This is a genomic window from Blastococcus deserti, from assembly GCF_042682525.1.
GTDB lineage: Bacteria > Actinomycetota > Actinomycetes > Mycobacteriales > Geodermatophilaceae > Blastococcus_B > Blastococcus_B deserti.
In genome coordinates this window covers 28,833-74,536 of record NZ_JBHUHP010000006.1, presented here as the reverse complement: position 1 = coordinate 74,536, position 45,704 = coordinate 28,833, and the positions used below count along the sequence as shown (strand labels likewise).

42 protein-coding genes and 1 pseudogene are annotated in these 45,704 nt (G+C 73.7%); 20 read left to right on the top strand and 23 right to left on the bottom strand.

What is annotated here, in order from left to right:
• A partial coding sequence (locus tag ACFSHS_RS06605) for a PP2C family protein-serine/threonine phosphatase (RefSeq protein ID WP_376873338.1) occupies positions 1 to 1,348 on the top strand: 1,348 nt, incomplete at its 5' end.
• A gap of 54 nt (positions 1,349 to 1,402) precedes the next feature.
• On the opposite strand, the gene ACFSHS_RS06600 is transcribed toward ACFSHS_RS06605, so the two are convergent.
• Positions 1,403 to 2,596, bottom strand: coding sequence for an AAA family ATPase (locus ACFSHS_RS06600; RefSeq protein ID WP_376873336.1), 1,194 nt, complete (start codon positions 2,594 to 2,596; stop codon positions 1,403 to 1,405).
• Between the two features lie 256 nt (positions 2,597 to 2,852).
• On the opposite strand from ACFSHS_RS06600, the gene ACFSHS_RS06595 reads away from it, so the two are divergent.
• The gene (locus ACFSHS_RS06595) at positions 2,853 to 3,224 is read left to right on the top strand and encodes a phage holin family protein (RefSeq protein ID WP_376873334.1); all 372 of its coding nucleotides are present in this window, start codon (positions 2,853 to 2,855) and stop codon (positions 3,222 to 3,224) included.
• Between the two features lie 103 nt (positions 3,225 to 3,327).
• A complete protein-coding gene (locus tag ACFSHS_RS06590) occupies positions 3,328 to 8,310 on the top strand; it encodes an NAD-glutamate dehydrogenase (protein ID WP_376873332.1) in 4,983 nt (1,660 codons plus the stop codon).
• 58 nt (positions 8,311 to 8,368) lie between these two features.
• Here ACFSHS_RS06590 and ACFSHS_RS06585 read toward each other — a convergent pair whose 3' ends face one another.
• Positions 8,369 to 9,802, bottom strand: coding sequence for an amidase (locus tag ACFSHS_RS06585; protein ID WP_376873330.1), 1,434 nt, complete (start codon positions 9,800 to 9,802; stop codon positions 8,369 to 8,371).
• 62 nt (positions 9,803 to 9,864) lie between these two features.
• On the opposite strand from ACFSHS_RS06585, the gene ACFSHS_RS06580 reads away from it, so the two are divergent.
• Positions 9,865 to 11,559: a DEAD/DEAH box helicase gene (locus ACFSHS_RS06580; protein ID WP_376873328.1), complete on the top strand. Its 1,695-nt coding sequence runs from the start codon at positions 9,865 to 9,867 to the stop codon at positions 11,557 to 11,559.
• A 53-nt stretch (positions 11,560 to 11,612) separates the two neighbouring features.
• On the opposite strand, the gene ACFSHS_RS06575 is transcribed toward ACFSHS_RS06580, so the two are convergent.
• Both ACFSHS_RS06575 and yaaA read right to left on the bottom strand, forming a co-directional pair.
• A complete protein-coding gene (locus ACFSHS_RS06575) occupies positions 11,613 to 14,201 on the bottom strand; it encodes a SpoIIE family protein phosphatase (protein WP_376873326.1) in 2,589 nt (862 codons plus the stop codon).
• A gap of 146 nt (positions 14,202 to 14,347) precedes the next feature.
• Entirely contained in the window at positions 14,348 to 15,094 is a 747-nt protein-coding gene (gene yaaA / locus ACFSHS_RS06570) for a peroxide stress protein YaaA (protein WP_376873324.1), read from the bottom strand.
• Positions 15,095 to 15,277: 183 nt separating this feature from the next.
• Here yaaA and ACFSHS_RS06565 point away from each other — a divergent pair, with 183 nt between their 5' ends.
• From ACFSHS_RS06565 to ACFSHS_RS06555, 3 genes are all read left to right on the top strand, one after another.
• A complete protein-coding gene (locus ACFSHS_RS06565) occupies positions 15,278 to 16,174 on the top strand; it encodes an MIP/aquaporin family protein (protein ID WP_376873322.1) in 897 nt (298 codons plus the stop codon).
• A 55-nt stretch (positions 16,175 to 16,229) separates the two neighbouring features.
• Entirely contained in the window at positions 16,230 to 17,456 is a 1,227-nt protein-coding gene (gene fdhA / locus ACFSHS_RS06560) for a formaldehyde dehydrogenase, glutathione-independent (RefSeq protein ID WP_376873320.1), read from the top strand.
• Positions 17,457 to 17,831: 375 nt separating this feature from the next.
• Positions 17,832 to 18,239 carry a nuclear transport factor 2 family protein gene (locus ACFSHS_RS06555; RefSeq protein ID WP_376873318.1) on the top strand — a complete coding sequence of 136 codons (408 nt, stop codon included), beginning with the start codon at positions 17,832 to 17,834 and terminating at the stop codon, positions 18,237 to 18,239.
• A gap of 165 nt (positions 18,240 to 18,404) precedes the next feature.
• On the opposite strand, the gene ACFSHS_RS06550 is transcribed toward ACFSHS_RS06555, so the two are convergent.
• From ACFSHS_RS06550 to ACFSHS_RS06540, 3 genes are all read right to left on the bottom strand, one after another.
• Positions 18,405 to 18,827: an ester cyclase gene (locus ACFSHS_RS06550; protein ID WP_376873316.1), complete on the bottom strand. Its 423-nt coding sequence runs from the start codon at positions 18,825 to 18,827 to the stop codon at positions 18,405 to 18,407.
• Positions 18,828 to 19,170: 343 nt separating this feature from the next.
• Positions 19,171 to 19,974, bottom strand: coding sequence for an exodeoxyribonuclease III (locus ACFSHS_RS06545; RefSeq protein ID WP_376873314.1), 804 nt, complete (start codon positions 19,972 to 19,974; stop codon positions 19,171 to 19,173).
• Between the two features lie 138 nt (positions 19,975 to 20,112).
• Positions 20,113 to 21,063 (bottom strand): acyl-ACP desaturase, encoded by a 951-nt coding sequence (locus ACFSHS_RS06540; RefSeq protein ID WP_376873312.1) that lies wholly within the window; start codon positions 21,061 to 21,063, stop codon positions 20,113 to 20,115.
• A gap of 212 nt (positions 21,064 to 21,275) precedes the next feature.
• On the opposite strand from ACFSHS_RS06540, the gene ACFSHS_RS06535 reads away from it, so the two are divergent.
• Positions 21,276 to 22,862, top strand: coding sequence for an LCP family protein (locus ACFSHS_RS06535; protein ID WP_376873310.1), 1,587 nt, complete (start codon positions 21,276 to 21,278; stop codon positions 22,860 to 22,862).
• 10 nt (positions 22,863 to 22,872) lie between these two features.
• On the opposite strand, the gene ACFSHS_RS06530 is transcribed toward ACFSHS_RS06535, so the two are convergent.
• From ACFSHS_RS06530 to ACFSHS_RS06520, 3 genes are read right to left on the bottom strand one after another with little or no spacing between them, the layout of a single operon-like run.
• A complete protein-coding gene (locus ACFSHS_RS06530) occupies positions 22,873 to 23,256 on the bottom strand; it encodes a VOC family protein (RefSeq protein ID WP_376873308.1) in 384 nt (127 codons plus the stop codon).
• Positions 23,257 to 23,266: 10 nt separating this feature from the next.
• A complete protein-coding gene (locus ACFSHS_RS06525; protein WP_376873306.1) occupies positions 23,267 to 23,539 on the bottom strand; it encodes an ArsR/SmtB family transcription factor in 273 nt (90 codons plus the stop codon).
• 41 nt (positions 23,540 to 23,580) lie between these two features.
• Positions 23,581 to 24,453, bottom strand: a complete 873-nt coding sequence (locus ACFSHS_RS06520; protein ID WP_376873304.1) for a DNA/RNA non-specific endonuclease — start codon at positions 24,451 to 24,453, stop codon at positions 23,581 to 23,583.
• 82 nt (positions 24,454 to 24,535) lie between these two features.
• On the opposite strand from ACFSHS_RS06520, the gene ACFSHS_RS06515 reads away from it, so the two are divergent.
• The 3 genes from ACFSHS_RS06515 (at position 24,536) to ACFSHS_RS06505 (ending at position 25,716) form a co-directional block, all read left to right on the top strand.
• The gene (locus tag ACFSHS_RS06515; RefSeq protein ID WP_376873302.1) at positions 24,536 to 25,069 is read left to right on the top strand and encodes a GNAT family N-acetyltransferase; all 534 of its coding nucleotides are present in this window, start codon (positions 24,536 to 24,538) and stop codon (positions 25,067 to 25,069) included.
• 21 nt (positions 25,070 to 25,090) lie between these two features.
• A complete protein-coding gene (locus ACFSHS_RS06510; RefSeq protein WP_376873300.1) occupies positions 25,091 to 25,300 on the top strand; it encodes a hypothetical protein in 210 nt (69 codons plus the stop codon).
• Between the two features lie 215 nt (positions 25,301 to 25,515).
• Entirely contained in the window at positions 25,516 to 25,716 is a 201-nt protein-coding gene (locus ACFSHS_RS06505; protein ID WP_376873298.1) for a hypothetical protein, read from the top strand.
• Between the two features lie 13 nt (positions 25,717 to 25,729).
• On the opposite strand, the gene ACFSHS_RS06500 is transcribed toward ACFSHS_RS06505, so the two are convergent.
• From ACFSHS_RS06500 to ACFSHS_RS06465, 8 genes are all read right to left on the bottom strand, one after another.
• Positions 25,730 to 26,104 carry a DUF1801 domain-containing protein gene (locus ACFSHS_RS06500; protein WP_376873296.1) on the bottom strand — a complete coding sequence of 125 codons (375 nt, stop codon included), beginning with the start codon at positions 26,102 to 26,104 and terminating at the stop codon, positions 25,730 to 25,732.
• Positions 26,105 to 26,179: 75 nt separating this feature from the next.
• Positions 26,180 to 27,391: an acyl-CoA dehydrogenase family protein gene (locus ACFSHS_RS06495; RefSeq protein ID WP_376873294.1), complete on the bottom strand. Its 1,212-nt coding sequence runs from the start codon at positions 27,389 to 27,391 to the stop codon at positions 26,180 to 26,182.
• A 72-nt stretch (positions 27,392 to 27,463) separates the two neighbouring features.
• On the bottom strand, positions 27,464 to 27,745 hold the full coding sequence (locus ACFSHS_RS06490) for a DUF3040 domain-containing protein (RefSeq protein ID WP_376873292.1): 282 nt from the start codon (positions 27,743 to 27,745) through the stop codon (positions 27,464 to 27,466).
• 176 nt (positions 27,746 to 27,921) lie between these two features.
• Positions 27,922 to 28,365 (bottom strand): DUF4383 domain-containing protein, encoded by a 444-nt coding sequence (locus tag ACFSHS_RS06485; protein ID WP_376873290.1) that lies wholly within the window; start codon positions 28,363 to 28,365, stop codon positions 27,922 to 27,924.
• A 180-nt stretch (positions 28,366 to 28,545) separates the two neighbouring features.
• Positions 28,546 to 30,204 (bottom strand): carbamoyltransferase family protein, encoded by a 1,659-nt coding sequence (locus ACFSHS_RS06480; RefSeq protein ID WP_376873288.1) that lies wholly within the window; start codon positions 30,202 to 30,204, stop codon positions 28,546 to 28,548.
• 178 nt (positions 30,205 to 30,382) lie between these two features.
• Entirely contained in the window at positions 30,383 to 31,849 is a 1,467-nt protein-coding gene (locus ACFSHS_RS06475; RefSeq protein WP_376873286.1) for an Nramp family divalent metal transporter, read from the bottom strand.
• 135 nt (positions 31,850 to 31,984) lie between these two features.
• The gene (locus ACFSHS_RS06470) at positions 31,985 to 33,706 is read right to left on the bottom strand and encodes a RecQ family ATP-dependent DNA helicase (protein ID WP_376873284.1); all 1,722 of its coding nucleotides are present in this window, start codon (positions 33,704 to 33,706) and stop codon (positions 31,985 to 31,987) included.
• A 645-nt stretch (positions 33,707 to 34,351) separates the two neighbouring features.
• Positions 34,352 to 35,629: a DUF222 domain-containing protein gene (locus tag ACFSHS_RS06465; RefSeq protein ID WP_376873282.1), complete on the bottom strand. Its 1,278-nt coding sequence runs from the start codon at positions 35,627 to 35,629 to the stop codon at positions 34,352 to 34,354.
• A gap of 521 nt (positions 35,630 to 36,150) precedes the next feature.
• On the opposite strand from ACFSHS_RS06465, the gene ACFSHS_RS06460 reads away from it, so the two are divergent.
• The 7 genes and pseudogenes from ACFSHS_RS06460 (at position 36,151) to ACFSHS_RS06435 (ending at position 40,294) form a co-directional block, all read left to right on the top strand.
• Complete coding sequence (locus ACFSHS_RS06460; protein WP_376873280.1) at positions 36,151 to 36,543, top strand: TOBE domain-containing protein; 393 nt, start codon at positions 36,151 to 36,153, stop codon at positions 36,541 to 36,543.
• Between the two features lie 49 nt (positions 36,544 to 36,592).
• A complete protein-coding gene (gene modA, locus ACFSHS_RS06455; RefSeq protein ID WP_376873278.1) occupies positions 36,593 to 37,396 on the top strand; it encodes a molybdate ABC transporter substrate-binding protein in 804 nt (267 codons plus the stop codon).
• Entirely contained in the window at positions 37,393 to 38,196 is an 804-nt protein-coding gene (locus ACFSHS_RS06450; RefSeq protein WP_376873276.1) for an ABC transporter permease, read from the top strand. The genes modA and ACFSHS_RS06450 overlap by 4 nt, the downstream gene beginning before the upstream one ends.
• Positions 38,197 to 38,201: 5 nt before the next feature.
• Positions 38,202 to 38,663: pseudogene (locus tag ACFSHS_RS22550) on the top strand (ATP-binding cassette domain-containing protein); the annotation flags it as partial.
• A gap of 120 nt (positions 38,664 to 38,783) precedes the next feature.
• Positions 38,784 to 39,239 (top strand): TOBE domain-containing protein, encoded by a 456-nt coding sequence (locus ACFSHS_RS22545; RefSeq protein ID WP_417281945.1) that lies wholly within the window; start codon positions 38,784 to 38,786, stop codon positions 39,237 to 39,239.
• 45 nt (positions 39,240 to 39,284) lie between these two features.
• The gene (locus tag ACFSHS_RS06440; RefSeq protein WP_376873272.1) at positions 39,285 to 39,872 is read left to right on the top strand and encodes a nucleotidyltransferase family protein; all 588 of its coding nucleotides are present in this window, start codon (positions 39,285 to 39,287) and stop codon (positions 39,870 to 39,872) included.
• On the top strand, positions 39,869 to 40,294 hold the full coding sequence (locus ACFSHS_RS06435; protein ID WP_376873270.1) for a molybdenum cofactor biosynthesis protein MoaE: 426 nt from the start codon (positions 39,869 to 39,871) through the stop codon (positions 40,292 to 40,294). The genes ACFSHS_RS06440 and ACFSHS_RS06435 overlap by 4 nt, the downstream gene beginning before the upstream one ends.
• 45 nt (positions 40,295 to 40,339) lie before the next feature.
• Here ACFSHS_RS06435 and ACFSHS_RS06430 read toward each other — a convergent pair whose 3' ends face one another.
• The 5 genes from ACFSHS_RS06430 to moaA all read right to left on the bottom strand — a co-directional run bounded on the left by ACFSHS_RS06430 (position 40,340) and on the right by moaA (position 43,378).
• Complete coding sequence (locus ACFSHS_RS06430) at positions 40,340 to 41,179, bottom strand: SMP-30/gluconolactonase/LRE family protein (RefSeq protein ID WP_376873268.1); 840 nt, start codon at positions 41,177 to 41,179, stop codon at positions 40,340 to 40,342.
• Between the two features lie 60 nt (positions 41,180 to 41,239).
• The gene (locus tag ACFSHS_RS06425; protein WP_376873266.1) at positions 41,240 to 41,728 is read right to left on the bottom strand and encodes a GAF domain-containing protein; all 489 of its coding nucleotides are present in this window, start codon (positions 41,726 to 41,728) and stop codon (positions 41,240 to 41,242) included.
• A gap of 85 nt (positions 41,729 to 41,813) precedes the next feature.
• Positions 41,814 to 42,023 (bottom strand): hypothetical protein, encoded by a 210-nt coding sequence (locus tag ACFSHS_RS06420; RefSeq protein ID WP_376873264.1) that lies wholly within the window; start codon positions 42,021 to 42,023, stop codon positions 41,814 to 41,816.
• Positions 42,024 to 42,054: 31 nt separating this feature from the next.
• Positions 42,055 to 42,324 (bottom strand): MoaD/ThiS family protein, encoded by a 270-nt coding sequence (locus tag ACFSHS_RS06415; protein ID WP_376873262.1) that lies wholly within the window; start codon positions 42,322 to 42,324, stop codon positions 42,055 to 42,057.
• 1 nt (position 42,325) lies between these two features.
• A complete protein-coding gene (moaA, locus tag ACFSHS_RS06410) occupies positions 42,326 to 43,378 on the bottom strand; it encodes a GTP 3',8-cyclase MoaA (RefSeq protein WP_376873260.1) in 1,053 nt (350 codons plus the stop codon).
• Positions 43,379 to 43,504: 126 nt separating this feature from the next.
• Here moaA and ACFSHS_RS06405 point away from each other — a divergent pair, with 126 nt between their 5' ends.
• Positions 43,505 to 44,785, top strand: a complete 1,281-nt coding sequence (locus ACFSHS_RS06405) for an MFS transporter (protein WP_376873258.1) — start codon at positions 43,505 to 43,507, stop codon at positions 44,783 to 44,785.
• Between the two features lie 77 nt (positions 44,786 to 44,862).
• The coding region (locus ACFSHS_RS06400; RefSeq protein ID WP_376873256.1) for an aldo/keto reductase at positions 44,863 to 45,704 on the top strand (842 nt) is incomplete at its 3' end.

The window sequence follows — 45,704 nt, the reverse complement described above, 5'->3', positions numbered from 1 at the left end:
CGCCGAGGCGGAGCTGGCCGGGCGGCACCTCATGCTGCTGGGCGACATCAACCTGGCGATGACCTCCACCCTGGACACCGACGAGGCGGTGCAGCGCTTCGCGGACCTGGTCGTGCCGCTGCTCGCCGACTGGTGCCTGGTCAGCGTCATCGACCCCGACGGCACCCGTCGGGACGTCGGGCGCGCGCACAAGGACCCCGCGCTCGTGCCGGCGATGCACCGCTACGCGGACCTTCGCGTGACCACCAACGACGTGGCGGCCCCGGTCCCCCGCATGCTGCGTGACCCCAGGCCCATCGTCTTCCCGGAGCTCACCGACGAGATCGTCCGGTCCATGGTCGCCGACGACGAGGCGCGGGAGGCGTTGGTGCCCCTCCGGCCGGCCGCCGCCGCCGGGTTCCCCCTGATCGCCCGGGGGGAGGTCATCGGCGGGTTCACCCTGATCAACGAGCCGGAGCGCGGCGCGCACACCGAGGTGGAGCTCCGGACGGCCGAGATCGCCTCCCGGCGCGCGGCTCTGGCCCTGGACAACGCGCGACTGGCCAAGGCCAACCAGCAGGTGGCCGAGCGGTTGCAGCTCAGCCTGCTGTCCCCGCCGGTGCAGCCCGACTCGCTGGAGCTGGCCGTCCGCTACCGGCCCGCCACCCACGGCGTCTCCATCGGTGGCGACTGGTACGACGCCTTCCTGCAGCCCGACGGCGACACGGTGCTGGTCATCGGCGACGTGATGGGTCACGACATCGAGGCCGCTGCGGCCATGGGGCAGGTCAAGACGCTGGTGCGGGGGATCGCGTTCGACCGCCTGGAGGAGCCGGCCGGCCTGCTGCGCCGGGTCGACCACGCCCTCGTCGGTCTGGCCGTGCCGGCCATGGCGACCGCACTGGTGTGCCGGGTCGAGCAGGACCCGGAGGATCGGTCGGAGGGGGTGCGCCGGCTGCGCTGGGCCACCGCCGGCCACCCGGAACCGATGCTCCTGCTCGCCGACGGCGAGGTCGTCGACCTGGCCGCCCCCATCGGCCCGCCGCTGGGCATCGGGTGGCTGGGCCCCCGCGCGGACGGCCGGACGGCGATGCCCGAGGGGAGCACGCTGCTGTTGTTCACCGACGGGTTGTTCGAGCGCCGCGGCGCCTCCCTGGACGAGGGACGGGAGCGGGTGCGCGACGTCCTGGCCGGCTCGGCTGACCTGACGCTCGACCAGCTGTGCGACCGGTTGCTGACCGATCTGCTGGGGGACGACGCCGAGGACGACGTGGCGGTGCTGGCCGTCCGTGCCCACCCCGTGCACGCCGAGCGTCCCGCGGAGGCCGGCCCGGAGATCCTCCCGCCGGCTGTTCCTCACCTGGCCTGAGGAAGACCCGTCCGGAGGCAGAGAGGACGGTGGCGCTCCTGCAGGGTCCTTCCGCTAGTCCGGGTGGCGGAGGAGGTACCGGCCGAAGTGGGGGACCGTGAAGGCGATCTGCCCCCGCTCGGCGGAGTAGACCAGGCCCTTCTTGATGAGCGAGTCGCGTGCGGGGGAGAGGGACGCGGGCTTGCGACCCAGTGACACGGCGACCTCCGAGGTGGCCACGGCAGCGCCTCCGGGTCCGCCCAGCTCGGCCATGGCGTGCATGTACTCGCGCTCGGCGGGGGTCGCCCGGTCGTACCGGGAGCCGAAGAACCCGACCGCCAGTTCCGCCTCGGCGACCGGCGCGGCCATGGCCACGTCGGCGGCGGTGATCGGGGAGGAGGCGGCGAGGTCCCAGGTGACCTTGCCGTAGGCCTGCACGAAGTACGGATAGCCGTCGGCGGCCTCGTAGAGCGCATCGAGGGCGGCGGGCTCGAACTCGACGTCCTCCCGGGCCGCCGGGGCCAGGAGTGCCCGGTCGGCGGCCTCCCGGTCGAGCCGGTCGATGCGCAGGTACCGGAACAGTCGCTCCGAGTAGCTCTTGGAGGCGCTGAGGACGGCGGGGAGGTGCGGGAGGCCGGCCCCCACGACGATCAGCGGAGCGCCCTGCTGCGACAGCTCGTGGCAGGCGGCGCAGATCGCCGAGACGTCGTCGGGCTGCACGTCCTGCATCTCGTCGATGAACAGCGCGATGCCACTGCCGATGTCGGCCGCCACCCCCGCGGCGTCGCTGAGCAGCTCCACCAGGTCGATCTCCATGTCGCCGGAGTCGGCCCGGCCGGTGGCCGGGGGGACGTCGATGCCCGGTTGCCAGCGGTCGCGCACCTTCGCGTTGTCAGGAGCCTGCCGGAGGGCGAACGCCTTGAGGACGCCGAGGACCTCGTCCATCGACTCCTGGTCGCGGTGCCGGGGGCCCAGCTCGCGCAGCGCCATGTGCAGCGCGGAGGACACCGGCCGGCGCAGCGACTGCTCGGGCCGGGCCTCGATCTTGCCGGTCCCCCAGCCGCGGGAGATCGCCGCCGAGCGCAGCTGGTTGAGCAGCACGGTCTTGCCCACGCCGCGCAGGCCGGTCAGCACCAGCGAGCGCTCGGGGCGGCCGTGCGCGATGCGCTCCAGGACGACGTCGAACGCCGACAGTTCCGCGTCGCGGCCGGCCAGCTCGGGTGGGCGCTGACCGGCGCCCGGGGCGTACGGGTTCCGCACGGGATCCATGTCGAGCACCGTATGGGGTTCTCTAGCCCCATCCGTAGACATCGGTAGAACGACGTAGCGCGTGTCGCTCGTCCTGCTCGAGCCGCGCGGCCCGAGGTCCGGCCGGACCGTGGCGCGGCTCGGCATCGGGCGGGGTCGGGCGGGCGGGGTCGGCCCGGATCGAGCAGCGTCTGCGGCTCTCTAGCGGCGACGCTAGACGCCGGTAGTCGGCGCGAGATCCCCCGTCGGCCGGCGCCGCCGGGCTAGCGTCGGCGCCGTGATCAGGTTCGCGCTCAAGGTGGTCCTCCTCGCGGCGGTCTTCTACGCCCTCACGCGGTTCGACGTCCTGCCGGGCCTCGACGTCGTCCCCAACCCCGCGGGCCCCCTGGGCGAGTTCGGCACCTACCTGTGGATCGCCCTGATCTTCGGCATCGTCAACGCCATCGTGGGGCCGGTGCTGCGGCTGCTGTCGCTGCCCTTCGTCCTGCTGACGCTCGGGCTCTTCCTGCTGATCATCAACGCCGCGCTGCTCGGCCTGACCGCCGCCCTGACCGATCGGATGACCATCGACGGCATCGGGACCGCCGTCATCGGGGGGCTGATCCTCGCCGTCGCGGGGTGGGTGGCCGACCAGCTGCTCGACCGCTGAGGAACACCCCGTCCCCTCACCCCTCGCAGGCTCGGGGCGAGCCTCTGGACGGGCCGCCGCGCCGCCGTGACGGGGACCTCGCTTCGCAGTAGCGTGGCCCGACATGGCCAGCACCACCGTCGTACCGGAGACCCCGGTGGGCGGACCGGACGGCGGCCACCCGGCAGGAACCCTGACCGAGCTCGCCGCCCTCGAGGCCGCCCGCAACGAGAAGCGCCGGCTCCTGGAGCGCGCCGCGGAGGCGGCGCGGTCGGGGAACCGCGCTCTGCCGGCCGGCTGCACCCCCGACGACCTGCCCGCGCTGCTGCAGCGGTACTACTGGAGCGAGCCGGCGGCCGAGGTCCTCGGGCACGAGCCCGCCGAGCTCGCCGCCCTCGCCCTCGGGCACCTGCGGCTGGCCGAGGTGCGCCCGCCCGGCTCAGCCACCGTCGACGCGACCCACCTGCCCGACGGGCGGGCGGTCATCCGGCTGGTCACCGACGACATGCCCTACCTGGTCGACTCGGTCACCGCGGAGGTGGTCCGCCAGGGCTTCGCCCTGGCCCACATCGTGCACCCGGTGGTCGTGGTCCGCCGCGACCTGCGCGGCCGGATCCTGGCCTTCTGCGACAGCAGCCTCGCGGTCGGCTGCGGCTCCGACGCGCTCACCGAGTCGTGGATGGCCGTCGTCCTCGACGGCCCGCTCGACGAGGAGGCCTCCGGCGATCTGGTCAACGGGCTGCGCACCGTGCTCGACGACGTCCGCGCCGTGGACGAGGACGCCGAGCGCCTGCGGGTGCGGCTGTTCGAACTGGCCGGCCGGCTCGACGAACTGGCGCGCACGGCCCCCGCTCCCGACGGCGACCCCGCGGACGACCCCGCCGAGGCCGCCGCGCTGCTCCGCTGGCTCGCCGACGGCAACTTCGTCTTCCTCGGTGCGCGCGACGTCGAGCTCGTGCAGACCCGGGGCAGGCCGACCGCCCGGGCCGTTGCCGGCAGTGGCCTCGGCGTGCTGCGCAGCGACACCGACATGAGCGAGTCGGTCGCCGCGATGCCGGAGGTCGCGCGCACCCCGGCGCGGCACCTGCTCACCGTGACCAAGGCCGACGCCCGCTCGCCGGTCCACCGCCGGGCGTGGATGGACCTCATCGCGGTCAGCCTGCCGCCCGTCGACGGCGGCCCGGCGCGGCAGTTCCGCTTCGTCGGGCTGTTCCCGTCGGCCGCCTACACCACGAGCGTCGTCGACGTGCCGCTGGTCCGCCGCCGGGTGGCGGAGGTGATCGCCCGCTCCGGCGTGCCGGCCGACAGCCACACCGGCAAGGAGCTGCTCGAGGTCCTGGAGACCTATCCGCGCGACGAGCTGCTGCAGGTCGGCGCGGACGAGCTGCTGCCCGTGGCGTTGGCCGTCCTGCACCTGCAGGAGCGCCGGCAGACCCGCTTGTTCCTGCGCCAGGACCCCACCGGGCGGTTCTGGTCGGCGCTGGTGTACCTGCCGCGCGACCGGTACACGACCGAGGTGCGGCTGGCGATGCAGCAGCTCCTGCTCGAACGGCTGGGCGGCACCAGCATCGAGTACACGGCGCGCTCCACGGAGTCGGTCCTGGCGCGGCTGCACTTCGTCGTCCGCGTGCCGGTCGGCCGGCGTGGTGCGCCCAGGCCGATGACCGTCGACGTGGAGGGACTGCAGGCCGAGCTGGCCGCCGCGGCGCGCAGCTGGACCGACGATCTCTCCAACGCCCTGCAGGCCCGCTACGGGGCCGAGGCCGAGCGGATGCTGGCGCGCGTCGCCGACGCCTTCCCCGCCGGCTACCAGCAGGACTTCCCCGCTGAGCAGGCCGTCGACGACCTCGCCCGCCTCGAGGGGCTGACCGAGGGCCAGCTGTCCATGCGGCTGTGGACCCCGCGGGGTGCGGCCGCCGGGGAACGCCGGCTGAGCATCTACCGGGTCGGGCAGCGGCTGCTGCTGTCGGAGGTGCTGCCGGTCCTGCAGAACATGGGTGTCGACGTCGTCGACGAGCGGCCCTACGAGATCGACCGGATCGGCGCCCCGCCCGCCTGGATCTACGACTTCGGCGTCGCCGTCCCACCGGTCGAGCTGCCGCTGCTGCGGTCGCTGCCGGAGCGGTTCACCGAGGCGGTCGGCGCCGTCTGGCGCGGCGAGGCCGAGGACGACGGGCTCGGCGCGCTCGTGCTGCTCGCCGGTCTCAACTGGCGCCAGGTCACGGTCGTGCGCGCCTACGTGCAGTGGCTGCGGCAGGCCGGGCTCCCGTTCGGCCAGGCCTACGTCGAGCAGACGCTGGCCGCGCACCCCGACGTCGTCGCCCGGCTCGTGCTCCTGTTCGAGACCCGGTTCTCGCCGGGCCGGGTGAACGGCCGGGCGAAGCGGCAGGAGGAACTGGTCGAGGCGCTGCGCGGCTCGATCGGCGAGGTGGCCTCCCTCGACGCCGACCGCGTGCTCAGCTCCCTGCTGGCGGCGGTGACGGCCACGCAGCGGACCACGTACTACGCGGGCGGGCCCCTGGCGCTGAAGCTGGACCCGCACGCCGTGCCGGACCTGCCCGAGCCCCGGCCGGCGCACGAGGTGTGGGTCAGCTCGCCCCGGGTGATGGGCATCCACCTGCGCTTCGGCAAGGTCGCCCGCGGCGGGCTGCGCTGGTCGGACCGGCGGGAGGACCTGCGCACCGAGGTGCTGGGCCTGGTCAAGGCGCAGATGGTGAAGAACACCGTCATCGTGCCCACGGGTGCCAAGGGCGGCTTCGTCGTCAAGAGCCCCGCGACTGGGACCGATCCCGCCCGGCCGGCCTCCCGCGACGCGGTGATCGCCGAGGGGCAGGCCTGCTACCAGCTGTTCATCGGCGCTCTGCTCTCCCTCACCGACAACCTGGTCGACGGCAAGGTCGTCCCGCCGGAGAAGGTGGTACGGCACGACGGCGACGACACCTACCTGGTGGTCGCGGCCGACAAGGGGACGGCGACCTTCTCCGACCTGGCCAACGGCGTGGCGATCGAGCGGGGCTTCTGGCTCGGCGACGCCTTCGCCTCCGGCGGCTCGGTCGGCTACGACCACAAGGCCATGGGCATCACCGCCCGCGGCGCCTGGGAGTCGGTGACCCGGCACTTCCGCGAGCTGGGCGTCGACGTCCAGACGCAGGACTTCACGGTCGTCGGCATCGGCGACATGTCCGGTGACGTGTTCGGCAACGGGATGCTGCTGTCCGAGCACATCCGGCTGGTCGCCGCCTTCGACCACCGGCACGTGTTCGTCGATCCCACCCCGGACGCCGCCTCCTCCTTCGCAGAGCGCAAGCGGCTGTTCGGGCTGCAGCGCTCCTCCTGGGCCGACTACAACCGCTCCCGGATCAGCGCCGGGGGTGGGGTGTGGCCACGGACGGCGAAGGCGATCCCGGTCTCCGGGCCGATGCGGGCGGCCCTGGGCATCGCCGAGGGCGTCGAGACGCTCACCCCGGTCGAGCTGATCCGGGCGGTCCTCCTGGCTCCGGTCGACCTGCTGTTCAACGGCGGCATCGGCACCTACGTGAAGGCGTCGACGGAGAGCGCGCTGGACGTCGGCGACAAGGCCAACGACGCCGTGCGGGTGGACGGCAGCCGGCTGCGGGTGCGGGTCGTGGGGGAGGGGGGCAACCTCGGGCTGACGCAGCGGGGACGGGTCGAGTACGCGCTGGCCGGCGGGCGGGTGAACACCGACGCCATCGACAACTCCGCGGGCGTGGACACCTCCGACCACGAGGTGAACATCAAGATCGCGCTGAACCGGGTGGTGGACGACGGGGATCTGGACGCCGCCGGCCGGGCCGCCCTGCTCGCCGAGATGGCCGACGAGGTCGCGGCCGCGGTTCTCGCCGACAACCACGACCAGAACGCGATCCTCGCGGTCGAGGTGACGTCGGCGCGCAGCCTGCTGGACGCGCACGAGCGCTTCCTCCGGTCGCTGGAGCGCTCCGGCCGGCTCGTCCGGAGGGTGGAGGCGCTGCCCGACGACCGGGCGCTGGCCGAGCGCCGGCGCGACGGGCAGGCGCTGACCAGCCCGGAGCTGTCGGTGCTGCTCGCCTACGCCAAGCTCGAGACCGGCGACGTCGTCCTGCACAGCGACCTGCCCAACGACCCGGCGCTCGAGGACCTGCTGACCGGCTACTTCCCGAGCCGGCTGCGCGACCGCTTTCCCGCGGCGCTGACCAGTCACCCGCTGCGGCGGGAGATCATCGCCACCGCGCTGACCAACCGGGCGGTCAACATCGCCGGGGTCACCGGGCTGTTCCGGCTCGGGCAGGAGACCGGCGTGCCGCTGGACCGGGTGGTGCGGGCGCACGCCGTCGCCCGTGCCGTGTTCGACGTCGACCGGCAGTGGGACGCCGTGGGCGCGCTCGACAACAAGGTGTCGGCAGCGACGCAGGTCGAGCTGCGCACGGAGGCCACCCGGCTGGCCGAGCGCACGACCCGCTGGCTGCTGCGCCAGCCCGACCTCGTCGCCGAGCCCGCACCTGCGATCGGCGCGGTGCGCGACCGGTTCGCCGAGCCCGTGGCCGCCGTCCGCAAGGCGCTGCCCAGGTGGCTGCTCGGCGTGGAGGCCGAGGCCTACGCCGCGCGGGTGACCCGCCTGCACGAGGCGGGCGTGCCGACCGACCTGGCCGCCGAGGTGGCCGCGGCCCCGCTGCTGCCGGCCGCGCTCGACGTCGCCGTCGTCACCGAGCGCACGGGGGCGCCCGTCGCGCTGACCGGGCGGGTCATGCAGTGCCTGGCCGAGCGGCTGGGGCTGGTGCCGCTGCGCGAACTGGTGACGGCGCTGCCACGGGACCGCCGCTGGCCGTCGATGGCCCGTGCGTCGCTGCGCGACGACCTGGCCGCCGAGCAGTCGTCGCTCACCGAGGACATCCTCAGCGCCCGCACCTCGGACGACGACGACCCGCACCGGCTGGTCGCAGCCTGGGTGGAGTCCTGGGACGCGACGCAGGCCCGGTCGGCCGCGCAGCTCGCCGACATCGCGGCCGGCGACCGGTACGAGCTGGCGGAGCTGCTGGTCGCCGTCCGGACGCTGCGCGGACTCCGCAAGCGCCGCCAGGCCCGCCGCCTTCCCCGCCCGGCGAAGTAGCGGGGTATCAGCGCCTCTGGGGGTCTCTAGCCGTGACGCTAGAGACTCGTAGAAGGCCTCAGAGGGCGGGACGGCGCTCGCCGAAGCGGGTGGCCTGCTCGAAGGCGTGGCCCACCTCGAGCACCGTCCGGTCGGCGCGCGGCTCCGCGATGACCTGCAGCCCCACCGGCAGGCCGTCGTCGGTGAAGCCGCCGGGCACCGAGAGCGCGGGGCAGCCGGTCGCCGAGACGAGCGTGCAGGAGCGCATCCACTCGAGGTAGTTCTCCTGCGGGACCCCGGCGATCTCGGTCGGGTACTCCATCTCGACCGGGAACGGCAGCACCTGCGTGGTCGGCGCGAGCAGCACGTCGTAGCGCTCGAAGAACGCCACCACCCGCTCGTACAGCGTCGTGTGCAGCTGCTCCGCGCGGGCGAGATCGGGCCCGGTGAGCTTGGCACCCATCTCGGCGTTCCAGCGGATCGACTCCTTGACCTTCTCGGGCGACCGCCGCGAGATCTCCCCGAACGACGCCTCGAACAGCCAGGCCCGCAGCGTCCCGAACACCTCGTCGGCGCCGTCCAGCTCCGGGCACGCCTCCTCCACCGCGGCACCGAGCGACTCGAACACGCCCACCGCCGGGGCCAGCGCCGCGCGGACCGCGGGGTCCACCGTCACCCGCCCGCCCAGGTCCGGTGCCCAGGCCACCCGGAGACCGGCCAGCGACGACGGCAGGGGCGCGGCGAAGCCGGCGGGGTCGTCCGACAGCGCGATCGGCACGCGGCGGTCCGGCCCCGCCAGCACCGAGAGCTGCAGGGCGACGTCGGCCACCGTCCGGCCCATCGGCCCCTGGACCGACAGCTGCGACCACGCGATCGGCGCCGGCCACGTGGGCACCCGTCCGGGCGTCGGCCGAAGCCCCACCACGTTGCAGAAGGCCGCCGGATTGCGCAGCGAGCCGCCCATGTCGCTGCCCTCGGCCAGCGGCACGAGGCCGGCGGCCAGCGCGGCCGCGGCCCCGCCCGACGACCCGCCGGCGGACAGCCCGTGCCGGTACGGGTTGTGCGTGACCCCGAAGATCGGGTTGAAGGTGTGCGAGCCGGCGGCGAACTCCGGCACGTTGGTCTTGCCCACCCGGATCGCCCCGGCCGCCTTCAGGCGCGCCACCACCAGTTCGTCCCGGAGCGGCACGGTGTCGGCGTGCAGCGGCGACCCCCACGTCGTCCGCATGCCGCCCGTGGCGTGGGTGTCCTTGTGCGCCACCGGCAGCCCGTGCAGGGGGCCGACCTCCTCGCCCGCGGCGAGCGCCGCGTCCGCGGCGTCGGCGGCCGCCCGCGCTCCATCGGCATCCAGCGTGACGACGGCGTTGAGGGCGGGGTTCAGCCGGTCGATGCGGGCCAGGTGCGCGTCGAGGAGCTCGCGCGCGGAGATCTCCCGCGCGCGGAGCATCGCGGCGAGCTCGGTCGCCGGCCGGAGGCACAGGTCGTCGGTGGCAGTGGTGGTGACGGCGCTCACGGAGCGAGCTTGTCACGGCCCCGCGCGCGTGCGGTCACCTCGCCCGGGGAACGATGGTCGCGATGACCGAGAACCAGGACCGCGCCCGCGACGACGGCCCCTCCTTCGAACGCCTGGGCCTGCGTCCGGAACTGCTGGGTGCCCTGGCCGCCCTCGGGTACGAGGAACCCACGCCGATCCAGGAGGAGGCGATCCCGCCGCTGGCCGAGGGGCGGGACCTGCTGGGGCAGGCCGCCACCGGCACCGGCAAGACCGCCGCCTTCGCCCTGCCGGTGCTGCAGCGGCTCACTGCGCACCGCGCCGAGCGCGCGCCCGTGGCCCTGATCCTCGTGCCCACCCGCGAGCTCGCCGTGCAGGTGTCCGAGGCGCTGCACCGGTACGGCCGGGAACTCGGTGCCCGCGTCCTGCCGGTGTACGGCGGCGCCCCGATCGGCCGGCAGCTGCGCAGCCTGGAATCGGGGGTCGACGTCGTCGTCGCCACGCCGGGCCGGGCCCTGGACCTCGTCCAGCGGGGCAGTCTGCAGCTGGGCGACGTCGCGACCGTCGTCCTGGACGAGGCCGACGAGATGCTCGACATGGGCTTCGCCGAGGACCTCGAGGCCATCCTCGACGAGACGCCGGAGACCCGGCAGACCGTGCTCTTCTCCGCGACGATGCCCCGCCGGCTCGATGCCCTGGCCCGCCGGCACCTGCGGGATCCGGTCCGGATCACGATCGCCCGGGAGAAGGCGCCCGCCGGGGAGGCGCCCCGGGTCCGGCAGACCGCCTACGTCGTCCCTCGGGCGGCCAAGCCGGCGGCCCTCGGCCGGATCCTGGACATCGAGGCTCCGGCGGCGGCGATCGTGTTCTGCCGCACCCGCGAGGAGGTCGACTCCCTCACCGAGACGCTCAACGGCCGCGGCTACCGCGCCGAGGCGTTGCACGGCGGGATGAGCCAGGAGCAGCGCGACCGGGTGATGGCCCGGCTGCGGGGCGGCACCGCCGACCTCCTGGTCGCCACCGACGTCGCGGCCCGCGGGCTGGACATCGAGCAGCTCACCCACGTCGTCAACTACGACGTCCCTTCGGCGCCGGAGTCGTACGTGCACCGGATCGGCCGGGTGGGGCGAGCCGGGCGCGAGGGCGTGGCCATCACGCTGGCCGAGCCCCGGGAGCACCGCATGCTCAAGACCATCGAACGGGTCGCCGGAGCGCCGATCTCGGTACAGACGGTCCCCACGGTCGCCGACCTGCGGGCCCGGCGCCTGGACCTCACCCGGGCCGCGCTGCGCGAGAGCCTTCTCGGCGACGACCTCGCCCGGTTCCGCGTCGTCGTCGAGACGCTGGCCGACGAGTTCGACCTCATGGAGGTCGCGCTCGCGGCGGTCAAGCTCGCCCACGAGGCCGGGGGAGGGGCCGACGACGAGGAGGACATCCCGCAGGTCACGTTCCGCGCCGACTCCGGGCGGCGGCCCGAGGCCCGGGGGAGTGCCCGCGGTGACGGGCCACGGGCGCGGCGCTCCTCCGGCGGGCCGGCCGCCCGCCTGTTCGTCGGCGCCGGGCGCGAGGCCGGTATCCGTCCTGGCGACCTCGTCGGCGCGATCACCGGCGAGACCGGGCTGACCGGTCGCGACATCGGCGCCATCGAGATCCATCAGCGGTTCGCACTGGTGGAGGTGCCGGAGAACGCCGCGGACGAGGTCATCCGGGCCCTGAAGTCGACGATGATCAAGGGGCGCAAGGCGACGATCCGCCGCGACAACGCAAGGACCCCCTGACCCCACCACTCACAGGTCGCGGCGGGATCCTGCAGAGGCCCGCACCCGGCCGTTCAGCCCGCGGGGTCGGCCGGTACGTTCGGCGGCACCCGGGTCGGCCCCGCCTCGGCCGGCCGGGGGCGGTCCTGCGGGTGCAGCCGGACCGCCACGACCGCGACGTCGTCGTCGGGATGCCCGTCGACCATCCGATCGAGCACCTCGTCGAGCATCTCCTGCAGCGGGCGGTCGGCCAGCTCCACCAGGGCGTCCCGCAGCCGCACCAGGCCGGCGTCGAGGTCGGCGTCCCGGCGCTCGACCAGCCCGTCGGTGTAGAGCAGCACCGTCGCCCCGCGGTCGAGCGTCACCACGGACTCCCGCCGTTGGACGTCCGGGTCGACCCCCAGCAGCAGGTCGCCCTTCCAGCTGGCCAGCTCGGCCACGCTGCCGTCCGGGTTGAGCACCAGCGGCGGGAGGTGGCCGGCGTTGGCCCAGCGCATACGGGTGACCCCGCGCGCGAGCTCGTCCCGGGTCTGCTCGAACCGGGCGACGGCGGCGGTGGCAAGGGTCCGGGTCTGCAGCGTGGTCATGGAGGCGTCCAGGCCGCGGAGCACCTCGACGGGACCCGCGTCGCTGTAGGTGGCGATCCCCCGGAGCAGGCCGCGCAGCTGTCCCATCGCCGCCGCGGCGGCGGTGTCGTGGCCGACCACGTCGCCGATCACGAGCATCGTCGAGCCGCTCGGCTGGAGGAAGGCGTCGTACCAGTCGCCACCCACGCGGGCGGCCTCGGCCGCGGGCAGGTACCGCACCGCGATCTCGGCGTGGTCGGGTTCCGGTGGCTCGGTCAGCAAGCTCCGCTGCAGCCCCTCGGCGAGCTGCTGCTGGGCGTTGTAGAGACGTGCGTTGTCCAGGGCCAGCCCCGCCCGGTCGGCGACGTCCTGCGCCATGGCGAGGTCCTCGTCCTCCACCCCCGTGATGGCACGGAAGTAGAGCGTCAGCAGGCCCAGGATGCGACCCCGGCCGCGCATGGGGAGGACGGCCGCCGACTCCGGCCGCAGGACGGTGAGCAGGTCCCTGGCCTCACCGGGCAGGAGCATGTCCGTCACCGTGCGCCCCCGCTCGCGGACGGGCTCGCCGCTGAGCAGTGCACGCGCCACGGGCGAGGTCGCGGGCATCGACTCCAGGCGCACCGCGGTGTAGCGCTCCAGAACCGGCCGGGAAGCGGAGTCGATGTGCCACGAGCCCACGTCCCGTGGCCGCCCGTCCGGGTCCACGATCGTGACGACGGCGAAGTCGGCGAGCGAGGGGACGACGAGGCGCGGGAGGTGCGCGGCCGCGGCCTGCGCGTCCAGCGTGCCGGCGAGCTCGGCGCTCACCCGGGCGAGGATCGCCAGGCGCTCGGCGGAACGGGTGGCCTGCTCCTGCATCCGCCGGCGCTCGGTGATCTCGGTGAAGTACACGGACAGGCCGTCCGGGCTGGGCCACGCGCGCAGCTCGTACCAGCCCTCCAGGGGTGCGGGGTAGTACGCGTCGAAGGCGACGGGCTGCCCGGTGCGGACGGCGCGGCGGTAGCTGTCCTCGAAGATGCTGTTCACCGCCGCCGGCCAGTCCTCCCAGATCACCCGCCCCAGGAGGTCGTCGCGGCTGCGCCCGAGCAGGCGCTCGGCCTCGGCGTTCACGTGCGTGAACCGCCACTCGCGGTCGAGGCTGTAGAAGCCGGCGGGCATGGCCTCGAGCACGCGGGTGAGGCGGGTCGCGGCCTCGCGCTCGCCCGTGGTGTCGTAGGCCGCGCCGATCACGCGGACGGCGCGGCCGTCCGGGCCGGCGAGGGCGCGGCCCCGGGCGTGCACCCAGCGGGTGTCCCCGTCGGGCAGGACGACGCGGTACTCGGCGTCGTACTCGCTGCAGGTGGCGATGGAGTGCTCGAGCGTCTCGCTGACGCGGTCCAGGTCGTCGGGGTGCAGGCGGGCGTTGAACGCCTCGATGCTCCGGTCGAAGGTCTCGGCGTCGTACCCGAACATGCGGATCAGCTGTTCGTCCCACGCCAGCTGACCGGTGGCCAGGTCCCAGTCGAACGTGCCCACGCCGCCGGCGTCGATCGCCAGCCCCCAGCGCACCCGGTCGTGTTCGTACTGGCGGACCAGCGCCGACAGCTCCAGCTCGGTGACGGCCGACTCCGCCAGCTGGCGCAGTGTCGCGACGTCGTCCTCGGACCACTCGCGCGCTTCAGGGCCGAAGACGCAGAGCGCTCCGATCACCTGGCCCCCCATCCCGAGCAAGGGGGTGCCGAGGTAGGCGCCGACCTGCCCCGAGACCACCGGAGGCAGGCTCCGGACCCGCTCGTCGGTCCGCGCGTCCGCGACCACCAGCGCTCCGGCGCCGGCGGCCGTGACCGTGCAGAGCGACTCGTCGAGCGGGCTCCGGGTGCCGACGGTCCCGGCTGGGAGACCGTCGCCGGCCGCCACGAGCTGGACGTCGGTCAGCAGGGACACCTGGCTGGCGACGGTGCCCAGCAGGCGCGCGGCCAGCTGGGCCAGCCGGTCCAGGGCCCGGGAGCCGCCGTCGACCGGCAGCAGCCGCCGGGCCTCGTCGAGGCGCGCCGGATCGCTGGTCAGCCGGGCCGCGGCGCGTTCACCGGGGAGCGACCGATCCGTGGAGACGTCCACCGATGCCTTTCCGTCCCGGTCGACCCGGGAGACGCATGGGAGCGCGACCACGGAGTTGGAGCGGCGCCCTCGGCTCCCAGTTACTCATGGAGTCTTGGTTGCGCGCAACCAACCTGACGGATATCACGTCGCCCGCGGGTCGCGGATCACGGAGCCGGGACGACCAGCGTGAGCCGCGTGCCACCGTCATGTTCCACGTGCAACCCCGCGCGCCTCAGCAGGCTCCGCAGTCGCACGACGTCCCCGGGCTCGGCGGCCGACAGGGCGAGCAGCCGGGCCACCCGGCCCTTGTGCGCCTTGTTGAAGTGGCTGACCACCGAGCGGGTGCCGTCGGGCCGCTCGCTGAGCACGTCGACCGTCACGGCACCCCCAACCGGGGCGAGGGCCGTGTAGGACCCGCTGCGCAGGTCGACGACGAGCTCGTCGACCGCCGCCAGCACGGGCGTCAGCGCCGGCCTCCAGAGCGCGCGCAGGGTGGGCAGGCCGGGGAGCGCGGACCCGGCGGAGAGCCGGTAGGCGGGGATCGGGTCGTCGCCGCGGACGAGCCCGAAGAGGGCGGAGCCGACGGCGAGCCGCCGGCCGGCCCGGGCGCGCTGGGCACGCGTCATCGAGGCGACGTCGAGTGCGTCGTAGAGCACGCCGGTGTACCGCTCCAGGGCCGGCCGGGTCGGGCTGGTCCACAAGGTGGCGTTGCGCTCGATCTCGGCGTCCTGCTTCGGCGACAGGCCCAGGGCCGCCCGTGCGGCCGGGACGTCGCCGGCGAGCTCCACCACGGCCTCGGCGATCTCCGCGCGCACCGGCGTCAGCTCGGGAGCGCTCAGCGCCGCGAGGTCCAGCGCTGCGCCGTCCCCACCGGGGGCCTTGGTCTCCGACGGCGGCAGCAGTACGAGCACGGGAGGGAACGGTACGTGTCGCCGTTGCCCCGCTGCACGGCCATGGGCAGGTCGTGAACGGGCCGCACTGGCTACGCCGTGTAGCGACAGGCGGAGGCGCCCGACCGCCAGGAGCCCCGAGGGGCTTTCCCCGGCCCTCCGGTCGAAGACTGAGAGGCCCGCGGCACCTCCCTGGAGGCTTCAGTGGACGCCGGCCTCGCCCGTCGCCTGGCCGCCGAGGCCCTCGGCACCGGCCTGCTGATCATCTTCGGTCCGGGCAGCGTGGTCGCCGCCCTGGCTGTCGGGGACGGCAGCCTGGACTTCGCCGGGCTCGGCATGATCGCGCTGTCGTTCGGCCTGGTCGTGGCCATCGTCATCTATGCCTTCGGCACCACCTCCGGGGCGCACATCAATCCCGCGGTGACCGTGGCGCTCGCGGCCACCCGGCGCTTCCCCTGGCGGGAGGTCGGGCCTTACGTCCTTGCGCAACTCGTCGGCTCTGCGCTCGGCGGCCTGCTGATCGTGGCTGCCTACGGCGTGGTGTCGGTGGACGTCAGCAACGTCGGCTCGGTGTCCTTCGGCGAGGGCGTCGGCTACGGGCGGGCGATCCTCGTCGAGGCGCTGGCCACCTTCCTCCTGATGCTGACGATCATGGCCATGGCCGTCGACAAGCGCGCTCCGGCGGGCTGGGCGGGGCTGATGATCGGCCTCTCGGTCACCTGCCTGGTCCTGGTCTTCGCCCCGCAGACCGGTGCCGCGGTCAACCCCGCCCGCGCCTTCGGCCCGTTCGCCGCCTCCGCGCTCGTCGGCGGCGACGTGCCGTGGAGCCAGATCTGGGCCTACGTCATCGGCAGCGTCGTCGGCGCCCTCCTTGCGGCGGTGGTCTACGACCTGCTCGCCCGGCCGCGGGCGGCGGAGGCCGAAGAGCCCGCCGCGGCGGCCGTGGAGCCGCCGCAGGGCGCGCAGGGCGACGTCGTCGGACGACGGGTCGGCGAAGGGGAACGAGGCTCCGGGCGCACCGGGGCGGCGGGGACCGCCGGCGACATCGCGGCCCCGCGCACCCCGCCGGGAGGAGACACCCCCGCTGATCGGCGCGGGTGACGACGGATGCTGCCGGCCCGGGCGCGGGCCGGCCGGACGCAGAGGAAGGAGCGCCGTGGCTGGCAACAAGGCCGTCAGGTACATGGGTGCGGGCAAGGTGGAGATCGCCGATCTGGACTATCCGAAGCTGGAGCTGTCATCCGGCCCGGGTGTGCATCCGTCCAACGTGGGTCGCAAGACCCCGCACGGCGTGATCCTGAAGACCGTCACCACCAACATCTGCGGCAGCGACCAGCACATGGTCCGCGGGCGGACGACGGCCCCGGAGGGGCTGGTGCTGGGCCACGAGATCACCGGTGAGATCGTCGAGAAGGGGCCGGACGTCGAGTTCCTGCGCGAGGGCGACATCGTCAGCGTGCCCTTCAACATCGCATGCGGCCGCTGCCGCAACTGCAAGGAGGGCAAGACCGGGATCTGCCTGACGGTCAACCCGGACCGGCCCGGCTCGGCGTACGGGTACGTCGACATGGGCGGCTGGACCGGTGGCCAGGCCGAGTACGTGATGGTTCCGTACGCCGACTTCAACTGCCTGAAGTTCCCCGACCGGGACCAGGCGTTGGAGAAGATCCGGGACCTGACGATGCTCTCGGACATATTCCCGACCGGCTACCACGGCTGCTACACGGCGGGCGTGACCACCGGATCGACGGTGTACATCGCCGGCGCGGGACCGGTGGGCCTGGCGGCGGCCGCCTCGGCGCAGCTGCTCGGCGCGGCCGTCGTCATCGTCGGCGACCTCAACGCCGACCGGCTGGCCCAGGCGCGCAGCTTCGGATGCGAGACGGTCGACGTCTCCCAGGGCGACCCCAAGGACCAGATCGAGCAGATCCTCGGCGTCCCCGAGGTCGACTGCGGCGTGGACGCCGTGGGCTTCGAGGCGCGCGGCCACGGGAAGGACGCCGCCCACGAGGCGCCGGCGACCGTGCTCAACTCCCTGATGGACATCACCCGCGCCGGCGGCGCTCTCGGAATTCCGGGGCTCTACGTGACCGGTGATCCGGGCGCCGCCGACGAAGCGGCGAAGACCGGGTCCCTGTCGATCCGGCTGGGGCTCGGCTGGGCCAAGTCGCACGCCTTCACGACCGGGCAGTGCCCGGTGATGAAGTACAACCGTCAGCTGATGATGGCAATCCTCTACGACCGGGTGCAGATCGCGAAGGCGGTCAACGCCGAGGTGATCCCGCTCGAGGAGGCTCCCCGCGGCTACCAGGAGTTCGACCAGGGCGCAGCCAAGAAGTACGTACTCGACCCGCACGGGATGGTGGCGAGCACGGCTGCCTGACAGGCGGAGCCGGACCCGAGGTGCGGCCTGACGCTGACGGTCCGTGGGGACCTCCGGTACCCGGTCCCCACGGACTACTCGGCGAGGTACCCCACCACTGGTGCGTGGTCGCTGGCGCCCGTGCATGCTGCTGGACCTGCGCCGCTCACTGCTCGACCCGCCGGCCCCACTCCGACCGCGAGCGGATGACATCTCCGCGCCGCCCGGAACCGTCGCGGTCCGTCGCCTGACATCCCCGACGAGCAGAGCCCACGTCCGGCGATGTGCGCCGCACCTGAGACGCGATCAGGGTGTCCCCCCTTCGGCGGCTGCGGGCGTTGAATGGCCACGGTGCGTGCCGCGCGCGCCTCTCCAGCAACCGAGGAGCGGCTGGTCATGCAGGAGTCTTCCGCGGTCACCGATGCGTGGCTCAGATTCTGCGACGGTGTCACCCATGGACGTGTCGACCGGTTCGACGACATCGTCTCGAAGGAGGCCACGTCAATCGTCGGCACCGCCCCTGGGGAGGTGGTGACCGATCGAGCCGGCATGCGGTTCGGTTTCGAGACCGAGGGGGTCACCCTTACGAGCCGTCGTGCTGTCGGCTTCGAGGAGGGGTCCCTCGGTTGGGTCACCGACGAACCGCGGTTCGGCTTTCCGGACGGCACGGGCATGGACTGCCGGGTGACCGCCGTCCTCCGGAAGGAGGGCCCAGCGTGGCGGCTGGTCCATGCGCACTTCTCCGTGGGCGTGCCGGACGACGAGGTCGTGAGCCTTCAGCAGCGGTGGTCGTCCGCACGTTGACCTGCGCGCCGCGACAGGTGTGACCTTCGGTGAGTGTCGGGCCCTCCGGACGGCGGCACTGCGTGGGCTGACGATCGGCCGGCTCCGAGCTCCTGCTCCGCGTTCCCCACGCCCGGGTGGGCGTAGTGACCGCTGAGTTCCTACGGCCGCCGGTCGAATCGGCTCTCACGCGGCTGCGGGGATCAGGCCCAACTGCGTCATGAAGGCCAGCTGGTCGACGTAGACGTGGACCGAGGCGATGCGGTCCCCCGGGATCCTCGCGACCGCCGCGAACGGCAGGCTGACGGTCCGCCCGCTCGGCGGCAGTTCTCCGCCCGGGGTGACGAGCGGCCCGTCTTGCGTGCCGCACCACATGCCCTCGAGCAGCACCGTGTCGCCCGCGGTCACCACGTGCACCAGCTCGTGCCGGCTGCCGGGGAAGGGTGCGCCCATTCCGGCGAGGAACTCGGCGACTGACTCGCTGCCGCGCACGGAGGCGACCGGGTGCGCGAACTCGCAGTCGGGGGTCAGCACCCGTGGCAGGGCCGCGAAGTCCTTGTCGTCGATCAGGTCGATCATGCGCTCCACGAGCGCCTGCCGTGCCTCCACGTGAACCACCCACTGCGGCTGGGATCAGCTGACCCCTCAGAGCCTGCAGCCCCCTGACGTGACGGTCATCGGGAGTTCTCCCCATCTTCGAGGGAGTTCACGAGGCCGTGTTCCATCGCGAACAGCGTGGCTTCCGCCCGGGTGGAGACGCCGATCTCGGCGCATATGTGCTGGAGGCGAGCGTCGACGGTCCTCGGCGAGACCGTCAGCCGGCGGGCGATCTCGCGGATCGGTCCGGCCCCGGGCCACGTGGTGCAGCACCTCCACCTCGCGAGCGGTCAGCCCGGCGACCCAGCCATGACGCCGCCTGTGCGGTCGGCCGGCCGGACGCCCATACGGTCCGCTAGTCGGCGAGCTCGACCACCACGGGGGCGTGGTCGCTGGCGCCCTTGCCCTTGCGCTCCTCGCGGTCGATGCGCGCCCCGGTCACCCGGCCGGCGAGCGCGGGTGATCCGAGCACGAAGTCGATCCGCATGCCCTCGCGGCGGGGAAAGCGCAGCTGCGTGTAGTCCCAGTAGGTGTAGACGCCCGGCCCCGGCGCGTACGGCCGCACGACGTCGGTGAACCCGGCGTCGACGATCGCGCGGAAGGCCGCGCGCTCGGGCGGGGAGACGTGGGTGGAGTGCGAGAAGACGGACATGTCCCACACGTCGTCGTCCTCCGGCGCGATGTTCCAGTCGCCGACGAGGGCGATCTGGGCGTCGGCGTCGGCGGCCAGCCAGCCGGCCGCCGTCGTCCGCAGGCTCGCCAGCCACTCGAGCTTGTACAGCAGATGCGGATCGGCGAGCGTCCGCCCGTTGGGCACGTAGAGGCTCCACACCCGCACGCCGCCGCACGTGGCTCCGAGAGCGCGGGCCTCGGGCGTAGGGTCCTGCCCCTCCTTCGACGACCAGGAGGGCATGCCCGCGAAGCCGATCTCGACGTCCTCGATGCCGACGCGGGACAAGATCGCGACGCCGTTCCACTGGGAGTGGCCCACGTGCGCGACCTCGTAGCCGAGGGCGTTGAACACCATCTCGGGGAACTGGTCGTCGCGGCACTTGGTCTCCTGCAGGGCCACGACGTCGACGTCGCTGCGCTGCAGCCATGCGGCCACCCGGTCGGCTCGTGAGCGGATGGAGTTCACGTTCCAGGTCGCCAGGCGCACGGAAGTCCACGTTACGTCTCGGCCTGAGGCGAGGCGGAGCGGTACCCCGGACCGCGCCGGAGCAGGAACGGAGTGCGCCGAGGGGCGTTCGGGTCGCGAGATGGGCGTGCGCGCAGACCGTCAGCAGTTGGTCCTGGGCTACACCTGGACGGGGACCTCGCCCCTGGCCGCCATGCGGGCGCGCAGCCGCTCGCGGCCCTCCACGAACCTGGTCGCCTGGGCGTCGAGACCGGCGAGGAAGGCGGCGAGCTCCTCGCGCGCCCTCTCCCCCTCCGGGCCGAAGTCCGTGCGGTCGAACACCTTCCAGGTGCGCAGGATCGGGCTGACCACCTCGTCGTGGTGCAGCCGGAGGTCGTAGATGCCCGCCTTGGCGATGATCGTGGAGTTCTTGCGGAAGTTGGCCATGTTCGCGCCGGGCATCTCGAAGTTCATGACCTCCTTGGCCACGGCCTTCATCATCTCGTCGGGGTCGATGTCGAACGCCGCGGTGACCAGGTTCCGGTAGAAGATCATGTGCAGGTTCTCGTCGGTGGCGATGCGGGCGAGCAGCTTGTCCGCGACCGGGTCGCCCGTCGCCCGGCCCGTGTTGCGGTGCGACACCCGCGTCGCGAGCTCTTGGAACGACACGTAGGCGACCGCCTCCAGCGGGGACTTGTCGCCGGAGTCGTAGCCGAGGGTCATGTAGTCCATCCGCGCCCGCTCCAGGGCGACCGGGTCCACCCCTCGGGTGACCACGAGGTAGTCGCGGATGGCGATGCCGTGCCGGCCCTCCTCCGCCGTCCACCGGCCGACCCACTGGCCCCAGGCGCCGTCCCGGCCGAACCGGGTGGCGATCTCCCGGTGGTAGCTGGGCAGGTTGTCCTCGGTGAGCAGGTTGACGAACATCGCGGCCTTCGCCGTCTCGTCCAACTTGGACTGCTCCGGGGACCAGTCCTCCCCGCCGAGGAAGGCGAAGTTTCGGCCCTCGTCCCACGGCACGTAGTCGTGCGGGTGCCACTCCTTGGCCATCCGGATGTGCCGGTCGAGGTTCTCGGCGACCACCGGCTCGAGCTCGGTCAGGACTGCCGCGTGCGGGGGTGTCTGGGGCATCGGGTCCTCCGGAGGGGTGCCGCTCGACCTACGCCGGCGTAACCTACGCCGTCGTAACCAACGACCGTGGTCAGGGAGGGGTTCCCCGGACCGGCCCTGCCTACTCGTCGCCGCCGGGTCCCGGGCCCGGTCGTCCGTCCAGGGGACGCCGCGCCCGCACATCGGTGGGACCATGACGCCATGACCGGGCGGTGCGTGGCGACGGTCGGCGCGTGAGCGCCGGCGCTGACTCCCCTGCCGACGGTTTCTCCGGGGGAGCCACCGTGCTCCGGCCGCCCCGGCCCCGGCACCGCCGGGGCCGCAGCTTCCGCGCCGCGCTCGGTCTCACCGCCCTCGGCGCCGTCCTCCCCGGAATCGCGTTCCTCGCGGCCGGCCGCCGGGTGCTGGGCGCACTCACCCTCGTGTTCTTCCTGGTCGTCGTCGGCGCAGCCGGGTGGGCGGCCACCGCCGGCCGGCAGACCGCCGTCCGGGCCGCCGTCGACACCGACCGGCTGCTCTGGATGGTCGGCGCGGTGGCCGCACTGGCGCTGCTGTGGATGGTCGTGGTGGTCGCCGGCTACCGCATGCTGGTCCCGGCCGGCATCTCCCGCGGCCGGCGGGTGGTCGGAGCGCTCGTCGTGTTCCTGCTGCTGGCGGCAGCGGTGGTGCCGGCGGTCATGGGAAGCCGGCTGGCCTTCGCGCAGCGGGAGCTGATCGCCGGGGTCTTCGAGGAGGACGGCGAATCGGCGACCGTCGTCGACACCCCGGACCCCTTCGGCGACCAGGAGCGCGTGAACGTGCTGCTCCTCGGCGGCGACGGGGGCGAGGGGCGCGAGGGGGTCCGCACGGACACCGTGGTGGTGGCCAGCATCGCCACCGAGACGGGCGACACGACGCTGTTCAGCCTGCCGCGCAACCTGGAGGACCTGCCCTTCCCGGCCGACAGCCCGCTGGCCGAGGTCTATCCCGAGGGCTTCGACGCCGGCTCGGAGAGCGAGAGCCTCCTCAACGCCGTCTACCGCAACGGCCCCGCCCAGTACCCCGACATCCTCGGCCCGACCGACCACCCGGGGGCCGACTTCCTCAAGCTCGGCGTCGGCGAGGCCCTCGGCCTCGACATCGACTACTTCGTGCTGGTCAACCTCGACGGTTTCAGCCGGCTGGTCGACGCGCTCGGCGGCATCACGGTCAACGTGAACTACTACGTGCCCATCGGGGGCGATCCCGGCACCGGCTCGCTGCCCGACGACTACATCGAGCCGGGCCCGGACCAGCGCATGGACGGCGCCCGGGCGCTCGCCTTCGCCCGCGGCCGGTTCGGCCTCACCGACTACGACCGCATGGACCGGCAGCGCTGCACGATCGACGCCATCATCCAGGCTGCCGACCCGGTCACGCTCCTCCGCCAGTACCAGGAGCTGGCGGCCACCACCCAGGACATCGTGAGCACCGACATCCCGCGGTCGGCGCTGGACGACTTCGTCGACCTGGGCTTCCTGGTCAAGGACGCGGACGTGCGCAGCGTCGTCTTCGACGCAACCGTGATCGACCCCGCGTACCCCGACTACGACCTCATGCGGCAGATCGTCCGGGACGCCATCACCCCGCCGGCGGCGGAGAGCACCGCCGCCGGATCGTCGGCCGCGTCGGCGGCGCCGTCGTCCGAGGCGGTGGAACCGGTGGCGCCCACGGCCGGCGGAGTGGCCGCCGCCGCCACGACGACCGGCCCCGCGACGGACGTGCGCGACGCCTGCGCCTACGACCCGGCGCGGGCGCAGGAGGCGATCGCGCAGGGCGAGCCGCCCACCCGCGGGGACTGACCGCCGCCGGTTACATGCTGGCGATCTGGATCAGGTTGCCGCAGGTGTCGTCCAGGACGGCGGTGGTCATCGGCCCCATCGAGAGCGGCTCCTGGGTGAAGGTGACGCCCAGTCCCTTCAGCCGGTCGAACTCCGCGTGGACGTCGGCGACCGCGAAGGACGTGAATGGCATGCCGTCGGCGACCAGCGCCTCCTTGAACGGCCGGGTCGCGGGGTGCTCGTCGGGCTCGAGCACGAGTTCCACGCCGTCGGGCTCCTCCGGGGAGACGACGGTCAGCCACCGGTGCTCCCCCACGGGGAACTCGGTCTTCTTCACGAAGCCGAGGATCTCGGTGTAGAAGCGGAGCGCCTTGTCCTGGTCGTCCACGAACACGCTGGTCAGATTGATGCGCACGGCCGTCTCCTCAGGGGTCGATGTGCCACCGCTCGGTGATGATCCGGAGGGGCGCCGTGTCCAGGTCGTGGAACTTGTAGCGACCCTCGCGGCGGGTCCGCACGAGGCCCGCGGCCTCGAGCACGTCCAGGTGCTGGGAGACCGCCTGCCGGGTCGAGCCGAGACCGTGCCGGCCGATCAGCCGGCTGCACAGCTCGAACAGCGTCTGGCCGTTCCGCTCCTGGAGCTCGTCGAGGATGGCGCGCCGGGTCGGATCCGCGAGGGCCTTGAACACATCGCCCACGGACGAACGATAGGCAAGCATGCGCTTGCCTGACAACCCCCTCAGCCGGTCAGGACGACGTCGTCGAACGACCGCAGCTCCACCCAGGCACCGGGCCCCGGCCCCGCCCCGGTGAGAGCCGGCTGCATCAGGTCGGCGACCGCCAGCTGGTCGAGCAGCACCCCGGTGAGCGTCCCGATGTCGGCGACCGGGACCTGGAAGGTGCGGAAGGGCCCCAAGGGCGGGGCCGCCCCGGGAACGGCCTCCTCCAGCGCGGCTCCGAGGTCGTCGAGCAGTGGGGTCTGGTCGAGCACGTAGCCGGTCGCCGCGAGGGCCCCGTCCTGCACGAAGGCCACCACCTTCCAGAACCGCAGCGGTACCTGGATGCCCCGGTACGGCGGATCCGCTGGGTCCAGGACGGGGCCGGCGAGGACCACGAACTTCCGGTCGAAGGCGTCGGCGTGCTCCTGCACGTACTCCTCCAGGCCCAGCCACAGCTCCCGGCCCTGGTTGAACAGCTTGTTCTGCGGTGCGGCGTTGGGGAAGTAGAAGGTGTCGGCCTCGGCCTGCCGGGCCTCCTCGTCGGTGTCCCCCCACGCGGACGACGCGCGCATGACCAGGTGGCCGCGGTCGAGATCGTTGTCGGCGTAGACCGGCGGACCGGCCTGCAGCTCCGCCGCGAGCCGGGGGTCGAGCCGCCAGTCATCGGTGCGGTCCACCTGGCGCAGCCGCGCGCCGTCCATGGCGAGCGCGGTCACTGCGGCGAACCGACGGTCGGGGCGGAACAGCACGCTGTAGTGCAGGTAGCGCAGCCCCACCGTCGGCTCGGGGGTGTCGAGCGTGGGCATCGGCACGTCGACGCCCAGGAAGGCGGGGTCGTACCCGGCCCGGTCGTCGAGCTCGTGCGCCGTCGATGGAGCGGCCACGTCCGTCATGGTGGAACGCTAGGACCGCCTCTGGGCCGGTCGGAAGGAGGTCCCGCGCGGCACGGGGAAACGGTCGCGGGAGGATGGGCCCGTGGCTGCCGAGGTCCGTGCCGTGTCCGAGGTCCGTGCGGTGTCCGAGGTCGATGACGTCCTCCGGCAGGAGCTGCTGACCTGCTGGACGGAGGTCAGCAACGCCGGCGGCGCCGTCGGCTTCGTGCCTCCTGTGACGGAGCATGAGGTCGCGCCGGTCCTCGAGCGGCTGCTGGAGGGCGTCCGGTCCGGCCGCGACGTGCTCGCGGTGCTCACCGTGGACGGCGCCACGGCCGGGTTCGCCGCGCTCGTCGGCTCCTCCAGCCCCTTGCGCCGGCACTGGGCCACCGTGCTCCGGGTGCAGGTCCACCCCTCCTGGCAGGGGCAGGGCCTGGGGCGGGTGCTCATGGGTGGGGTGCACGACATCGCGCGGAGCAGGGGCCTGGAGTTCCTCCACCTGGGCGCGCGCGGAGGCACGGGGGTGGACGCCTTCTACCGGGGGCTGGGCTACACCGAGGTCGGTCGCGTGCCCGGCGCGATCCGGGTGGCACCGGGGGACGACCGCGAGGAGATCCTGCTCGTCCACCGGCTCTGACCGGCTGGCAGGGTGGAGCCCATGGCAGCCCCCGTCCCCTCCGGCTCCCGCAACGCGCGCCGCGAGCGCCTGGTCGGCTTGCTCGTGCTCGGTGTCGCGCTGGTCCTGCTGGTCTCGACGCCGACCTGGTTCGCCAGCGACCAGGCCTGGGTCGGGATCGGCCAGCTGGCCCTCGGCGTCGTCCTCGCGGCGGTGGGCGCCTTCCTGGTCCGCCGCTCCGGACGGGGCTGAGCGCACCCTCCTCGGCCGCGCCGCCGACCGCCGCCCCGTGCCTTCCCGGCGTCCTGCCGCACGGCGGTGAGCGACGCCGGCTCGCGCGCGGCCCTGGTGACCCGTCCGTCCCTGGCGGGTCGTGGTCCGGGCGGTTCCGGTGGACCGTCGTTGCGGACCGGGGTGACCCGCACCACACTCGCGACGACGCCCGACGGGCGAGGGACGGAGGACCGGTGAAGCTGGACAAGCAGGAACTGGTGCGGCTGCTGCGCACCGAGGGTGACAACGACACCGCGGACCGGGTCGAGGGCGGCCTGCCCGACGAGATCGACACCGACCGCGACGGCGACACGCTGGACTCCCTCGGACTGGACCGCACCCAGCTGATGGCGAAGCTGGCCGGGGGCGGCTTCGGGGGCAGCCTGGCCCCCTGAGGCAGGGGCCGGATCAGCGCCTGCGCAGGGTGGCGCCGAGGTCCACGGCGAGGTCCAGGAACCCGGCGACGAGGGCGGCGTCGACGTCCGCCCCGGCGGGGAAGTCGAGCGTGCGTACCTGTCGCCCGGTTCCGGACAGCCGCGCCTCCGGGTCCGGCAGCCGGGCGCCGTGCTCGAGCACCAGCTGCACGCGATCGGCCAGCGGGAAGATCGCGCAGACGAAGCCGGCGTCGGGGTCGTGGTAGTTGATCGAGTGCCAGCCCGGCCGTGCGCGCTCGGTGAACTGGGGCTGCGCCTCCAGGACGACGGTGCGCAGCCGCTGCGCGGTGGCGGCCACCGCGTCGGAGTGGTCGTCGAGCAGGGCCTCGACGGCGGGGTCCCGGGTCACGTCGGCACCCTGGCACGCGGTACGACGGAACGGCGAGGGTGGGTCCGCGGTTCCTCCGCGGACCCACCCGATCGCTCATCCCTGCCAGGGGCGTTCCCGGGCGAGCTCCTCCTTGGCCACGCCGCGGATGTGCACCGCGTCGGGGCCGTCGACGATGCGCAGCGTGCGGGCGCTGGCGTAGAAGCGCGCCAGCACCGTGTCGTTGCTGACGCCCGCACCGCCGTGCAGCTGGATCGCCCGGTCGATGACGTCGAGGGCGACCCGCGGGGCGGCGACCTTGATCGCGGAGATCTCGGTCCGCGCACCCTTGGCGCCGTACTTGTCGATCAGGTCCGCGGTCTTGAGGACGTAGAGGCGGGCCTGGTCGATCTCGATCCGGGAGAGCGCGATCGCCTCGCGGACGGTGCCCTGCTCGGACAGGGGCCGGCCGAACGCCACGCGGGCCTTCGACCGCTCGACCATGAGCGCCAGGGCCCGCTCGGCCATGCCGATGGCCCGCATGCAGTGGTGGATGCGCCCCGGGCCCAGCCGGGCCTGGGCGATCATGAACCCGTCGCCCTCGCCGGCGAGCATGTTGCTCGCCGGCACCCGGACGTCGGTGAACCGCAGCTCGGAGTGACCGTGCTGGTCCTGGTACCCGAACACCGGCAGGTGGCGGATGATCTCCAGCCCCGGGGTGTCGCGCGGGACGAGGATCATCGACTGCTGCCGGTGCGGAGCGCCCTCGGGATCGGTCTTCCCCATGACGATGAAGATCTGGCAGCGCTCGTCGGCGGCGCCCGAGGTCCACCACTTGCGCCCGTTGATCACGTAGTCGTCGCCGTCGCGGACGATCGACGTCTGGATGTTGCGGGCGTCCGACGACGCGACGTCCGGCTCGGTCATGGCGAAACCGGAGCGGATCTCGCCCTCCAGCAGCGGGTTGAGCCACCGCTCCTTCTGCTCGGGCGTGCCGAACAGCATGAGCGTCTCCATGTTCCCCGTGTCGGGGGCGCCGCAGTTCGTGACCTCCGGGGCGATGGTCGGCGACCAGCCCATGATCTCGGCGGCCGACGCGTACTCCAGGTTGGAGAGCCCGCCGAGCTCGTGGTGGAAGAGGTTCCACAGGCCGCGCTTGCGCGCCTCCACCTTCAGGTCCTCGAGGACCGGCGGGTGCTCGTGGTCGTCGTGGCCGCGGGCGGCCCGCCACTCGTCGTAGACGGGCTCGGCGGGGAAGACCTGCTCACGCATGAAGTCCCAGAGCCGGCCACAGACGTCCTCGGCTCGGGCGGAGAGGGCGAAGTCCATGCCCGCAAGGTAACGGCGGACGTGACCGGCGTCGCATCCGGGTCGCCCCCGGTCCCGGTTGCCGCAGCGAAATCAGCGCAAGCGGGGCGCGGGGCGGTCGCCGGCACACAGCCAGCAGACGACCAGCGGCGAGGCGACGGCGAGGGCCATCGCGACGATGCCGAGCACGACCGTCGGCGGCACGAGGACCGCCACCGTCACCACGACCGGGGTGAGCAGGATGACCAGGAACACGGCCCAGGCGCCTCGACCGGGGCGGGCCGTCCTCCCGTCGCCGCTGAGCAGGGCGGCCAGCCGTGGGTCGTCCCGCGCGAGGTCCTCGCCGAGCGAGCGCAGGACCGGATCGTCGTCCATGGCGGTGCCCCTCGGGTCCCGGCGGCGTCGCCTGTGCTCGGCTGCCGCCGATGGGGCTCAGTCTGCTCCTGCCGGCAGGTCCGGGGAAGACGGCTGGAGCCGGGTCCCGCCGTCCACGGGGGACGACGGGACCCGGCTCCAGCGGGTGTTCCGGCCGGCGACCGGGGCAGGTCGGATCAGACGCGGGACGAGCGGCCGGGAACGGCCTCGCGGACCGGCATCAGGGCGATGACCAGGCCCACCACCGCGGTCAGGATGTGCAGGACGTTGTCAGCCATGTTGATGCTGAGGAAGTCCCACTCCTTGTTCATGGCGATCAGGCCGTAGACGAAGGCGGCGCCGTAGCCGACGGCGAGCAGCCAGCCGTAGGTGCGCGCGCCGGCCAGCGTCCGGCCCAGCACGAGCCCGGCCACACCGATCACGATGTGCACGACGTTGTGCATGCCGTTGATCTCGAAGCCGAGCAGGGTCTCGCCCGTGTCGTGGGCGAAGAAGTCGTCGAAGCCCGTCACGAAGAATCCGACGATGCCGACGAGCAGGTAGATCGCCCCGAAGGCGAGCGAGAGGATCTCGGGAAGGGTCTTCGTCCGGCCGGTGCCGGCGCCCGCGGTTGCAGACATGGTGTCCTCCTAGTGGTGCGTCGTCCGCCAGGTGTGGGCGGGCCGACAGCAGTGGTACCCCCGACCCACCAGCGGAAACGGTTGTCGCCCGATCGAGTGGCGCACAACCGATCACCGGAGCGGCCGGGCGGCGAGGGCGTCCGCCCTCCCGGAGCCTTCGCGCGCCGCCCCCTTGTCGGTTCAGCGGGGCGCGTACGCGTCCAGCGTGGAGCGGCTGCGCCGCACGACGAAGGGACCGATGGCCAGCAGGTCGACCGGTGCCGAACCGAAGCACTCGAGGGCGTCGCGCGGGTCGTCGACCATGGGCCGGCCGGCCGTGTTCAGGCTCGTGTTCACCACCACCGGGAGGCCGGTGCGCCGCTCGAAGCACTCCAGCATCCGGGCCACCAGCGGCTCCTCCGCGCGGTCGACCGTCTGGATCCGCGCCGTCCCGTCGACGTGCGTGACGGTCGGGATGCGCTCGCGCCACTCCGGTGCGACGTCGTGGACGAACAGCATGTAGCGGGAGGGGATCGGCCCGCGGCTGAAGATCTGCGGCGCCCGCTCGGCGAGCACCATGGGCGCGACCGGGCGGAACTGCTCGCGGCCCTTCACGTTGTTCATCCGCTCGAGGTTGGCCTCGTAGCCGGGGTGGGCCAGCAGGGAACGGTGCCCCAGTGCGCGCGGGCCGTACTCACTGCGGCCCTGGAACCAGGCGACGATCCCGTTGTTCGCCAGCACCTCGGCCACGGCGTCGGCGACGTCGCGGGGGCGCTCGTAGTCGATGGCCGCCGTCCTCAGCCACTGCTCGATCTCGTCGTCGGACCAGCCGCGCCCCAGGTCGGCGCCGGGCATCGGCTCGGTCCGCTCGCCGAGCTCGCGGGCCACGTGGAGCGCGCTGCCCAGGGCCGTGCCGGCGTCGCCGGCGGCCGGCTGGACCCAGACCTCCTCGAACGGGGTCTCGGCGAAGATCCGCGTGTTCGCCACGCAGTTGAGCGCCACGCCACCGGCCAGCGTGAGGGTGCGGTCGCCGGTCCGCTCGTGCAGCCAGCGGGCCAGGTCGAGCAGGACCTCCTCGACGCGCTGCTGGACGCTCGCCGCCAGGTCGGCGTGGTCCTCGGTCCAGTCGTCGCCCTTGCGCAGGCGTGGCGCGAACTCGGAGAAGTCGATCTCCGGCGTCCGGAAGCCGCCGTCGTCGGTGGCGACGACCAGCTCCGAGAGCTCGCCGAGGAAGCGCGGCTTTCCGTAGGAGGCCATCGCCATGACCTTGAACTCGTCGCTGCTGCGCAGGAAGCCCAGGTGGTCGGTCAGGTCCTCGTAGAGCAGGCCGATGGAGTGCGGCAGCGCCTGGCCGGCGAGGACCTCCAGCCGGCCGTCGACGTAGCGGCCGGCGAGGTGGCTGTGCGCCTCGCCGCGGCCGTCGAGCACGAGGACCGAGTTGTCGGGGGTCGGCGCGGCCAGGCCGGCCGAGGCGGCGTGCGCCACGTGGTGCTTCACGTAGCGCACCGTGGCCGGGTCGAGCCCGGGGAGCGCGTGGGCGAGGAACTCCGGCGCCTTCTCCGCGTACATCTTGCGCATGACGTCGCCCGCGTCGTTCAGGCCCGATTCCTCCGGCGTGCCCATCAGCGCGGGGTCGAACGAGTAGGCGACCGCGTCCAGGTCGGCGGGGTGGATGCCCGCCTCGGCCAGGCACCAGGCGGCGGACAGCTCGGGCAGCTCCCAGGCGCTCCAGGGCAGCGGGCGCTTGCCGTGCTTGCGCCGGCTGAAGCGTTCCTCCTCCGCGGCGGCCACCACCCTGCCGTCGACGACGAGCGCTGCCGCTGGGTCGTGGTAGATCGCATTGATGCCGAGGACCTTCACGCGCGGGTTCTCCTTCTCCCAGGCGCTGAGGCGGAGGGTGACGCCCGGGTCCGCCCATGATCACGTGCCACCGGGGAAGCCGCACGTCGGAGAGACCTTGACACAGCCGGACCGCCGGTCGCGCACGCTGCACCGGCGTGCGCGACCGGCGATCTCGCGCAGGGTGGCCCCGGGCGGATCAGCCTCCCGCGAGCTGTCCGAACTGGTCGATGAGCAGCACCACGGAGAAGAAGCCGTAGAACAGGACCGCCCAGCACAGTGCGACCAGCCGCCCGCCGCCGACCCGGATCTCGGCCGGCAACGTGCGCCGGTTGAGCTGGATGAGCAGGACCGAGTACACGAACATGACGAGCCCGTTCAGCGAGCTGGCGATGACCAGGAGGATCAGCGGCTGCGTCACGCCCGAGAGCAGGATGACCGAGCCGAAGACGATCTCGGTCCAGACCACCGTGAAGTAGATCCGGCTCTCGCTCCATCGCTCGTTCTCGCGCAACGGACCGGTCTTCAGGACGTCGGCCGTGACCCGTCCCACCATGTCCAGCACGGCGAGGTTCGTGGAGTAGAGGACCACTGTCCCGATGAGCCAGAACGTCGTCCCCAGCCAGCTGCCCTGCTGCTCGGCCAGCGCCTCGCCCTGCAGCCGGATGAAGTCGAAGCTCTCCGCCTCGCTCACGCCGACACCGATGTTGATGGCGGTCAGGGTCATGAAGGTGAGCAGGGCGATGAGGCCGATGACGAAGAAGGTGACGAACTGCTCCCGGTCCGCGACCCGCCACCAGCCGCGCCAGCGGCGCATGTTCTCCGCGTCGCGGCGGAAGATGTATCCGGTGGTCGGTGCGGCGATCTCCTCGCCGGTGAAGGGCGAGACGACCCGGGGCAGCCTCGCCCCCATGCCGAGTCCCTTGTCGCGCACCCAGTTGGACTGCACCAGGTTGAGCGCGCCGCCCGCGCCGGCGAAGGCGATGGCGCCCAGCAGTGTCGCGGTGCCGACCTGGGAGACGGCGCCGGGGAGCTCGTCGACGTCGGCCAGGCCCCGGCCCAGTGCGGCGTAGCCGTCCCAGCCGAGGAGGAACAGCAGCGCGTAGATGAGGAACAGCACGATGAGGCCGACCATGAAGAACTGGATCTTCTCCACGGTCTGGTAGACCACCGGCGACACCGTGAGCACGAGCCCGATCAGGACCAGGGCGCCGATCGTCACGTAGGGAACGGCGGTCTCGCTCAGCCCGACCACGAAGCCGAGCGTCGTCGTGCCGCCGGTCGCCCAGCCGGGCCAGGCCCACGGGACGACGGTCATGATGATGAACAGCCAGCTCCACGGTTTCCACAGCCGCGTGAAGCCGGTCACCGCCGTCTCGCCCGTGGCCAGCGTGTAGCGCTCGATCTCCATGTTGAGGAAGTACTGGGTCAGGACGCCGACGACGACGAGCCAGACGACGGCGAGCCCCACCTGCGAGGTGATGTAGGGCCACAGCACGTACTCGCCCGAGCCGATGGCGCCGGCGAGCAGCAGGACGCTGGGGCCGATCACCTTCCGCATCGGCAGCGGCTCGGGAAGGTCGGCGTAGGGCACCGCCGGCAGCGCCTTGCTGGGCAGTTCGGTAGCGAGGTCGCCGGGGTGCCGCCGGGAGGGGCTCGAGGACATGCGCGCTCCAACCTCTGTGGAGCGCGGCGTTGCGCTCCGTGGCGGGCAACCTAGGCCGGAGCCGACGGCGAGGCAAGACGTCGAACAGGTGACGTGATGCGGCCGTGACCCCTCGTGGGGCAGAGGGCCGCCTCGTCAGGGGGTGCGCGCTCGGAGCAGGTCGTTCTCGGTGACGGCGGCCAGGCCCAGCGTCTTGTAGCCCACCTCGTCGAAGAGGACGACGAGGCGGTCGTCCTCCAGCCGCATGACCGCGCCGGCGCCCCACTCGCTGTGCTCCACCGGCGTGCCCACGGCGAAGGGGGTGTCCTCGGCCGGCCCGGCGTCCTCGTAGGCGGTGCCCGACTCGCAGTTGTCGCAGTTGCCGCAGGGCTCGTCGAGCTGCTCGCCGAAGTAGCCGAGCAGGAACTGGCGACGGCAGTCGCGCGTCTCGGCGTAGCCGCGCATCATCTCCACCCGGCTCTGGTCCATCCGCTCGTGCTGCTCGGCCAGCTCCCGGGCGGCCTCGGCGGCCTCCGCGGGCGGTGGGCCCTCGGGCGCCGGGTGGGCGGTGCCGTCGTCGTCGAGGACGACGGCGGCCACCTGCTCGAGCAGGTTTAGGTCGCGGGCCAGCGGTGTGGCAGCGCGGCCGGTCTCCTCCCGCAGCGCCTTCACGTCGACGCCGTCCTCGATGCCGGCGGCGGCCGCGGCCTGCACCAGGCCGGCGACCTGCTTCAGCTCCTCCTCCGGCGGGATGCCGGCCGCGAAGAAGCGGCGCACCCCCAGGTCCTCCTGCCGGTAGACGAGGAGGGCGAGGGCCGGTCGTCCGTCACGCCCGGCGCGGCCGATCTCCTGGTAGTAGCTGTCGAGGGAGTCGGCCGGCTCGGCGTGGATCACGAAGCGCGTGTCGGGCTTGTCGATCCCCATGCCGAACGCGGTGGTGGCGACGACGACGTCGAGCTCGTCCTCCATCCACGCCCGCTGGGTGTCCTCGCGGTCTCCCTTGTTCAGGCCCGCGTGGTAGTACCGGGCGCGCAGCCCGCGATCGGCGAGCTGGGTCGCGATCTCCTCGGTGCCCCGGCGGGTGGCGCTGTAGACGATGCCCGGTCCCCGGCCCTCCCCGATCTCGGCGAGGACGCGGTCGAGGACCCCCTGCTCCTTGCCGTGCGCGTCGGCGTAGTGGTCGACCTCCAGGCGGATCTCGGGCCGGTCGAAGCCCGCGACGACGACCTCGGGATCGCGCATCTCCAGCCGCTCGACGATCTCGGCGCGGACGGGAGGCGCGGCGGTGGCGGTGAGGGCGAGCACCGTCGGGTGGCCGAGCTGCTCGATGACCCCACCCAGCCGCAGGTAGTCGGGGCGGAAGTCGTGCCCCCACGCGGAGACGCAGTGTGCCTCGTCGACGACGAACAGCGCCGGTTTGGCCTCGCTGATGGCGTCGACGACCTCCGGCTTGGTCAGCTGCTCCGGGGCCAGGAAGACGAAGCGGACCGTTCCGTCCTGCAGCGACTCGAGGACCTCCCGCTGGTCGCCGGCGGAGAGGGTGGAGTTCAGCTGGGCGGCGCGACCGGCCCGGTCCTCGATCTCGGCGAGCCGCTCGACCTGGTCGCGCTGCAGGGCGATGAGCGGCGAGACGATGACCACCGGACCGTCCAGCAGCTGGCCGGCGACCTGGTACACCGCCGTCTTGCCCGCCCCGGAGGGGAGGACGGCGAGGGTGTCGCGGCCGGAGACGACGGCCTGCATGGCCGCCTCCTGGCCGGGCCGGAACTCCTCGAAGCCGAGGACGTCACGGGCGAACTCGCGGATGCGGCGGGTGCGGACCGACGCCGTCGCGCCGGCGGGGTTGTCGTCATCGGGCGCGCTCTGGCGTGGTGTCACCGATCCGAGCTGCCCGCCTCCTCGGTGCCGCAAACGGTGTGGAACGGCACCCCTGTCGCCCGTGTTGCTGTCTCCCGCTGTCTCCCCCTGTCTCCCGCGGGAGCGCCGCTGATCCCCGCGCGGATCCCCGTGCTGCGCTTCCGCAGGAACGCCGCTCAGCCGCTCACGGGGATCCGCGCCTCGGCGGCGAGGCGTCGAGCCAGGTCGCGATTGCCCATGAGCACTCCGACGGCGAAGCGGAGATCCATGCGGTCGTAGCGCTCCTGCAGCGAGTCGGCGAGCGTCGGTTCGCCGTCGGGGAAGAGGACACGGCTGAGGCGGGCGCCTTCTCCGGCGGGTCCGGCTGACGAGATCGTTCCGACGGGAGCGCCGCCGACGGTGGCAAGGCCTCGTGAGCGCCGGTTCGCCGGGCGCCCGGGGCGACCGGCGTGCCTCACCGGTGCGGTGCTGGGCCCATCCCAGGGGCGATGTGGACCGGGACGTCGCGGTGGGCTCGGCCGGGGGCGCAGCAGCCGCCCGGGCGCAGGCGCGACGTCGGCCTTCCGTTCGCGTGAAGGTGCCCTCGTAGGGCGCCTGCCGATGGCCGTGTCGACGGGGTGGACCCCGACGAACGGGTCCGTACCGTCAGCGAGGCCCACGGTCGGGTCAGCCCCGGCTCGCGCCAACCCGGCGGCGAACGCGGCATCGGCAGTGCCCCAGATGTGGCGGCCGTCGGGCGTGAGGACGATCAGCCGACCGTCCTGCCGGCTCAGCACGAGGTCGTGGTCGTGGACCAGGCCGTGGTCGACGTCGCAGAGCAGCACGAGGTGGGGGAGGTCCGTGCGCCCGCCGAACAACCAGTGCTGCATGTGATGGGCGTGCAGTCGCTCGATACGGGCCTCCGGGCAGCGGGGACGCGCGCAGCCGCCGTCGCGGCGCAGCAGCGCGCGACGCTGCGCCTTGGTGGCGCGGCGCTTGCGGCGGCCGTGGGGGGAGGGGTTCCCGTCCCTTCTCCAGCATCAGCACGGCGGTGGCCTCGCAGAGCATGCGGCGTGCCTGAGCAGCGGTGATCGCCGGGCCGCCCTCGAAGTGTGCGCGCCCGGCCGCGGCGTCGTCGGCGAGCACGTCGGCGTCGACGTGGACGACGACCTCGCGGCGCGGCGGATCCCCGGGGCGGCGGCCCATGGCCACGCGGGCTTCGGCGAGCGCACCGAGGGCGGCGACGCGGCGAGCGGCGGTTCGCTCGCGCGCCAGTCCGACGGCCTGGTCGTCGTCACAGCGCTCGGCGACGGCGGGATCCACCCGGCCGCCGGCGGCGCGGATCTGCTGGTGCGCCGCCTGGGCCCTGGCGTTCTGCGCCCGTTCACGGCGGGCATCTCGTTCGGCCAGGGAGTCGATCGCGACCATCAGTGCCGCGCCGGCTTCCGCGGGCATCCGGATCTTGAGGGTCAGGTGGCCCTCGTCGTCGGTCCAGGCCTCGAAGGACTGTCCGACGTCCGGGCGCCGTTCGGGACCGGAACCGGTGGCGTCTTCGTCGGCGCGGCGCCATGCGCGGCAGAACCGCTCCGTCTGGGACGCGGTCGCCGACAGCGTGAACTCCAACAACTCGGCCTCGCAGTCGGGCGTGGCGATGCGGGTCACCGCTCGCACCTTGGCGTAGGACAGCCGGCCCGCGGAGAACGCCGCCGCGATGGCGGGCAGCCCGCGCAGCGCCCGCGCCACCCGGACGTGCTCGCGGGCGGTCACCGGTGCCATTCCGCACTGCCAGGCCAGCCAGTGGGCGCAGGAGGTGATGCCCACCCCGTGCCATCCGCCGCGTTCGTCGAACTCCGCCACCAGCCGCAACCACGCCGCGGTTGCCGCTGCCAGCCGCACGGCCCCGGCGGTGATCGCCCGCGCCAGCTCCGGCAAGGGCGAACCCGACGGATGCTCCGTGTCGCTCATCGAACCCATGTTCGGATGCTAGGCGCCCGCACTGACGGAAATGGCTGGTCAGCCAGCCGTCGCGCGCCTCGGAAGCGTGACGCGGACTCCTGGATGAGCCCGGGCCCGGCGGCGATGGGCGCGGGCCTCCGTTCCCGCAGAGACGTGTTCCCGCGGAAGCGCGCCTTCCGTGGGCCTTCCGTGGGATACGCGTGGTGACCTACGGGAGAGCGTTGACCCCAGTAAGACGGGTGGCACCGGGCAGCGCGGTGGCACCGAGGGAGAGCGGTGACATAGGGGAAGGGGTGGCACCAGGCGGAATGGCCATCCCGCGTCCGTCGGCCGATCGGTCGGCGGCCGTGTTCCCGCGGAAGCGGGTGGGCCGTCAGCGCAACGACGACCGGCGAAGGCCGACGTCGGCCGGTTCGGCCGCCACAGCCGTTACCGTCCACGCGGCTTCGGTGCCACAGCGCCTCGAACGCCGCAGTAGCGGAAGCGCGAGCGGTTGCATCGTCCGCATCTGCGGATCTAGGGTCCCCGCCGTGCCCCCCAGCTACCGGATCGCCGAGGCCGCCGCGCTGCTCGGGGTGAGCGACGACACCGTCCGCCGCTGGATCGACGCCCACCGCCTGCCCGCGCGGCGGGAGGGCGGTGGGCCTGCGGTCGTCGACGGTGCCGACCTGGCCCGCGTGGCCACCCAGCTGCGAGAGGCGCCCGAGCCCGGGACCACGCCCTCGTCGGCGCGGAACCGTCTCACCGGGATCGTCACGCGCGTCGTCCGGGACACGGTCATGGCACAGGTGGAGATCCAGGCCGGGCCCTTCCGGCTGGTCTCCCTCATGTCGCGGGAGGCCGCCGACGAGCTGGGGCTGGAGATCGGCGTGCGCGCGGTGGCCACGGTCAAGGCCACCCAGGTCAGCGTGGACCTCCCGTGACGGCGTGCGACCGTGCGCCGGTCGTGGTGTCAGCGGCCGGATCGGCACGGTGAGCGCACACCGCCGCCGGGCGGTGGCGGGCCTGGCCGCTCTGGCACTGGCGGGCTGCACCGGCACCCCGGAGGCGACGGCCCCCCTCGACCAGCGGCCGGCGATCGAGGGAACCCTGACGGTCTTCGCGGCCGCCTCGCTGACCGACGTCTTCACCGGCCTGGGCGACCGGCTCATGGCCGAGCACCCGTCGCTGGAGGTCCGCTTCACCTTCGCCGGCAGCTCGGCGCTGGCCACGCAGCTCGACCAGGGGGCGCCCGCCGACGTGTTCGCCTCCGCCGACGAGGACCAGATGGCCCGGGCCGTCGACGCCGGGCTGGCCGTGGAGGCGGAACTCTTCGCGTCCAACCGGCTGATGCTGGCCTTCCCCCCGGACGACCCCGCGGGCATCGACGAGCCCGAGGGTGCCGGCATCCCGGGCATCGCCGCGCTCCTCGACCGCGACGTCACCCTGGCGGTCTGCGCTCCCGAGGTGCCCTGCGGCGCGGCGGCCGCCGAGGTGCTCGACCGGGCCGGGCTGGGCGACGTCCCCGACACCTACGAGGACGACGTCCGGGCGGTGCTGACCAAGGTGCAGCTGGGCGAGGTCGACGCGGGGCTGGTGTACCGCACCGACGTCGTGACCGCGGGGGACACCGTCGGAGCGCGGGCCTTCCGCGAGGCCGAGGCGGCACGCAACCGGTACCCGGTCGCCGTGCTCGACGACGCGCCGAACCCGGAGGCCGCCCGCGCCTTCGTCGACCTGGTGCTGTCCGAGGAGGGCCGACGGGCGCTCACGGAGGCCGGGTTCTCCGAGCCGTGAGCCGCTCCCCCGACAGCAGCCGCGTCCCCGCGCCGCTGCTGGTGCCGGCGGCGCTGGGCGTCGCCTTCCTGCTCCTGCCCCTCGGGGGTCTCCTGCTGCGGGCGCCGTGGTCGGACCTCGGCGCCCAGCTGGCCGCTCCCGGCGTCGGGCAGGCGCTGCGCCTGTCGCTGGTGTCGGCGACCCTGGCGACGCTGCTGTCCCTCCTCCTCGGCGTTCCGCTGGCCTGGGTGCTGGCGCGCTCCCGGATCCGCGGCCGGTCGGTGCTCCGGGCGCTGGTCACCGTGCCCCTCGTGCTGCCCCCGGTGGTCGGCGGGGTGGCGCTGTTCCTGGTGCTGGGCCGCAGGGGCGTCCTCGGCGGCCCCCTGCACGACGCGTTCGGGGTGTCGATCCCGTTCACCACGACGGCCGTCGTCCTCGCGGAGACGTTCGTGGCTATGCCGTTCCTCGTGGTGAGCGTCGAGGGGGCGCTGCGCGCGGCCGACGCGCGGTTCGAGGACGTCGCGGCGACCCTCGGAGCCGACCGCTGGGCGACGTTCCGTCGCGTGACGCTGCCGATGGTGGCCCCGGGGGTGGCCGCTGGTGCGGTGCTCTGCTGGGCGCGGGCCCTGGGGGAGTTCGGGGCCACGATCACCTTCGCCGGCAACTTCCCCGGGACGACGCAGACCATGCCGCTGGCGGTCTACCTGGCGCTGCAGCGCGATCCCGAGGCGGCGATCGTGCTCTCCCTCGTGCTCCTGGTGGTCTCGCTCGCCACGTTGCTGCTGCTGCGCGACCGCTGGCTGGACCGGGCCGTCCCGTGACGCTCGACGCGCGCGTGGCCGTCCGGCGGGGGTCGCTGGAGCTCGACGTCGAGGTGGCCGTCGACGACGGCGAGGTGCTCGCCGTCCTGGGCCCGAACGGGGCGGGGAAGTCCACGCTCCTGCGGGTGCTCGCCGGGCTGCTCCCCCCGGACGGCGGCCGGGTCGCCGTCGACGGCACCGTCTGGGACGGCGAGGGCGTCCACCTCTCCCCGCATCGCCGCTCGCTGGGCATGGTGTTCCAGGAGTCGCTGCTCTTCCCGCACCTCACCGTGGCCGAGAACGTGGCGTTCGGCCTGCGCAGCCGCGGGGTGGGCAGGTCGGCGCGGCTGGCGGCCGCGGGGGAGTGGCTCGCGCGGGTGGGCCTCGACGGGCTGGGGAACCGGCGGCCGGCGCAGCTCTCCGGCGGGCAGGCGCAGCGCGCGGCGCTGGCGCGGGCGCTCGTGGTGGAGCCGGCGGTGCTGCTGCTCGACGAGCCGCTGTCGGCGCTCGACGCCCGCACCCGCCTCGTCGTCCGGGCCGAGCTGCGCCGTCACCTGGCGGCGTTCCCGGGCAGCACCGTGCTCGTCACGCACGACCCGGTCGACGCCATGGCGCTGGCCGACCGGGTCGTCGTCGTCGAGGAGGGGCGCGTCGTGCAGACGGGCACCCCTGACGAGGTGAACCGCCGCCCGCGCACCGACTACGTCGCCCGGCTGGCCGGGCTGTCCCTGCTGCCCGGCACCGGCGCGGGGCGCACGGTCCGCCTCGACGGCGGGGGAGTGGTCGCCGTGGCGGAGGAGACCTCCGGACCCGTGTTCGCCGCCGTCCGGCCGGAGTCGGTCGCGCTGTACCTGACCCGGCCCCAGGGCAGTCCGCGCAACGTGTGGCCGGTGCGCCTGGCCGGCGCCACACCGCACGGGGCGACGGTGCGCTGCGAACTGGCCGGCGAGGTCCCGCTGGTCGCCGACGTCACCGCCACCGCGTTCGCCGAGCTCGGCCTGGCTCCGGGCGCGGAGGTCTGGGCCGCGGTGAAGGCCTCCGAGGTCGCGGTCTACGCCCGGTGAGCGCGGCCGAGGTGGCCACCATGGCCCGTCTGGGAGGGTGAGGCCGTGAGCGCTCCCGTCGTGGCCGCCGTCGTCCTCGCCGCCGGTGGCGGCCGGCGCTACGGCATGCCGAAGGCCCTGGTCGAGTACGAGGGCAGCCTCCTGGTCGAACGGGCGGTCCGGACGGCGCGGGAGGTCTGCGACCCGGTGCTCGTGGTCCTCGGCGCCCGCGCGGTGGACGTGTGGCGGCAGGCGGACCTCGACGGGGCCGCCGTCCTCGCGAACAGGGACTGGGAGACCGGGATGGCCTCGTCGCTGCGCACGGGCCTGGACGGCCTGCGCGGCTGGCCGGGGCGGGTGGACGCGGCCCTCGTGACGCTGGTGGACATGCCCGGCATGACGGCCGACGCCCTGCGGCGGCTGGCCGCGCACGCGGCGCCGGACGCCCTGGCGGTGGCGACCTACGACGGCGTCCGCGGGCACCCGGTGCTGCTGGGCCGCGAGCACTGGGCGGGGGTGATCGAGACGGCGACCGGCGACGAGGGCGCGCGCCGCTACCTCGCCGGGCACGACGTCACCGAGGTCGACTGCACCGGCCTGGCCGACCCGACCGACCTCGACGTGCCGCCGCCGGCGGGTACCGTCGCGCCGTGAGCAACGCCCCGCTGATCGCCCGGGTCGTGGACGCGCCGCTGTCGGTCGCCGAGCACGAGGACGCCGTCGCCGACAAGGCCGCCGGCGCGGTCGTCTCCTTCGCCGGCGTCGTCCGGGACCACGACGGCGGCCGCGCGGTGACCGAGCTGGAGTACGTGTGCCACCCGACGGCCGCGGACGTCATCGCCGAGCTGGCCACGGAGTTCGCCGCCCGGCCGGACGTGCACGCCGTCGCCGTCTCCCACCGCATCGGCCTGCTGGGCATCGGTGACGTCGCGCTCGCCTGCGCGGTCAGCGCCTCCCACCGCGGTCAGGCGTTCGCCGCCTGCGCCGAGCTCGTCGACGAGGTGAAGAAGCGGCTGCCGATCTGGAAGCGGCAGGTCTTCACCGACGGCGAGGAGGAGTGGGTCGCCTGCCCCTGAGTGGCCCGCCCCGGGTCCTTCGAGGCTCCTGTCTCAGCCGGTGTCTCAGCCGGCGAACTCGCGCACGGGGAGCCCGCGCACGCCGGCGTCCACGGTGAACAGCGCGCCGGCCACCGGGTCGCCGTCGCGGTTCTCGGCCGACGTGGTGATGAACAGCCGGTCCAGGTCCGGCCCGCCCAGCGCGCACGCCGTCACCTGCGGCGTCGGCACCTCGACCACCGCGTCGAGCCGGCCGTCGGGGTCGTAGCGGTGCACCGCGCCGCCGCCGTAGAGCGCGACCCAGACCCCGCCCTCGGCGTCGACGGTGAGCCCGTCGGGGTTCCCGTCCTCGCCGAGGGTCACGAACGGCCGGCGTCCGCTCAGCCCGGTGACGGTGTCGTAGTCGAAGACGTCGACGCGGTGGGTGGCGGTGTCGTCGTAGTACGCCAGCGAGCCGTCGGGGCTCCAGTCCAGGCCGTTGGAGAGGGTGACGCCGTCGAAGGCCTTCCGCACGCTGCCGTCGGGGTCGAGCCGGTACATCGCCGCGGCCCCGGGTGCCTGGTCGTAGGCCATGGACCCGCACCAGAAGCGGCCGTCGGGATCGCAGCCGCCCTCGTTCATGCGGACGCCCTCGTCGGCCCAGACCGGGTCCAGCACGCGGAGCGTGCCGTCGGGGTCCTCCAGCGCGAACCCGCGCTCGACCGCGACGACCGCGCCGCCGCCGCGGCGCGGGCGGATCGCCGCCGCCACGTCGCCGACGTGCCGGCGACCGACCGACCCGTCGCCGGTCAGGGTGAGGACGTCGCCGGCGAGCATGTCGACCCAGCGCAGTCCGCCCCACCCCGGGAACCAGACCGGGCCCTCGGCGTGGTGGGCCACCGGCCCGGTCAGCTGCTCCGCGCGCACGCCGGTCCTCCGATCGGTGGGATGCCGGGATCATCGCGCAGGGGGCGGCGATCGGCGCGGTCAGCCCTGGTGCGGCAGCGCCCCGGCGAGGTCGAGGGCGGTCGGCCCCGGCAGGTCGCTGGCCATGAGGGTGTTGAGCATCCGGGCGGTCATCTCGACCAGGTGCAGCTCCCGGGCCGCGCTGCGCGGTTTGGCCCGGAAGGCGATGCCGCAGAGCGTCCCGAACAGCTCCAGGTCCCCGGTCAGCAGCGGCACCCCGACGTAGGCGGCGATGTCCCGGATGGGCCCGGAGGCTCGGGAGGCGTACTCGGGCACGGCGGCCGTCACGGTGGCCACCCGGGGCGCGTTGCCCTCGATCATCTGCCGGCAGAAGCTCTGGGCCCACGGCAGCTCGGTGCCGGGACGCACCCACACCTCCGGGAAGGCGCGGACGACGATCTGCCGGTCACCCTCGACGTGGGTCACAACCCAGATGTCCCAGCCGGCGTACTCGTGCAGGAAGCGCAGCGCACCCTCCGCCGCGGACAGCCAGTCAGTCCACGGCGCCACGTCGGCGACGCTGGCCGGAACCATGTCGTCCCATATTCCCACCGGGCGCCCCGGGTAATCGCGGAACCGGGTCAGCCGGAGGCGGTCAGCGGGCGCCGGCCAGGCCGTCGTCGTCCCGGCGGTCTCCCTGCCGCTCGGCGGCCTCCTCCTCCGCCTCCGCCTCGGCCTCGGCCTCGAGCAGGTGCGCCTCACCGGCGACCGCGGCGGCGGCGTCCCCGTGGGACTCCCCGTAGACCTGCTCGGCCCGTCCGAGCAGTTCCTCGGCCTTGGCCCTCACCTTGCCGAAGATGCTCATGCGTCCATCCCTCCCAGCGGCCGGGGCGCCCTCAGCCTCCCGCGAACGGCGGGAGGACGTCGACCACCGCCCCGGGTGCCAGCACCAACGCCCGGTCCCGGGTCGTGGTTCCGTCGACGAGGAACGAGCAGGCGGTGAGCACCCGTTCCAGCCGCTCGCCGTGCTCGGCCACCACCTGGTCGATCAGCTCGTCGAGGGTTCCGGCGTCGCGGGTCTCGGTGTCGACGCCGGAGGCCGCGCGGGCGCCGGCGAAGTAGCGGACGGTGACGGTCGCGGCCGGGGTGGCGGGGTGGTCGGACAACTCAGCCGCCGATCGCCGACATCGGCCGCGCCGGCTGCAGGAAGCTGGGGTCGTCGATGCCGTGTCCCGGGAGCTTGCCCAGGGTCGCGATGCGCCACCGGTCGGCGAGCTCCTCGTCGCTCGCACCCTCGCGCATCGGCGTCCGCAGATCGGACTCCTCGCGGGCGAACAGGCAGTTGCGGACCTGCCCGTCGGCGGTGAGCCGGGTGCGGTCGCAGCTGCCGCAGAACGAGCGGGTTACCGACGCGATCACGCCCACGGTCGCCGGACCGCCGTCGACGAGCCACCGCTCGGCCGGCGCCGAACCGCGGGCCTCGGTGTCGGGCGTGAGCGCGTGGGCGGCCGAGAGCCGCTCCAGGATGTCCTCGGCGGTCACCATCTCGCCCCGGGTCCAGGCGTGGTGGGCGTCCAGCGGCATCTGCTCGATGAACCGCAGCTCGTAGCCCCGCTCGAGGCAGAAGTCGAGCAGCGGGACGGCGTCGACCTCGTTGATGCCCCGCAGCAGGACCGCGTTGACCTTGACCGGGGTCAGGCCAGCCGCCTGCGCCGCGGCCAGCCCGGCGAGGACGTCGTCGAGCCGGTCGCGGTGGGTCAGCTGCTTGAACCGCGCGGGGTCGACGGTGTCCAGGCTGCAGTTGATGCGGTCCAGCCCGGCGTCGGCGAGGGCCGGGGCGACCCGCGCCAGGCCGATCGCGTTGGTGGTGAGGCTGACCTCGGGGCGCGGGTGCAGCGCCGTGGCGGCGGCCACGATCCCGACCAGACCGGGGCGCAGCAGCGGCTCCCCGCCGGTGAAGCGCACCTCGCGGATGCCCAGCTGCTCGACCCCGATGCGCACCAGGCGGGCGATCTCGTCGTCGGTGAGCACCTCGACCTTGGGCAGCCAGTCGAGGCCCTCGGGCGGCATGCAGTAGGTGCAGCGCAGGTTGCAGCGGTCGGTCAGGGACACCCGCAGGTCGGTGGCCACCCGGCCGTGCCGGTCGACCAGCCCGCCGGTCCCCGGCGCGGAGCCCACGGCGGGGCGCACCCGGGGGTCGGGCAGCGGGCTGCTGGTCATGAGCCGAATGTAGTAGTGCGGTCCAGTGGTAGTGCGGTCCAGGAAATGCGGATGGGTGATCCGGCCACGACGGCTAGGCTCCCTCCGCCACCCGAGAGACCGGCGGGGAACGATCCGCACTCGCTCGTGGCCAGGAAGCGCGAGAACACCGTGTCACCCCGCACCCTCTTCAGCCCCTACGCCCGCCTGTTCGCCGTCCCCGGCGCCCGGTCCTTCTCCCTCGCCGGCTGGGTCGGCCGGTTGCCCGCACCCATGCTGGGGCTGGGCGCCGTCCTGCTGGTGGAGGGCGAGACCGGCAGCTACGGCCTCGCCGGAGCCGTCTCGGGCACGCTGGCATTGAGCTACGGCCTGGCCGGCCCCCAGTGGGCCCGGGCGATGGACCGGCGCGGGCAGGGGCGCGTGCTGCGGCTGGCCATGCTCGCCTTCGCGCTCACCGGCGTCGCGTTCGTCGCCGCCGTCACGGCCGACGGCCCCCGGTGGAGCTGGTTCCTCCTCGCCGCGGCGTCCGGCGCCAGCGGCCCGAACATCGGCTCCCTGGTGCGCGCCCGGTGGTCGGCCCTGCTCGACCCGGTCGGCCGGCAGACGGCCTACGCCTTCGAGGCGGTGGCCGACGAGGTCGTGTTCGTCGTGGGCCCGCCCCTGGTGACGCTGCTGGCCACGCTGATCGCGCCGCCGGTGGGCTTCCTCACCGGCGTGTTCTTCGGCGTGGTGGGTGGGCTGTGGCTGGCCGGCCAGGCTGCCACGGAGCCGCCGGTGCACCCGGTCGACGCGACGGCGCCCAGCCGGCGTCGGTCGGTGCTCACGCCGACGCTGCTGGTCGTGGTCGTCACCTATCTCGCGGTGGGCGCTGTCTTCGGCGCCATCGACGTCGTGGTGGTCGGGTTCGCCGAAGAGGAAGGGGCGCCCGCCCTGTCGGGAGCGGCGCTGGCTGTCTTCGCCGGCGGCAGCCTGGTGGCGGGCCTCGTGTACGGGCTGGCGCGCCTGCCTGGCACCCTCGCCGCCCGCTTCGTGGGGACGGCGGTCGCCTTCGGGCTGGCCGCACAGCTGCTCTGGAGCGTCGGGTCGCTGGCGGTGCTCATCGGTTGCGGCTTCCTCGCCGGCCTGACCATCGCGCCGGTGCTGGTGTCGGGGACCTCGCTCGTCGAGTCCCGCGTGAGCCCCGGCGTGCTGACCGAGTCGCTCGCCTGGACCATCACCGGCCTGACGCTGGGGGTCACCGCCGGCTCGGCGCTGGCCGGCGCGGCGGTGGACGCCTGGGGCGCGCAGCGGGCGTTCGCCGTCCCTGCCCTGGCCGCCGGCCTGGCCGCGCTGCTCGCGCTGGCCGGTGCCGCGCTGCTCCGGGTGCCGCATCCGGCGGATCGGGCGCCGGTGGCCGGCCCGCTGGTTGAGGACGACGTCAGGGGGTAGGCCGCGACGGGGCCGATCGCGCGGGACCGACCGCGCAGGAGGCGGCCTCACCCCACGCGACCCGAGAGGACCAGCCTGTGCCCAACCCCGGAGTGCCCACCATCGCCCTGAACAACGGCGTCGAGATCCCCCAGCTCGGCTTCGGTGTCTTCCAGATCCCCCCGGACGAGACGGTCAAGGCCACGACGACGGCCCTGGAGATCGGCTACCGGCACATCGACACCGCCCAGATGTACGGCAACGAGCGGGAGGTGGGGATCGCCGTGCGGGAGTCGGGCATCCCGCGCGAGGAGGTGTTCGTGACGAGCAAGCTGAACAACAACCGGCTGCAGCGCGACGACATCCTCCGCTCGTTCGACCAGAGCCTCGCCGACATGGGTCTCGAGTACCTGGACCTGTTCCTGATCCACTGGCCGTTGCCCGCCGCCAGCGACTACGTCGCCCGCTGGAAGGCCATGGAGGAGATCTACGCCAGCGGCCGGGCGAAGGCGATCGGCGTCTCGAATTTCCAGCCGCACCACCTGCGCAACCTCTTCGCGTCCACCGACGTCCGGCCGGCGGTCAACCAGATCGAGGTGCACCCGTACCTGACCCAGGAGGAGCTGCGGGCCTTCGACCGCGATCACGAGATCGTCACCGAGGCGTGGGCGCCGATCGCCAAGGGCCGGGTGAACGACGACCCGGCGATCCGGGAGATCGCCCAGCAGCTCGGGCGGACGCCGGCCCAGGTGGTGCTGCGCTGGCACGTGCAGCGCGGCGACGTCGTGTTCCCGAAGTCGGTGACGCGCTCCCGCGTCGAGGAGAACTTCGACATCTTCGACTTCGAGCTCGACGAGTCCGCGATGGCGGCGCTCTCCGGCCTGAACCGCGACGAGCGCACCGGCCCCGACCCCGACCAGTTCAACTGGATCCCGGGCTG

Bases quoted from the DNA above. Each gene is read 5' to 3' on its own strand.
- ACFSHS_RS06490 (WP_376873292.1), bottom strand. From the start codon at position 27,745: ATGGACGACGATCCGGTCCTGCGCTCGCTCGGCGAGGACCTCGCGCGG.
- ACFSHS_RS06555 (WP_376873318.1), top strand. From the start codon at position 17,832: ATGCAGGAGTCTTCCGCGGTCACCGATGCGTGGCTCAGATTCTGCGAC.
- ACFSHS_RS06495 (WP_376873294.1), bottom strand. From the start codon at position 27,391: ATGGACTTCGCCCTCTCCGCCCGAGCCGAGGACGTCTGTGGCCGGCTC.
- ACFSHS_RS06540 (WP_376873312.1), bottom strand. From the start codon at position 21,063: ATGCCCCAGACACCCCCGCACGCGGCAGTCCTGACCGAGCTCGAGCCG.
- ACFSHS_RS06475 (WP_376873286.1), bottom strand. From the start codon at position 31,849: ATGTCCTCGAGCCCCTCCCGGCGGCACCCCGGCGACCTCGCTACCGAA.
- ACFSHS_RS06520 (WP_376873304.1), bottom strand. From the start codon at position 24,453: ATGACGGACGTGGCCGCTCCATCGACGGCGCACGAGCTCGACGACCGG.
- ACFSHS_RS06600 (WP_376873336.1), bottom strand. From the start codon at position 2,596: ATGGATCCCGTGCGGAACCCGTACGCCCCGGGCGCCGGTCAGCGCCCA.
- ACFSHS_RS06465 (WP_376873282.1), bottom strand. From the start codon at position 35,629: ATGAGCGACACGGAGCATCCGTCGGGTTCGCCCTTGCCGGAGCTGGCG.
- ACFSHS_RS06485 (WP_376873290.1), bottom strand. From the start codon at position 28,365: ATGTCTGCAACCGCGGGCGCCGGCACCGGCCGGACGAAGACCCTTCCC.
- ACFSHS_RS06510 (WP_376873300.1), top strand. From the start codon at position 25,091: ATGGCAGCCCCCGTCCCCTCCGGCTCCCGCAACGCGCGCCGCGAGCGC.
- ACFSHS_RS06590 (WP_376873332.1), top strand. From the start codon at position 3,328: ATGGCCAGCACCACCGTCGTACCGGAGACCCCGGTGGGCGGACCGGAC.
- ACFSHS_RS06580 (WP_376873328.1), top strand. From the start codon at position 9,865: ATGACCGAGAACCAGGACCGCGCCCGCGACGACGGCCCCTCCTTCGAA.
- ACFSHS_RS22545 (WP_417281945.1), top strand. From the start codon at position 38,784: ATGGCGCTGGCCGACCGGGTCGTCGTCGTCGAGGAGGGGCGCGTCGTG.
- ACFSHS_RS06420 (WP_376873264.1), bottom strand. From the start codon at position 42,023: ATGAGCATCTTCGGCAAGGTGAGGGCCAAGGCCGAGGAACTGCTCGGA.
- moaA (WP_376873260.1), bottom strand. From the start codon at position 43,378: ATGACCAGCAGCCCGCTGCCCGACCCCCGGGTGCGCCCCGCCGTGGGC.